Source organism: Palleronia caenipelagi (genome assembly GCF_007004065.1).
GTDB lineage: Bacteria > Pseudomonadota > Alphaproteobacteria > Rhodobacterales > Rhodobacteraceae > Palleronia > Palleronia caenipelagi.
On record NZ_VFSV01000029.1, the window covers coordinates 1 to 42,927 of the forward strand.

At 63.0% G+C, this 42,927-nt stretch carries 40 protein-coding genes, 2 tRNA genes and 1 pseudogene; 22 read left to right on the top strand and 21 right to left on the bottom strand.

What is annotated here, in order from left to right:
- The first annotated feature begins 147 nt into the window (after positions 1–147).
- Both FEV53_RS14190 and FEV53_RS14195 read left to right on the top strand, forming a co-directional pair.
- Positions 148–456 carry a DDE-type integrase/transposase/recombinase gene (locus FEV53_RS14190; protein WP_185962215.1) on the top strand — a complete coding sequence of 103 codons (309 nt, stop codon included), beginning with the start codon at positions 148–150 and terminating at the stop codon, positions 454–456.
- A gap of 234 nt (positions 457–690) precedes the next feature.
- Positions 691–1,113 (top strand): PaaI family thioesterase, encoded by a 423-nt coding sequence (locus FEV53_RS14195; RefSeq protein WP_142835480.1) that lies wholly within the window; start codon positions 691–693, stop codon positions 1,111–1,113.
- Here the strand turns inward: FEV53_RS14195 and rocF are convergent.
- The 3 genes from rocF to FEV53_RS14210 are packed head-to-tail and all read right to left on the bottom strand — an operon-like array spanning position 1,086 to position 3,114.
- A complete protein-coding gene (gene rocF, locus FEV53_RS14200) occupies positions 1,086–2,027 on the bottom strand; it encodes an arginase (protein ID WP_142835481.1) in 942 nt (313 codons plus the stop codon). The genes FEV53_RS14195 and rocF overlap by 28 nt on opposite strands.
- Positions 2,028–2,065: 38 nt before the next feature.
- Positions 2,066–2,539: a disulfide bond formation protein B gene (locus FEV53_RS14205; RefSeq protein ID WP_142835482.1), complete on the bottom strand. Its 474-nt coding sequence runs from the start codon at positions 2,537–2,539 to the stop codon at positions 2,066–2,068.
- Complete coding sequence (locus tag FEV53_RS14210) at positions 2,536–3,114, bottom strand: YqaA family protein (RefSeq protein ID WP_142835483.1); 579 nt, start codon at positions 3,112–3,114, stop codon at positions 2,536–2,538. Before FEV53_RS14210 ends, FEV53_RS14205 begins: the two co-directional genes overlap by 4 nt.
- A gap of 61 nt (positions 3,115–3,175) precedes the next feature.
- Here FEV53_RS14210 and ypfJ point away from each other — a divergent pair, with 61 nt between their 5' ends.
- On the top strand, positions 3,176–4,024 hold the full coding sequence (gene ypfJ / locus FEV53_RS14215) for a KPN_02809 family neutral zinc metallopeptidase (RefSeq protein ID WP_142835484.1): 849 nt from the start codon (positions 3,176–3,178) through the stop codon (positions 4,022–4,024).
- Positions 4,025–4,109: 85 nt separating this feature from the next.
- A complete protein-coding gene (locus FEV53_RS14220) occupies positions 4,110–5,009 on the top strand; it encodes a GIY-YIG nuclease family protein (RefSeq protein ID WP_142835485.1) in 900 nt (299 codons plus the stop codon).
- A 55-nt stretch (positions 5,010–5,064) separates the two neighbouring features.
- Here the strand turns inward: FEV53_RS14220 and lipA are convergent, their stop codons facing one another.
- From lipA to FEV53_RS14235, 3 genes are all read right to left on the bottom strand, one after another.
- Positions 5,065–6,012, bottom strand: coding sequence for a lipoyl synthase (lipA, locus tag FEV53_RS14225; protein ID WP_142835486.1), 948 nt, complete (start codon positions 6,010–6,012; stop codon positions 5,065–5,067).
- Between the two features lie 101 nt (positions 6,013–6,113).
- Positions 6,114–7,022, bottom strand: a complete 909-nt coding sequence (locus FEV53_RS14230) for a DUF6456 domain-containing protein (RefSeq protein ID WP_142835487.1) — start codon at positions 7,020–7,022, stop codon at positions 6,114–6,116.
- A gap of 214 nt (positions 7,023–7,236) precedes the next feature.
- Positions 7,237–8,784: a trimethylamine methyltransferase family protein gene (locus FEV53_RS14235; RefSeq protein ID WP_142835488.1), complete on the bottom strand. Its 1,548-nt coding sequence runs from the start codon at positions 8,782–8,784 to the stop codon at positions 7,237–7,239.
- A 139-nt stretch (positions 8,785–8,923) separates the two neighbouring features.
- Here FEV53_RS14235 and guaA point away from each other — a divergent pair, with 139 nt between their 5' ends.
- From guaA to typA, 3 genes are all read left to right on the top strand, one after another.
- On the top strand, positions 8,924–10,492 hold the full coding sequence (gene guaA, locus FEV53_RS14240) for a glutamine-hydrolyzing GMP synthase (RefSeq protein WP_142835489.1): 1,569 nt from the start codon (positions 8,924–8,926) through the stop codon (positions 10,490–10,492).
- A 201-nt stretch (positions 10,493–10,693) separates the two neighbouring features.
- The gene (locus FEV53_RS14245) at positions 10,694–11,593 is read left to right on the top strand and encodes a mechanosensitive ion channel family protein (RefSeq protein ID WP_425465489.1); all 900 of its coding nucleotides are present in this window, start codon (positions 10,694–10,696) and stop codon (positions 11,591–11,593) included.
- A 75-nt stretch (positions 11,594–11,668) separates the two neighbouring features.
- Positions 11,669–13,486 (top strand): translational GTPase TypA, encoded by a 1,818-nt coding sequence (gene typA, locus FEV53_RS14250; RefSeq protein ID WP_142835490.1) that lies wholly within the window; start codon positions 11,669–11,671, stop codon positions 13,484–13,486.
- An 18-nt stretch (positions 13,487–13,504) separates the two neighbouring features.
- On the opposite strand, the gene FEV53_RS14255 is transcribed toward typA, so the two are convergent.
- The gene (locus FEV53_RS14255; protein ID WP_142835491.1) at positions 13,505–14,038 is read right to left on the bottom strand and encodes a GNAT family N-acetyltransferase; all 534 of its coding nucleotides are present in this window, start codon (positions 14,036–14,038) and stop codon (positions 13,505–13,507) included.
- A gap of 80 nt (positions 14,039–14,118) precedes the next feature.
- Between FEV53_RS14255 and pyrC the strand changes: the two genes are divergently transcribed.
- The 4 genes from pyrC to FEV53_RS14275 all read left to right on the top strand — a co-directional run bounded on the left by pyrC (position 14,119) and on the right by FEV53_RS14275 (position 17,207).
- Positions 14,119–15,171 (top strand): dihydroorotase, encoded by a 1,053-nt coding sequence (gene pyrC, locus FEV53_RS14260; RefSeq protein WP_185962217.1) that lies wholly within the window; start codon positions 14,119–14,121, stop codon positions 15,169–15,171.
- A complete protein-coding gene (gene recJ / locus FEV53_RS14265) occupies positions 15,171–16,922 on the top strand; it encodes a single-stranded-DNA-specific exonuclease RecJ (RefSeq protein WP_142835493.1) in 1,752 nt (583 codons plus the stop codon). Before pyrC ends, recJ begins: the two co-directional genes overlap by 1 nt.
- A 119-nt stretch (positions 16,923–17,041) precedes the next feature.
- Positions 17,042–17,116 (top strand) — tRNA-Glu (locus tag FEV53_RS14270).
- A 16-nt stretch (positions 17,117–17,132) separates the two neighbouring features.
- Positions 17,133–17,207: transfer RNA gene (locus tag FEV53_RS14275), tRNA-Glu, on the top strand.
- A gap of 216 nt (positions 17,208–17,423) precedes the next feature.
- On the opposite strand, the gene groL is transcribed toward FEV53_RS14275, so the two are convergent.
- The gene (groL, locus tag FEV53_RS14280; RefSeq protein WP_142835494.1) at positions 17,424–19,064 is read right to left on the bottom strand and encodes a chaperonin GroEL; all 1,641 of its coding nucleotides are present in this window, start codon (positions 19,062–19,064) and stop codon (positions 17,424–17,426) included.
- 55 nt (positions 19,065–19,119) lie between these two features.
- A complete protein-coding gene (locus tag FEV53_RS14285; protein ID WP_142835495.1) occupies positions 19,120–19,407 on the bottom strand; it encodes a co-chaperone GroES in 288 nt (95 codons plus the stop codon).
- A 240-nt stretch (positions 19,408–19,647) separates the two neighbouring features.
- Here FEV53_RS14285 and FEV53_RS14290 point away from each other — a divergent pair, with 240 nt between their 5' ends.
- From FEV53_RS14290 to FEV53_RS14315, 6 genes are all read left to right on the top strand, one after another.
- Positions 19,648–20,571, top strand: a complete 924-nt coding sequence (locus FEV53_RS14290; protein ID WP_142835496.1) for a manganese-dependent inorganic pyrophosphatase — start codon at positions 19,648–19,650, stop codon at positions 20,569–20,571.
- A 154-nt stretch (positions 20,572–20,725) separates the two neighbouring features.
- Positions 20,726–21,616, top strand: a complete 891-nt coding sequence (locus FEV53_RS14295; protein ID WP_142835497.1) for a TIGR01459 family HAD-type hydrolase — start codon at positions 20,726–20,728, stop codon at positions 21,614–21,616.
- A 116-nt stretch (positions 21,617–21,732) separates the two neighbouring features.
- Positions 21,733–22,173, top strand: a complete 441-nt coding sequence (locus FEV53_RS14300) for a MaoC family dehydratase (protein ID WP_142835498.1) — start codon at positions 21,733–21,735, stop codon at positions 22,171–22,173.
- Positions 22,174–22,220: 47 nt separating this feature from the next.
- Entirely contained in the window at positions 22,221–23,162 is a 942-nt protein-coding gene (locus FEV53_RS14305) for a bifunctional riboflavin kinase/FAD synthetase (protein WP_142835499.1), read from the top strand.
- Complete coding sequence (locus FEV53_RS14310) at positions 23,155–23,631, top strand: YcgN family cysteine cluster protein (RefSeq protein WP_142835500.1); 477 nt, start codon at positions 23,155–23,157, stop codon at positions 23,629–23,631. Before FEV53_RS14305 ends, FEV53_RS14310 begins: the two co-directional genes overlap by 8 nt.
- Positions 23,631–24,668, top strand: coding sequence for a threonine aldolase family protein (locus FEV53_RS14315; protein WP_142835501.1), 1,038 nt, complete (start codon positions 23,631–23,633; stop codon positions 24,666–24,668). The genes FEV53_RS14310 and FEV53_RS14315 overlap by 1 nt, the downstream gene beginning before the upstream one ends.
- Positions 24,669–24,672: 4 nt before the next feature.
- Here the strand turns inward: FEV53_RS14315 and FEV53_RS14320 are convergent, their stop codons facing one another.
- A complete protein-coding gene (locus FEV53_RS14320; RefSeq protein ID WP_185962218.1) occupies positions 24,673–25,548 on the bottom strand; it encodes an alpha/beta fold hydrolase in 876 nt (291 codons plus the stop codon).
- Entirely contained in the window at positions 25,484–26,077 is a 594-nt protein-coding gene (locus tag FEV53_RS14325) for a 2-hydroxychromene-2-carboxylate isomerase (RefSeq protein WP_142835503.1), read from the bottom strand. The genes FEV53_RS14320 and FEV53_RS14325 overlap by 65 nt, the downstream gene beginning before the upstream one ends.
- A gap of 128 nt (positions 26,078–26,205) precedes the next feature.
- On the opposite strand from FEV53_RS14325, the gene FEV53_RS14330 reads away from it, so the two are divergent.
- The gene (locus tag FEV53_RS14330; protein ID WP_142835504.1) at positions 26,206–27,225 is read left to right on the top strand and encodes a ribose-phosphate pyrophosphokinase; all 1,020 of its coding nucleotides are present in this window, start codon (positions 26,206–26,208) and stop codon (positions 27,223–27,225) included.
- Between the two features lie 42 nt (positions 27,226–27,267).
- On the opposite strand, the gene FEV53_RS14335 is transcribed toward FEV53_RS14330, so the two are convergent.
- Genes FEV53_RS14335 through moaA form a run of 3 tightly spaced genes read right to left on the bottom strand, consistent with a single transcriptional unit; the run spans position 27,268 to position 30,617 of the window.
- Positions 27,268–28,335 carry a glycosyltransferase family 4 protein gene (locus FEV53_RS14335; RefSeq protein ID WP_142835505.1) on the bottom strand — a complete coding sequence of 356 codons (1,068 nt, stop codon included), beginning with the start codon at positions 28,333–28,335 and terminating at the stop codon, positions 27,268–27,270.
- 45 nt (positions 28,336–28,380) lie between these two features.
- Entirely contained in the window at positions 28,381–29,616 is a 1,236-nt protein-coding gene (locus FEV53_RS14340) for a 3-deoxy-D-manno-octulosonic acid transferase (RefSeq protein WP_142835506.1), read from the bottom strand.
- Positions 29,613–30,617 carry a GTP 3',8-cyclase MoaA gene (gene moaA / locus FEV53_RS14345; protein ID WP_142835518.1) on the bottom strand — a complete coding sequence of 335 codons (1,005 nt, stop codon included), beginning with the start codon at positions 30,615–30,617 and terminating at the stop codon, positions 29,613–29,615. The genes FEV53_RS14340 and moaA overlap by 4 nt, the downstream gene beginning before the upstream one ends.
- A gap of 95 nt (positions 30,618–30,712) precedes the next feature.
- Between moaA and FEV53_RS14350 the strand changes: the two genes are divergently transcribed.
- Positions 30,713–31,258, top strand: a complete 546-nt coding sequence (locus FEV53_RS14350; protein ID WP_142835507.1) for a D-galactarate dehydratase — start codon at positions 30,713–30,715, stop codon at positions 31,256–31,258.
- A 51-nt stretch (positions 31,259–31,309) separates the two neighbouring features.
- Here the strand turns inward: FEV53_RS14350 and FEV53_RS14355 are convergent, their stop codons facing one another.
- The 6 genes from FEV53_RS14355 to aceE form a co-directional block, all read right to left on the bottom strand.
- The gene (locus tag FEV53_RS14355) at positions 31,310–32,473 is read right to left on the bottom strand and encodes an amidohydrolase (protein WP_142835508.1); all 1,164 of its coding nucleotides are present in this window, start codon (positions 32,471–32,473) and stop codon (positions 31,310–31,312) included.
- A 47-nt stretch (positions 32,474–32,520) separates the two neighbouring features.
- Positions 32,521–33,804 carry a DUF3422 family protein gene (locus tag FEV53_RS14360; protein WP_142835509.1) on the bottom strand — a complete coding sequence of 428 codons (1,284 nt, stop codon included), beginning with the start codon at positions 33,802–33,804 and terminating at the stop codon, positions 32,521–32,523.
- Positions 33,805–33,877: 73 nt separating this feature from the next.
- A complete protein-coding gene (locus FEV53_RS14365; RefSeq protein ID WP_142835510.1) occupies positions 33,878–34,375 on the bottom strand; it encodes a phasin family protein in 498 nt (165 codons plus the stop codon).
- Positions 34,376–34,470: 95 nt separating this feature from the next.
- Positions 34,471–36,210 (bottom strand): dihydrolipoyl dehydrogenase, encoded by a 1,740-nt coding sequence (gene lpdA / locus FEV53_RS14370; protein ID WP_142835511.1) that lies wholly within the window; start codon positions 36,208–36,210, stop codon positions 34,471–34,473.
- Positions 36,211–36,223: 13 nt separating this feature from the next.
- Positions 36,224–37,489, bottom strand: coding sequence for a 2-oxo acid dehydrogenase subunit E2 (locus tag FEV53_RS14375; RefSeq protein ID WP_142835512.1), 1,266 nt, complete (start codon positions 37,487–37,489; stop codon positions 36,224–36,226).
- Between the two features lie 31 nt (positions 37,490–37,520).
- Complete coding sequence (aceE, locus tag FEV53_RS14380; protein ID WP_142835513.1) at positions 37,521–40,175, bottom strand: pyruvate dehydrogenase (acetyl-transferring), homodimeric type; 2,655 nt, start codon at positions 40,173–40,175, stop codon at positions 37,521–37,523.
- Between the two features lie 264 nt (positions 40,176–40,439).
- Here aceE and hisB point away from each other — a divergent pair, with 264 nt between their 5' ends.
- From hisB to FEV53_RS14395, 3 genes are read left to right on the top strand one after another with little or no spacing between them, the layout of a single operon-like run.
- Complete coding sequence (gene hisB / locus FEV53_RS14385; protein ID WP_142835514.1) at positions 40,440–41,027, top strand: imidazoleglycerol-phosphate dehydratase HisB; 588 nt, start codon at positions 40,440–40,442, stop codon at positions 41,025–41,027.
- Positions 41,024–41,659 carry an imidazole glycerol phosphate synthase subunit HisH gene (gene hisH / locus FEV53_RS14390; RefSeq protein WP_142835515.1) on the top strand — a complete coding sequence of 212 codons (636 nt, stop codon included), beginning with the start codon at positions 41,024–41,026 and terminating at the stop codon, positions 41,657–41,659. The genes hisB and hisH overlap by 4 nt, the downstream gene beginning before the upstream one ends.
- Positions 41,660–41,710: 51 nt before the next feature.
- Positions 41,711–42,097, top strand: coding sequence for a HesB/IscA family protein (locus FEV53_RS14395; protein WP_142835516.1), 387 nt, complete (start codon positions 41,711–41,713; stop codon positions 42,095–42,097).
- 558 nt (positions 42,098–42,655) lie between these two features.
- On the opposite strand, the pseudogene FEV53_RS20925 reads toward FEV53_RS14395, so the two are convergent.
- Positions 42,656–42,927, bottom strand: a pseudogene (locus FEV53_RS20925) (IS91 family transposase); the annotation flags it as partial.

The window sequence follows — 42,927 nt, forward strand, 5'->3', positions numbered from 1 at the left end:
CGGTACCGGCGAGGGCTGGCTCTACCTCGCTGCGGTCAAGGAATGTGCCTTTGTCCGCCGTCGCCCATCGGGCTCCGACCGGTGGCGCCGCGATGGGCAACTCCAAGGACAATGGCGCATGCGTCCCGCGAAATCGTGGGGTGGTCCATGGCCGAACATCTGAAAGCGGAGCTCTGCTGTGATGCGCTCTGGATGGCCCTGGACCGGCGCGGTCCGCTCCCGGGCCTGATCCTGCATTCGGACTGCGGCATGCAATATGCCAGTGGGGACTATCGCAAGATCATCCACCGCGCGAAGCTTATCCAATCCATGAGCCGCAAGGGCGAATGTCTGGATAACGCACCGATGGAGAGCTTCTTCGCATCTCTAAAGAAGGAGCTGGTCCACCGCCAGCGCCGCCGTTCAGCCGTTCAGCCGTCGGGTACCAAACATCCGCAGAAGCGTTCAAAGAAATGAGTTTGAAAATGGCAGCGTAGGGTCAACAATCAGACTGCCCGGAATAAGGGACGAAGTTCGCCACGGATTGGTCCCAGCGGGGAGACCTCACGCGCAGGATGAACGTCTCGCAAGAAAGATCAACGACGGTACGGTTTGCGGCTGCGGGATTGGCGTATTTTCAAACACAACGAAGAGCGGGCTGGACCGGGATGGCGGTGGCCGCTCATAGTGACGAAGCAGAGTGAGGCGCAGATGCATCAGATGACGATTGATGAATTGCACGCGTTCATGCGAGACGCCTTTCCGCAGGTGGCGGATGAGTTTGTCGTGGAAGAGCTGCGGGACCATGGGCTGGTGGTGCGGCAGGATGTGCATGACCGGCATTTACGGCCCGGACGTACAATCTCCGGGCCGACCATGTTCGGGCTGACGGATGTGGCGATTTATCTGGCGATCCTGTCGCGAATCGGACCTGTTGCGCTGGCAGTGACCACGAATTGCTCGATCGATTTCATGCACAAGCCCGGCGCTGGGCTGCCGCTGCGGGCGGACGCGCGAATCCTGAAGCTGGGGCGACAACTGGCGGTGGGAGATGTCTTGATCCGCTCAGGCGAGGCGCCCGAGCCGGTGGCGCGGGCGTCACTGACCTACGCAATCCCGCCGCGCCAGGCGTAACCATAGCCGCGGGTGGGACGGTCGAAGATCCGCTTGCCCATCAGGGAGGCAGTCAGGTCGACCATCAAACGCGCTGTGCGGCCCCTCTCGTCCAGCGCAGGGTTCAGCTCCACAAGATCGAGAGAGGTGACCAGACCGGATTCGGAAAGCAGCTCCATGACCAGATGAGCCTCGCGGAAGGTGGCGCCGCCGGGAACCGTGGTGCCGACCGCAGGCGCAATGGAGGGGTCGAGGAAATCCACGTCGAGGGACACATGGAGCATGGGGTTCTCCGCAGCGGCAACCAAATCGAGGAAAGCGCGCAGGGGCGCGGCCATGCCGGTCTCGTCGATCCGGCGCATGTCGTGAAGGACTGCGTCGGTGGCCGCCAGCCGGTCACGCTCGCCCGGATCCACGGAGCGCAGGCCGATCATGCAGACATTGCCGTGGGAGACGGGGGCGGTCACCTCAGGGAAGCCGTCGAAGCCAGGTTGTCCGGTGACGTAGGCCACGGGCGTGCCATGGAGATTGCCGCTCTCGGTGGTTAGCGGCGTGTGGTAGTCGGAATGGGCGTCGAGCCACAACAGAAAGAAGGGGCGGTCTGCATCCTGAGCGCGCTGCGCCATGCCTGCCACCGAGCCCAGAGCCAGCGCGTGGTCACCGCCCATGAAGACCGGCATACCCTCGATCCCGCGCCCAACTTCGGCGAGGCGTTTGGTCCATGCTGCTACGGCGCCGGGCTGAACCAGATGGGCGGGGCCGCCCGTAGGCAGATCCGGGCCGGGGTCGAGATTGCCCATGTCGGTGACGCTATGCCCCAGCGCTTCGAGCGCGGGTTGCAGGCCCGCCACGCGGTAGGCGTCAGGGCCCATGAGGCAGCCTTGACGCGCTTTGCCGCAATCGAGCGGCACTCCGATGAGGGTAATGTCGGCCATGGGGGCTCCTGTTCTGAGACCCCCCTACTCTGCCCGCTCTAGCGGATCGCCGCCAGTCTCCATGCGCGCAGCCAGATCAGCGCGAGTGCGAAAGATGCGACCGCGTTCCAGGACGCCATCGACAGGCCGAAGAGCGACCACGAGACCTCGTCGCACATGATGACCTTATCTACCGTGTCAACAGAGAGCAGATCCGACCCCGAGATCCCGCCCAGATCCGCGCCACCCGAGCAGGAGGTGGGGCCGGGCCACCAGCCGCGCTCGACTCCCGTGTGATAGACGCCGATCACGCCGGTCGTTGCCGCGGCCACGGCTCCGAGCAGGGCCAGCGGACGCATCGCCACCGGCAGCAGGAGGGCAGCTGCGCCGATCACCACAGCCGCCATATGGGGCCATCGCTGCCAGTAGCACATCTTGCAAGGTGCGTAGCCCAGAGCCTGAAAGGTCCAGGCGCCGAGCAGCAGCGCCAGCGAACCGCCAGCGGCGATCAGGATCATTGTGCGTGGAGTCATAGCAATCCTACCATTAAAAACCCGCCGATCAGCATGACGCAGAACAGGGTAAAGACGAGGCCAAGACGCTCTTCGATAAAGATGCGGATCGGAGGGCCGCCGAAATACAAAAGCGCGGCGATCACAAAGAATCGCAGCCCACGGGCGATGATCGAGGCGATCACGAACACGCCCAGCGACAGGCCAGTCGCTCCCGACAGGATGGTAATGACTTTGAACGGGAGTGGCGTGACCCCCGCCACGAGCACAGCCCAGGCGCCCCAGTCGGCGTAGCTTTCGCGGAAGTGGTCAAAGGAGTCGGTCTTGCCGTAGAACTCCAGCACCGGGCGCCCGATCTGTTCCCAGAACCCCCAGCCGATGAAATAGCCGAGCAAAGCCCCTGCCACTGACGACAGCGTTGCGACCAGCGCGATGATCCATGCGCGCTTCGGAGCCGCGATCACCATCGGGATGATCAGCACGTCCGGCGGAATCGGGAAAACCGAGCTTTCGATAAAGGACACAAAGGCCAGCGCCCAAAGAGCGCGCGGGCTTGCAGCCAGCGAGATTGTCCAGTCATAAAGGCGTCTCAACATGGCGTGCTAGGACCACGGCAGACGGGCTTGGTCAAGGGTCCTTTGGTAGGGAGTGCGAGAGATGAAATGGCAGGGTCGGCGGCAGAGCCGTAACATCGAGGATCGTCGCGGGCGCGGCGGCGGCACAGCGCGCGTCGGCGGGATCGGCGGCCTCGGGGTGCTGGTCATCGTTCTGGTGGGGTGGTTCTTTGGGATCGATCTTACGCCCCTTCTGACGGATACCACGGTGACCAGCAGCGGCAGCACGCAGGTCACCGCCGCTGACGAGGAACGCGCCGAGTTCGTGGCCGTGACGCTGGCCGATACCGAAGAAGTCTGGGCCGAGATCTTCCGTGAACAGGTGGGGCAGCCCTATGATCCGGCCAAACTGGTTCTGTTCAAGGGAGTGACGCAGTCGCCCTGCGGTGGTGCGTCCGGGGCGACCGGTCCGTTCTACTGTCCCGCCGATGAAAAGGCCTATCTGGATACGGATTTCTTCGTCACCATGGAGCGTCGTCTGGGCGCGCGGGGTGACTTTGCCGCAGCCTACGTGGTTGCCCATGAAATCGCCCATCACGTTCAGGACGAACTGGGGATCCTCTCTGAGGCCAATGCCATCCGCCAGCGCGTGTCCGAGCGAGAATCGAACCAAATCTCTGTGCGGATAGAACTTCAGGCGGATTGCTTCTCGGGCATCTGGGCCCGGCGGGCGGATGAGAAATTCGGCTCGCTCGAACGCGGTGACGTGGAAGAGGCGATCAACGCGGCCAAGCAGATTGGCGACGACACGTTGCAGCGCAATGCGGGGCGGGTTCCTTCGCCCCATACTTTCACCCACGGCACTTCGGAGCAGCGGATGCGTTGGTTTGCCCGTGGCTTTGAGTCGGGTGACATCCGGGATTGCGATACCTTCTCGGTCGACCGTTTGTGAGGATCCGGGATTGGGGGCGCTGCCCCCGCCGGCCCTCGGGCCGGCTCCCCCGGGGTATTTTTCAGACAAAAAGAGGAGCGGCGCGGTGGCAGATAGATTCGGTCGGACGATCCAGCTGTTTCTCGTGGACGGGACCGCCACAGGATTGCGGCGGCTGACGCTGCATGGATGGACGGGTGTGGTCTTTACCGGCAGTGAGACTGCGTTCGGTGACCTTGTTGCCCGTGACGAAGTCGACCGAACCGGGATTTATGTGCTCTCGGGTCCGGATCCGGAGAGGCCGGAGCGGCAGCGGGTCTATATCGGCTCAGGCAACTCGGTTGCGGAGCGTGTGCAGCAGAGTGCGGAGAAGCGCAGTTTTTGGGAGACGGCGACCACCGTCACCACCAGCGACGATGACTTGTCAAAAGGCCACGCGGAGTATCTCGAGGCGCGGCTGATCGAGATGGCAGACCGTTCGGGGCGTGTGACGCTGGATAATTCTGTGCGGCCCGACGCCATCCGCCGGCGACTGCCCGAGGCTGATATCGCCAATATGGAGCAGTTTCTCGCCAATCTGAGGATCGTCCTGCCGGTGGTCGGGCATGACATGCTCAAGCCACCGCCGAAGACGGCAATCGAAAAGACTAAAGGGGAAACTGAGGAGACCTCATTCGAAATTCGTCATCGGAGTGGTGTGAAGGCGAAAGCGGTCGAGCAGGACGGCGATTTCATTGTGCTAGAGGGGTCTGAGTCCCTATGTGACACAGGGTATGCCAGCAATACTTATGCCCAGCTAAAAGACAGTTTGCTCCGGGAGGGCGTACTTGTGCCCTCAGTGCCTGGTCGGCTGAAATTCGAGCGGCCACATGCCTTTCGAAGCCCGTCCGCCGCTGCCGCAGTTATCCTTGATCGTAACAGCAACGGTCGAACTGAATGGAAGGTCGCAGGGTCCGATCAGACCTATCAGATCTGGCAAGAAGCGCGTGCAGAGGAAAGGTCCTGAATGAGTGCGCAGATCCGTCTTGTCCGGCCTGCTTCAGGACCTCGCCGCCCTTTGATCAGGCGTGACGCTCGAGACGGGCGGCCTTCAGCCGGGCGAAATCGTCGCCGGCGTGGTAGCTTGACCGGGTAAGCGGAGTCGCGGAGACCATGAGGAAGCCCTTGCCCCAGGCGGCTTTTTCGTAGGCTGCGAATTCATCCGGCGTCACATAGCGGTGCACCGCATGGTGACGGGAGGTGGGCTGGAGATACTGACCGATGGTGATGAAATCCACGTCCGCCGCCCGCATGTCGTCCATGACCTGAAGCACGGCCTGCCGGTCTTCACCGAGGCCGACCATGATGCCGGATTTCGTGAACATGGTCGGATCAAGCTCCTTCACCCGCTGCAGGAGACGCAGCGAATGGAAGTAGCGCGCACCGGGGCGCACTGTCGGGTAGAGCCCCGGCACCGTTTCGAGGTTATGGTTAAAGACGTCGGGGCGCGCGTCGACGACCGTTTCCAGAGCCTCGGAGCCACATTTCAGGAAATCAGGCGTCAGCACCTCGATGGTGGTGTCGGGGGCGCGGTGACGGGTGGCGCGGATGGTCTGCGCAATGTGCTCCGCCCCGCCATCGTTGAGGTCGTCCCGGTCCACGCTGGTGATGACAACGTGTTTCAGACCCAGCTTTTGCACAGCATCGGCAACCCTCCCCGGTTCAAACACATCGAGCGCGTCGGGGCGTCCGGTGGCCACGTTGCAGAAGGTACAGCCGCGGGTGCAGATCTCGCCCATGATCATCATCGTGGCGTGGCCCTGAGACCAGCATTCGCCGACATTGGGGCAGCCCGCCTCTTCGCAGACCGTAGCGAGCTGATGTGTGCGCATGATCTCCTTGGTTTCCGAATAGCCCTTGCCCGACGGAGCCTTGACCCGGATCCAGTCCGGCTTGCGCAGGCGCGGCGTCTCGGGGCGGTGAGCTTTTTCGGGATGGCGTTCAGCCGGGTTTTTGAGGTCGCGCGGCACGGTATCGTCCTAGCTGTTCCGGGTTTTAGCGCAACATAGAGAGGCGCGCGCCGCAAGTCCATTGCGTCGGACGCAGGACCTGCATGAGCCACGCACAAGGCTCAGCCCAGAAGATCTCCCCCCTGCCCCTGAACGCGGTAGTGACGCGCAAGACTCTGCAATCCAATTCTGAGGACGATTTTGCCGGATCGCGCGGCCCAGCCCATGCGCCGCTCGACACTCTCCAGCCCATCGCAATCCCCACAGACCCTCAAGCACACATCCGCGAGGCCGGGACCAAGTTCGATCAGGGCCAGACGCAAGCGGGTCTCTGCGGCTGTCAGGTCAGGTCGCGGGGGCGTCCCGGCCACGACCTCTTCGAGCAGCGCCTCCCACGACCGCCCTCCGGCCGCAGTTATCCTGACCAGTTCGGCGTCCTCGTACAGACGTTCGCCTGCCTTTACGAGATCCGGCGACAGAAACGGTCCACCTGTCTTGTCTTTGCGTCGTGCCAGCATGGCCAGCGGCGTTTCGCTGATCGCACGTGGGTGCGAACCCTCGTCAGCCTCTTCCGTCGGTGCGCCAGATCCATTCAGATAGGCTTGGCCTTGTGGTGACAAGCGGTAGCGCAGAATCAGCCCAGTCTTTTCGGCAACGATAAGGTGCTTGTCCCGCATCGACTCAACGACGCGATGGTCGATCGACGCTAGCCGCTCCACATCTCCCCCGGACAGATCCCGTACCACCACCGCAGTCTCCATTCCTGGAGCCACCGCGAGGTAGGTTTTGACGTGATCCAGAAGTTCGACGATGTTCAATGCCGACGGGGTCACGGGGACATCAATGGCTTTTTCTTTGGTGATCGCGTTAATCTGATCGGTTCCCATTTTGTAACACGGGTTCCGAACCACGGCGCTCGCAGAAGAGGCGACCTGCAAAGCCGCCTCAGGCAACTGGACGATACGTCGAAGACCGGGGGCCTCATCGCCGGAATAGACCCAGTTTGCATCAATTTCCGGAGCGAAGCGCATCCGGTCCTCTTTGACATTTGCGCGGTCCAATCTGACAAGGACGATCCTCGCGCGCCCCCTTTAAAAAACTCGACCCTATCCGAACGGATTGTAGTAAAAATTATTAACCAATTTTCGCCTATGGCTCAATAAAACAAAGCTCCGGCGATGGCCGGAGCTTTGACATGGATTGCCGTTCCGCAACAGACAGGGGCGTCGGATATCGGACGCGATGTCAGGAGAACGCGTCGGGCATCTCGGCTTTGCGACGCGCGATATATTCCGTGAGTTGCCCCGCGATTTCGGGGTCGAGCGCAGGCGCGACGTAATCCCCAAGGAGCTTTTGCACCCGCGCCTCTGCCAGTGTGTAGGTATCGCGGCCACCTTCATCTGACCACGTCTCGAAAGGTTTATAATCGAGCAATTCACTGCGCCAGAAGGCGGATTTGAAATTCGCCTGAGTATGCGCGCAGCCCAAGTAATGGCCACCAGGACCAACCTCGCGGATCGCGTCCATGGCCTGCCCGTTCTCCGACACGTCAACGCCCTTGGCCATGCCGTGCAACGCCCCAAGCTGATCGGCATCCATGACGAATTTCTCCGGGCTTGCCACGAGTCCGCCCTCGAGCCAACCGCAGGCGTGCAGCATAAAATTCACCCCGGCCAGCAGACCCACGTTCAGGCTGTTTGCCGTCTCATAGGCCGCCTGCGCATCAGGCAACTTCGAGCCGTTGAAGCTGCCCGCCGAACGATAGGGCAGCCCCAGACGCCGCATCAACTGTCCCGCGCCATAAGTGATGTGGGCCGCCTCGGGTGTGCCAAAAGTGGGCGCCCCGGAGTTCATGTCGATGGACGTCACAAAAGCGCCCGCGATCACCGGCGCGCCGGGGCGGACCATTTGCGAGTACGCCACGCCGGTCATCACTTCGGCCAGCACCTGCGTCAAGGTCCCCGCTACAGAGACCGGCGCCATCGCGCCGCCGACGATAAAGGGCGAGACGATGCAGGCCTGATTGGACTCAGCATAGACCTCCAGCGCGCCCATCATCGTCGCGTCGAATGTCAGTGGCGAGTTCACATTGATGAGCGAGGTCATCACCGTGTTCTCCGCGACGAACTCCTTACCGAACAGGATTTCGCACATCTCCACCGAATCACGCGCCCGGGACGGCTCTGTGACCGACCCCATGAAGGGCTTGTCCGACAGAGTCATATGGGCGTGGAGCATATCGAAATGGCGCTTGTTCACCGGGATGTCGGTGGGCTCGCAGACCGTGCCTCCCGAGTGGTGGAGCCATTTCGACATATAGCCAAGCTTCACGAAGTTGCGGAAGTCCTCGATCGTCGCATAGCGGCGCCCCCCCTGACGGTCCCGAACGAACGGAGGGCCATAGACGGGGGCCAGCACCAGGTTGTTACCACCGATAACAACGGAGCGCTCCGGATTGCGGGCGTGCTGGGTAAAGCTCGAAGGCGCCGTGGCGCAGAGCTGCCGCGCAAGTCCGCGGGGAATGCGGACTCGTTCGCCCTGAACATCGGCACCCGCGTTTTTCCAGCGCTCCAGCGCCGCGGGGTTTTCGCTGAACACCACGCCGGTTTCTTCCAGCAGGATCTCAGCATTGGCCTCAATGATCGCCAGCGCTTCGTCGTTCAGGATCTCAAGATTGGGAATCTGCCGCTCGATGAATTTGGCGGCTTCAAAGCGCACCGCCGTCCGTTCGGCTCTGCGGGCGGCCCCGCCGCCTGCGCCCCTGCCCCGCCGACGTGTTGCAGCTTCAGCCATGGTCGTCTCCCTAACCCGTTTCCGAACGCGGATAGGGCAAATCCAGTCGCACCGCATCGCCGTTTTGCGGCGCCTGCCGCCGAAAACCGACATGATTGCGTGACTTGTCTGCCCCGCTGCTCTGGCCTAGAGACGGGCCATGACAGACATCGCGCCCTCCCATCAGAAACTTCTGATCATCGATTTCGGGTCTCAGGTCACCCAGCTCATCGCGCGCCGCCTGCGCGAGCTGAATGTCTATTGCGAGATCCATCCCTTCAACACGGTGACCGACGCCTCGCTGGCCGAGTTTGCCCCGCAGGCCGTGATCCTCTCGGGCGGCCCCGCCAGTGTCGCCGACGAAGGCAGCCCGCGCCCACCCGCCTCGGTGTTCGAGCTGGGCGTGCCGGTTCTGGGCATCTGCTATGGCCAGCAGGTTATGATGCAGATGCTCGGCGGCGAGGTCACCCGGCACAAGGAATCGGCGGAGTTCGGTCGCGCCTATGTGACGGCAACCGACGAGCCCCTCGACCTGCTGAAGGGTTGGTTCGCCAGCGACAAACATCAGGTCTGGATGAGCCACGGCGACCACGTGTCGCGACTGGCCCCGGGCTTCCGCCCCTTTGCCACCTCCCCCGGTGCGCCCTGTGCCGTGGTGGCCGACCCGGATCGGCATTTCTACGGCACCCAGTTCCACCCGGAGGTGCACCACACCGAAAACGGGCGTGAGCTCTATGCCAATTTCCTGCGCATCGCGGGGTTTGAAGGTGACTGGACCATGGCCGCCTATCGCGAGCAGGCCATAGCCGCGATTCGCAAGCAGGTGGGCGATGGCAAAGTGATCTGCGCGCTGTCAGGCGGCGTGGACAGCTCTGTGGCGGCGGTTTTGATTCATGAGGCGATCGGCGATCAGCTCACATGTGTGTTCGTGGACCATGGTTTGCTCAGGAAAGACGAGGCCGATGAGGTCGTCGGCATGTTCCGCGACCATCTGAACCTGCCCCTGATTCATGCCAATGAGAGCGAGCTGTTCCTGTCCCAGCTCGAAGGTCAGAGCGACCCGGAGACCAAGCGCAAGATCATCGGACGACTGTTCATCGAGGTGTTCGAGAAGACGGCCAGAGAGATCGGCGGCGCTGATTTCCTCGCGCAAGGCACGCTTTATCCCGATGTGATCGAATCGGTGTCCTTCTCGGGCGGCCCGTCGGTGACCATCAAATCGCATCACAATGTGGGCGGCCTGCCGGAAAAGATGGGCATGAAGCTCGTTGAGCCCCTGCGGGAGCTGTTCAAGGACGAGGTCCGCGAGCTGGGCCGTGAGCTGGGTCTGCCGGAGAAGTTCATCGGCCGTCACCCCTTCCCCGGACCGGGTCTCGCGATCCGCTGCCCGGGCGAAATCACCCGCGAGAAACTGGAGATCCTGCGCGAGGCGGATGCGATCTACATCGACCAGATCCGCAAGCACGGTCTCTATGACGAGATCTGGCAGGCCTTCGTCGCGATTCTGCCGGTGCGCACGGTGGGCGTCATGGGCGACGGGCGGACCTATGACTACGCCTGCGCCCTGCGCGCTGTGACCTCCGTGGACGGCATGACCGCGGATTACTACCCGTTCAGCCACGAGTTTCTGGGCGAGACTGCGACCCGGATCATCAATTCCGTGCGCGGGATCAATCGGGTGACTTACGACATTACTTCGAAACCGCCGGGAACCATTGAGTGGGAGTAAGCGTCTCTCTCCTGTGACCAAAAAAATTCCGGACGTCTGCCCCCGCAGGCGTCCGTTTCACATGGGGAGGGCTTGTGATGTTTGACGTGATCCAGTTGCTGGCGTGTTCTGCCGGACTTTTATGCCTGACGCGGCTTGTTGTCGGGACCAAAGCGGTTCCCGTAAAGGTCGCCAAATCCCGGAACCAACCTGGAAAAGCCTATGAATGATCTTCTCAATTCCATCTGGTCCTTCTTCCCCGAGCCCATGCGCAACGAGCTGAGCGGCTTCGTCAGTGCCTTCTGGCGGACGCTGCCGCAACTCTTCGCGTCGCTGCTCGTGATCCTGCTTGTCTGGCTGGTCGTTGGCGTGATCCGGCGGTTCCTGCCGCGCGCCTTGCGTCGGGCACACATGCGCCGCGCACTCGTCGATGTGATCGTCATGATTGTGATAGTGGGCCTTTGGTTCATCGGTGGCCTGATCGCCGTGACCATCGCTTTCCCCACCATTACCCCGGGCAAGGCCTTTACCGCGCTGGGTGTGGGTGGTGTCGCCATCGGTTTTGCCTTTCAGGACGTGTTCGAGAATTTCATGGCGGGTCTCCTGCTGCTGATCCGTGAGCCCTTCTCCATCTCTGACTACATCGAGTGTGAGGGGATTGACGGACAGGTCGAAGAGATCACCATCCGCGACACCCATATCCGCCAGACCGACGGTCAGGTGGTCGTTGTGCCCAACGCGATGCTGTTCAAAAACCCGGTCACCATCCGCACAGCCGACGCCCTGCGCCGCACCACGATCATCGTGGGTGTGGGCTATGGCGAGGATGTGGACGAAGCCCGCGAAGTGATCCGAAAGGCCGTGCAGGACGTGGATCTGGTGCGCAACGATGTGCGCAACGTGCAGATCTTCGCGCAGAATTTCGGCTCAAGCTCGATCGATTTCGAGGTCACGTGGTGGACCGGCTCGAAACCTATCGACATCCGCCAGTCCCGCGATCAGGTCGTCGCGGCGGTCAAGCGCGCGCTGGACGAGGCAGGGATCGAGATCCCCTTCCCCTACCAGACCCTCACCTTCAGCGAACCCCTGCTGGTGCGGCAGATGGAGCGCGAAGAGGCCTGAGACAGGGCGATTTGCGGCTTTCCCTGAGGCGCAGGGCGCGCTATGCGCCCTGCCAGACCCTTACAGGATGGCCCCATGGACCTGCGCAACATCGCAATCATCGCTCACGTCGACCACGGCAAGACTACGCTGGTGGACGAACTGCTCAAACAATCTGGTGCTTTCCGCGCCAATCAGCAAGTCGCCGAGCGGGCGATGGACTCGAACGATCTGGAGCGCGAGCGGGGCATCACCATTCTCGCGAAAAACACCTCCGTCGAGTGGAAGGGCACCCGGATCAACATCGTGGACACGCCCGGCCATGCCGATTTCGGCGGCGAGGTGGAGCGGATCCTCTCCATGGTGGACGGCGTCGTGCTGCTGGTGGATGCCGCCGAAGGCCCCATGCCGCAGACAAAATTCGTCACGTCGAAGGCACTGGCGCTGGGTCTGCGCCCCATCGTCGTGCTGAACAAGGTCGATAAACCCGATGCCGAGCCCGACCGGGCGCTGGACGAGGTGTTCGACCTCTTTGCCTCCCTCGACGCCGACGAAGACCAGCTCGACTTCCCCCACCTCTATGCGTCTGGCCGCAACGGCTGGTGTGATTCCGAGCTGGACGGCCCCCGTCAAGACCTGTCCGCTCTGTTCAACCTGATCGTCCGCCACGTCCCTGCCCCGCGTCAGCAGTCGCGTAAGGACGAGGACTTCCGGATGCTCGCAACCACCCTCTCCGCTGATCCGTTCCTAGGGCGTCTGCTGACGGGCCGAGTCGAGTCCGGTCGGCTCAAGGCCGGGGCGACGGTGCAGGCGCTGTCCCGTCAGGGGCAAAAGCTTGAACAGTTCCGCGTCTCCCGCATTCAGGCCTTCCGCGGTCTGGGTTTCGACGATATCGACGAGGCCGAAGCGGGTGACATCGTGACCCTCTCGGGCATGCAGAAGGCCACCGTGGCCGACACGATCTGCGCGCTGGCGGTGGACGAGGCCCTTGACGCCCAGCCCATCGACCCGCCGACGATTTCTGTGACTTTCGGGATCAATGACAGCCCGCTGGCGGGCCGTGATGGTAAGAAAGTCCAGTCGCGCGTCATCCGTGACCGGCTGATGAAAGAGGCCGAGCAGAACGTCGCCATCAAGATCACAGACACCCCCGGCGGCGAGGCCTTCGAGGTCGCGGGCCGTGGCGAATTGCAGATGGGCGTGCTGATCGAGAACATGCGCCGCGAAGGTTTCGAGCTGTCGATCTCGCGCCCCCGCGTGCTGATGCGCGAAGTGGACGGCGAACGTATGGAGCCCATCGAAGAAGCCACGATCGACGTGGATGACGAATATTCCGGCTCCGTGATCGAGAAGCTTACCGGCGCGCGGAAGGGCGAGCTGGTTGAGATGCGGCAGGCTGGTGCCGGCAAGACCCGGATCATCGCCCATGTCCCCTCGCGCGGTCTGATCGGTTATCACGGTGAGTTCCTCACCGACACCCGCGGCACCGGCGTGCTGAACCGGGTGTTCCACGGCTGGGCCCCGCACAAAGGCCCCATCCCGGGCCGCCGCGCGGGCGTGTTGATCTCCATGGAAAACGGTCAGTCCGTAGCTTACGCGCTATTCAACCTCGAAGACCGGGGCAAGATGTTCATCGGCGCGCAGGAGGACATCTATCAGGGTATGATCATTGGCGAGCACAGCCGGGACAATGACCTTGAGGTGAACCCGCTCAAGGGCAAAAAGCTCACCAATGTCCGCGCCTCCGGAAAGGACGACGCGGTGACGCTGACCACGCCGGTGCGCCTGTCGCTCGAAGAGGCCATCGCCTATATTAACGATGACGAGCTGGTGGAGGTGACGCCGAACGCCATCCGCCTGCGCAAGCGACATCTTGACCCCCATGAGCGCAAGCGCGCCGCCAAGGCCGGCTGATCCACGACCCGGCCCGGATCACCAGATCGCGGGCCGGTTCATCGCAGGAATGCAACGGGACGGTCCCTTCAGCGGCAGGATATCACGACCGCTCAGGGACCGCGCCAGCCAGCCTTCTGGGCGGCTGAGCCGCAGAGGCGGCGGCACGTCCTCGGTGCTGACGGGCGTGAACCCCATCCGTTTGTAATAGGCCGGATCGCCATAGGTCACCGCCATATCGATTCCCTCCAACTGCAGCTCTGTCAGCGCATACTTGACCAGCTCCGTGCCCAGTCCGCTGCCCTGAAACTCAGGCGCAACCGCCAGTGGCGAAAGCAGAACGACGTCCACGCCCTCAGTCTCGAACCGCAGCAGCGAAAAGCAAACGCAACCGATCATCTCGCCCTCTGCATCGGCCGCAAAGATCCGTGCGTCCTGATCAGGCGACTGCATCTCCCGCACCAGATTGCCCACCGCCCGCCCCTGCGCCGACCCTTCGGACTCGGTGAAAGTCCGTGTGAACAACGCCGTGATCTCGTCCCGGCGTGCCTTTGAATTCTGAGAAAATCGCATGTCCCACACTTTCCTGACAATATTCTGGCGCGCAGTTTGCCCTTTGCGCAGGACGGGGTAAATGGAGGCAGCCCGTTCTTATGAGGAGACCGCCCGTGCAGACCCTGACCCTCCGCCGCCCCGATGACTGGCACCTGCATCTGCGGGACGGCGCCATGCTGCGGGCGGTGCTGCCGGAAACCACCCGTCATTTCGGTCGCGCGATCATCATGCCCAATCTCGTGCCGCCCGTGGTCACCGGCCGCGAGGCGGCCGAGTACCGCGACCGCATCCTGTCGGCGAAGCCACGCGGCTCGAAATTCCAGCCGCTGATGACGCTCTATCTCACCGAGGAGACCGAAGTGCGCGATCTGCGCGCTGCCGCCGAGATCGGGCTGATCACCGCCGTCAAACTCTACCCCGCCGGGGCCACGACGAACTCCGCCTCGGGCGTCCGGGACTTCTCCAAAGTGCGCAGGGTGCTGGAAAACATGGCCCAGATCGGCTTGCCGCTCTGCGTCCACGGTGAAGTCACCGACAGCGAGATCGACATCTTTGACCGTGAAGCTGTCTTTATCGATCGCGTGCTCGATCCCATCCGCCGCGACATTCCGGGGCTGCGGGTGGTGATGGAGCATGTCACGACCTCCGACGCCGTATCCTATGTCCGCGAAGGTGGCGACGATATCGGCGCGACGATCACTGCCCATCACCTGATCATCAACCGCAACCACATCCTCGCGGGTGGCATCAAGCCTCACTACTACTGCCTGCCCGTCGCAAAACGTGAAACCCACCGGCAGGCGCTGGTCGAAGCCGCGACCTCGGGTGACACCTCTTTCTTCCTGGGCACCGATTCGGCACCCCATCTCGACGCGGCCAAGCTGCAACCCTGTGGCTGTGCGGGCTGTTTTACCGCGACGAACACCATGTCTCTCGTGGCGGAGGTCTTTGACCAGCAAGACGCGCTGGAAAAACTGGAGGCCTTTACCTCCCTGAACGGTCCCGCCTTCTACCGGCTGGAGCCGAACGCGGACACGATCACCATGGTCAAGGGCGATCCGGTCTCCTATCCCGACCACATCGACACCGAAGACGGCCCGGTGACGGTCTTTGACCCGGGCATGCCATTGCACTGGCGGGTCGAGTACTGATGCAAACCGCCTTTCTGGGGGTCGAACACTCCTTGACCGGACGCCGCTGGGAAGGCCCCGCACTGTCTGAGGACCGGCTGACCGAAGCGCTCTGCCAGCAGACCGGCTTGCCCGATCCGGTAGCCCGGGTGCTGGCGGCGCGCGGTGTGGCGCCCGACGAGGCCGAGGCGTTCCTCGCACCCACCATCCGCGACCTCCTGCCCGATCCCCGCTCCCTGCGCGACATGGAGCGCGCCGCCACCCGGCTGATCGATGCCGTGCAAAACAGACAAAAGATTGCGGTTTTTGGCGATTACGATGTGGACGGGGGGGCGTCCTCCGCGCTGCTGATCATCTGGGCGCGTGAGATGGGACTGCCCTGCACGCTCTACATCCCCGACCGGATCGACGAAGGTTACGGCCCGAACAGCCCCGCCATGGAAGCCCTCTCCCGCAATCACGACCTGATCCTCTGCGTCGATTGCGGCACCCTTTCCCACGAGCCCATCGCCGCAGCCAAAGGCGCGGATGTGGTCGTGCTCGATCACCATTTGGGCGGCGAGACCTTGCCCCCGGCGCTGGCCGTGGTGAACCCGAACCGGCAGGATGAGAGCGGCGATCTCGCCCATCTCTGCGCTGCGTCTGTGGTCTTCCTCTTGCTTGTTCAGGCGGGACGGCAGCTTCGGGAGACCGGGAGGAAAGGCCCCGATCTGATGGCCCTTCTGGATCTCGTGGGCCTTGCCACCGTCGCCGATGTGGCCCCCCTGATGGGCGTGAACCGCGCCTTTGTCCGTCGGGGGCTGGAGGTAATGCGGATGCGGCAGCGCCCGGGCCTCGTGGCGCTCTCGGATGTGGCGCGGCTCGATACGCCGCCCAGTTCTTACCATCTGGGCTATGTTCTGGGTCCCCGGATCAATGCCGGTGGCCGGGTGGGGCAGGCCGATCTGGGAGCACGCCTTCTGTCCACGGCTGACCCGCACGAGGCCGCCGCGCTGGCGGAGAGGCTCGACAGACACAACACCGAACGCCGGGCTATCGAGGAAGCCGTGCGGCTGGCCGCGCTCGCACAGGCCGGGGAGCGCGACCTGACTACACCGCTTGTCTGGGCCGCGGGTGAGGGCTGGCATCCCGGCGTGGTCGGCATCGTTGCCGCCCGGCTCAAGGAATCCACCGACCGTCCCGCCGTGGTGATCGGCATCGAGGACGGGGTCGGCAAGGGATCGGGCCGCTCTGTCTCCGGGATCGACCTTGGCGCCGCGATCCACCGCTTGGAGCGCGAAGGGCTGTTGCTGAAGGGGGGCGGGCACAAGATGGCCGCTGGCCTCACCGTCCGCGCGGATCAGATCGAGCCCGCCATGGCGCGGCTCTCTGAACTACTGGCGAAGCAAGGCGCGGGTGAAGGCGGCCCGCGCGCTCTGCGCCTGACCGGGGTGATGATGCCCGGCGCCGCGACGCCCGAGCTGATTGAGCAGATCGAGACCGCAGGCCCATTCGGCGCGGGCGCGCCTGCCCCGCGATTTGCCTTTCCGGGCACGAAGATCCACGCCGCACGGCGTGTGGGCGATCGTCATCTGAAAGTGACCTTCAGCGACGGCATAGGGCCGCGCCGGGATGCCATCGCCTTTGGCGCGTTTGATGGCCCTCTGGGACCCGCGCTGGAGGCCCATGGCGGTGCGCGCTTCCATCTGGCCGGGCGGCTGGAACTGAACCACTGGCAGGGCCGGACCCAGGCCCAGCTGCGCCTCGAAGATGCCGCACCAGCCCGCGATTGATGGCTTGGCAAAACACCTTCGGATGGTTCAAAAAAAATCCGTCCGGAGGCAATTTTACCCCCGACAATCCTCTTGCACCCCGCCCCGAGTTTCCGTAAACCCCGCCTCACGCAGAAGATGGCCCGTTCGTCTATCGGTTAGGACGCCAGGTTTTCAACCTGGAAAGAGGGGTTCGATTCCCCTACGGGCTACCATTTCTGCGCTGCGGCTGGCCCGTTCGTCTATCGGTTAGGACGCCAGGTTTTCAACCTGGAAAGAGGGGTTCGATTCCCCTACGGGCTACCACTGTTTCCTGTATCATATCGATATCAGTGGATAAATCCCGGCGCGATGTCCCTTTGACAGCCTGCAAGCATATGCCTTCTGAAACAGACCATCCCCTCTATTCCACGCGGTTATCCCATAATGAGACTGAATTGCGCCGGAACACCCCCCGGGCACCCGCAAGCAAAAGGGGCGCCAACATGGAGCGCCCCTCGTAACCTGCAAAGGTCGGGATGATTACATCATGCCGCCCATGCCGCCCATGTCGGGCATGCCGCCACCGGCAGCGCCTTCTTTCTGGGGCTTGTCGGCCACCATGGCTTCAGTGGTGATCAGCAGACCGGCCACAGACGCGGCGTCCTGCAGCGCGGTGCGCACCACTTTGGCGGGGTCGATCACGCCGAACTTGAACATGTCGCCATATTCTTCGGTCTGGGCGTTGAAGCCGAAGGACTTGTCCTCGGATTCGCGGATCTTGCCAGCCACCACGGAGCCGTCGACACCGGAGTTCTCGGCGATCTGACGGATCGGGGCTTCGAGCGCCTTGCGGATGATCGAGATGCCGACGGTTTGATCGGAGTTGGCACCCTCAAGACCGTCGAGCGCCTTGGCACCCTGCACCAGAGCGACACCGCCGCCCACGACAACGCCTTCCTGCACGGCCGCACGGGTCGCGTTCAGGGCGTCATCGACGCGGTCCTTGCGCTCTTTCACTTCGACCTCGGTCATGCCGCCGACGCGGATGACAGCCACACCACCGGCAAGTTTGGCCACGCGCTCCTGGAGCTTTTCGCGGTCGTAGTCAGAGGTGGTCTCTTCGATCTGGGTGCGGATCTGGGCCACGCGGGCTTCGATCTCGGGCTTCTCGCCGTGACCGTCCACGATGGTGGTCTCGTCCTTGGTGATGGCCACTTTCTTGGCGGTGCCCAGCATGTCCATGGTCACGTTCTCGAGCTTCATGCCGAGATCTTCGGAGATCACCTGACCACCGGTCAGAATGGCGATATCCTGCAGCATGGCCTTACGACGGTCACCGAAGCCCGGGGCCTTCACGGCCGCGATCTTCAGACCACCGCGCAGCTTGTTCACCACGAGGGTGGCCAGCGCTTCGCCTTCGACGTCCTCGGCGATGATCAGCAGCGGCTTCTGCGACTGGATCACGGACTCGAGGAGCGGCACCATCGGCTGCAGCGAAGACAGCTTCTTCTCGTGCAGCAGGATCATGCAATCGTCGAGCTCGGCGATCATCTTGTCGGGGTTGGTCACGAAGTAGGGCGACAGGTAGCCACGGTCGAACTGCATACCCTCGACCACGTCGGTCTCAGTCTCGAGGCCCTTGTTCTCTTCGACGGTGATGACACCCTCGTTGCCGACCTTCTGCATCGCGTCCGCGATCTGACGGCCGATTTCCTCTTCGCCATTGGCGGAGATGGTGCCGACCTGAGCGACTTCGTCGCTGTCGTTCACTTCGCGGGCCGCGGCCTTGATGGCCTCGACAACCTTGGCGGTGGCGAGGTCGATGCCGCGCTTCAGATCCATCGGGTTCATGCCGGCGGCGACGGACTTCATGCCTTCGCGGATGATCGCTTGGGCGAGAACGGTGGCGGTGGTGGTGCCGTCGCCGGCCTCATCATTGGTGCGGGAAGCAACTTCCTTCACCATCTGGGCGCCCATGTTCTCGAACTTGTCCTCAAGCTCGATCTCTTTGGCGACCGACACACCGTCCTTGGTGATGCGGGGGGCGCCGAAGCTTTTCTCGATGACAACATTACGGCCTTTGGGGCCGAGGGTCACCTTCACCGCGTCGGCCAGGATGTTGACACCCTTGACCATCTTGTTGCGGGCGTCGGTGTCAAATTTGACGTCTTTAGCAGCCATACTGCGTGCTCCTCGTCAGAAATTTATAGGGTGGGATGAAAGATCGGAGACAGGCTCAGGCGAGAACGCCGAGGATGTCCGATTCCTTCATGATCAGCAGCTCTTCGCCGTCGATGGTGACCTCGGTGCCGGACCACTTGCCGAACAGGACACGGTCGCCCTCTTTCACGGACATCGCGATCAGCTCGCCGGAGTCCTTGCGCGCACCTTCGCCGCAAGCAACAACAGAGCCCTCGGCCGGCTTTTCCTTCGCGTTGTCGGGGATGATCAGACCGCCCTTGGTCTTTTCGTCCGACTCGATGCGGCGGACCAGAACGCGGTCGTGCAGGGGAGTGAATGCCATCTGAACGCTCCTTGGTTCATGTTCAATCTGATTAGCACTCGCTTCTGTTGAGTGCTAACGATCGTTGAGTTAGGCAAGCCGGAGAGGCGTGTCAACGCGGCTCCGCGCAAAATTCGCTGGAAATCGTTGCTGCATCGCAGCATGGAGTGCCCTGTACGCAGAGCGGTGGTGACAAGGGGACGGCCTGCCTCTATAGCAGCCGCCAGCTAACGTAGTCCCCTGCCCCAAGGAGATCCGAACATGACGACACTCGTCTTTGGACATAAGTCACCCGACACCGATTCCACCGGCTCCCCGATCATCTGGTCCTGGTACATGACCGAAGTGAACGGCCACGCCGCCGAGCCGGTGCTGCTGGGCGAGCCAAACACCGAAGCCCTCTGGATGCTGGAGCGCTGGGACCTGCCCAAGCCGCAGATCATCGACAGCGTCGAAGCCGGCCAGAAAGTTGTGATCGTCGACACCAACAATCCCGGTGAGCTGCCCGAGGACATCAACGCGGCCGACATCACTGCGATCATCGACCACCATCGCCTGACCGGCGGTCTGGAGACAAAAGGTCCGATCGAGATCGCCATCCGTCCGCTGGCCTGCACCGCCACCATCATGCACGACATGATCGGCGACGACATGGCCAAAATGCCCGATGCCATCAAGGGCGCTATGCTGAGCTGCATCCTGTCGGATACACTGGAATTCTCGTCGCCCACCACCACGGATCACGACCGCGCCGTGGCGGAGAAAATCGCCGCCGATCTGGGGGTCGAGATCCCCGCCTATGCTGCCGAGATGTTCGCGGCCAAGTCCGACGTCTCCGGCTACAGCGACCTTGAGCTGCTGCGCCTCGACTCGAAGCGTCATGAGACCGGCGGGAAATCCTTCCGCGTCTCAGTGCTGGAGACCACGTCGCCGGACACCGTTCTCGCCCGCAAGGACGGCCTGGTCGCAGGCATGGAGACGGTGAAATCCGAAGATAGCGTGGACCACGTGCTCCTGTTCATCGTCGATATCATCAAGAGCGAGGCCACCGTGCTGATCCCTGATGCCGAGGTCCGCTCGGTCATCGAGAACAGCTTTGCCACGGTCTGCGGGGACGGCGATCAGGTGGTTCTGCCCGGCGTTGTCAGCCGGAAAAAGCAGATCATCCCCAACATCACCGTCTGATCAGGGGTTTTCGCCCAAAGACACGGAAAGCCGTCCCATAGGGGCGGCTTTTTTCATGCGTACTGCCCCGTTCGCCAGCGATTTGCCGCGAAAGGACTGGCAGCCCGGGCTCCGGGATGGCACCACAGGCGTCAAGCACAAAGGAGCCTGACCCTTGACCCGCATCATTTCAAACCTCTCCGATATTTCCGCCCAGTATGACGCGCTGTTTTGCGATCTCTGGGGCTGTGTCCATGATGGCGTGACCGCCATGCCCGAGGCCGTCGCCGCGCTTCAGGCGTTCCGGCAAAAGGGCGGGATGGTGGTCCTGCTGACCAACGCCCCCCGCCCGCGCGCCGAAGTGGCCGAGCAGCTGGCCCGGCTCGGTGTCCCCGAGGACGCCTGGGACACCATCGCAACCTCCGGCGATGCCGCCCGCGTCGCATTGTTCACCGGTGCCGTGGGGCAGAAGATCTATCATATCGGCGAGCAGCGGGATCTGGCCTTCTTCGAGCCTCTGCGCATCGTGGAAAACCCCACTCCGATCACCCGCGTGGACAGCCTTGCCGAAGCGGATGGCGTAGTCTGCACAGGCCCGTTTGACGCCCGTCAGCCACCCGAGGTGCTGCGTCCGCAACTGCTGGAGGCCAAGACCCGGGGGCTGACATTGCTGAACGCCAACCCCGATATCGTCGTGGATCGCGGGGATCAGCGGGAATGGTGCGCAGGCGCTGTCGCTCAGCTCTATGAGCAGATGGGCGGAAACGTCCTCGCTTTTGGTAAACCCCATCCCCCGGTTTACGACATGGCCCGGCGCCGGCTGGCTGAGGCGGGCGGCGGACAAATTGGAGATGGGTCGATCCTCGCTGTCGGCGACGGGATCCACACAGATATCAAAGGGGCGGTAGGCGAAGGCATCGACGCCCTGTTCGTCACAGGTGGACTGGCTGCGGCGGAAACCGGCACTGGTCCTGCCCCCGAGGCCCAGCCCGATCCGGCGAAGCTGGAGACGTTTCTCAGCGAACACAGCCTCTCCCCCACCTATTCCATTGGTCGGGTCCGCTAACCTTACGTGCAGGTGCAGCAAGGTTATGCTGCATTTGCAAAGCAATTTACTTGCGTAATTAAATCTCCATGCGTATATATCTTGCAAGCAAGATAATTGCGCATGGGGTGTGAGAAATGCTTGACGCAACGACGATCACGGCACCGATCTTTATCGAAGATATGGAGGTGGGCCTGACCCGCCATCTGGAGAAGATCATCTCCGACCACGACATCTCGCTCTTCGCCGAGGTTTCAGAGGACAGGAATCCGGTGCATCTGAATGACGAATATGCCGAAAGCACGATGTTCGGCGGGCGCATTGCGCACGGGATGCTCACCGCCGCACTGATCTCGGCAGTGATCGGCGAACAACTGCCCGGCCACGGCACCGTCTATCTGCGCCAGTCCATGGCCTTTCTCGCTCCGGTCCGGCCGGGCGATCTGGTCCGCGCCGAGGTCGAGGTCAAAAGCATCGATCTGCGGCGGTCCCGCGTCACGCTCGATACCCGCTGCCTCGTCGACGAGACCCGGGTGCTGCATGGCGAGGCACTGGTGCTCGCGCCGTCCCGCGGCTGAGCATCCAGCGACTTGCACCGGCGCGAGGGCAGCGCTAGTCCGACGCCATGGATATCTACCGCTCCTCTGCCGACCTGCCGGTCGGTGCCAAAGGCGCAGCCGCCGCGCTGGGCAATTTCGACGGGGTCCACCGGGGCCACCAGCATGTCATTGATCTGGCTCGGGATGCTGCATCAGGGCACGGCGCTCCGCTTGGAATCGTCACTTTTGAGCCGCACCCGCGCGAGGTGTTTGCCCCCGACGCCCCGCCCTTTCGCCTGACAAATGCCGAAACCCGCGCCCACCGGCTGGCGCGGCTGGGCGTGGAGCGCCTGTTCGAACTGCCGTTTGATCCCGAACTGATGGCGCTGAGCCCCGACGCCTTCGCCCGGACAATCCTGCGCGACGGGCTCGGGCTCTCTCATGTGGTCGTTGGCGCCGATTTCCGCTTTGGCAAAGGTCGCGCCGGGGATGCGGAGACGCTGGTCAACCTTGGCAGGGATCTGGGCTTCGGCGTGACCATTGCCGATCTGTTGCAAACCGACGGCCAGGAGATTTCCTCGACCAAAATCCGCGAAGCCCTCACCGATGGCGATGTGCGCCGTGCCGCGCAGATGCTGGGACACCTGCACCGCATCGACGGCCCGGTGATTCATGGAGAGAAGCGCGGCCGCGATCTGGGCTATCCCACCGCCAACATGGCGCTCGACCGCATCCACCTCCCCCGCTTTGGTGTCTACGCGGTGGATGTGGAGGTCATGGATGGTCAACATGTGGGGCGCTACGGTGGCGTCGCCTCGCTGGGCGTGCGTCCCATGTTCGGCGTGAATACCCCGAATCTCGAAACCTTCGTCTTTGATTTCAAAGGCGATCTCTATGGCGCCGCACTCTCGATCGGGCTGGTGGAATTCCTCCGCGGCGAAGAAAAATTCGACAGCCTCGACGCGCTGATCGCCCAGATGGACGCAGACAGCGCCCGCGCCCGTGAGATCCTCTCGTCCCATGGCTAGGAAGCGCAGTCCGGGCGGGACGCGGATCAGGCCGCAATTCTGGGAGCGTTATCCCCTTGAGGAACTTAGCACTGCCGAATGGGAAGCGCTCTGTGACGGTTGCGGCAAATGCTGCCTGAACAAGCTGGAGGATGAAGAAACCGGCGAAGTCGCCCTGACCCGCGTCGCTTGCCGGCTCTTCGATGACGAAACCTGCCGGTGCAGCCAGTATGACATCCGCAAGCAAATCGTCCCGGAATGCGTGGTGCTGAAACCCGAAGATCTGGAGACGGTCAGCTATTGGCTGCCGCTGACCTGCGCCTATAAACTGATCCACGAGGGCCAGCCGCTCTACCCTTGGCATCCGCTGCTCAGCGGGCGGGCCGAGTCGGTCCATGAGGCAGGCGTTTCAGCGCAGAACATCACCGTCCCCGAATTCGAGGTGGACGAAGAGGAGTGGGAAGACCACATCATCGAGGAACCCAACTGATGCATTTCGCTTCCGACAATTCCGGCCCCGCCCACCCGCAGGTGATGGAGGCGCTGGCCAGCGCCAATGAGGGCTATGCCATGCCCTATGGCAAGGAAGCCGCCATGGACCGCGTGCGCGACCAAATCCGCAAGATCTTCGAGGCGCCTCAGGCCGAGGTCTATCTGGTTGCAACGGGAACGGCCGCGAATTCCGCGCTGCTGGCCTGCATGACAAAGCCCTGGCAGTTGATCTATTGCTCCGACGTCGCCCATATCGAAGAGGATGAATGCGGCGCGCCAGACTTCTTTGCCAATGGCGCGCGGCTGGCGCTGGTGGACGCGCCCGACGCGTTGATCGACCCCGACGCCCTGCGCGCCCGCATTGCCCGCACCGAGCAGGGGGTTGTGCACGGGATGCAGCGCGGGCCGCTCTCGATCACCACCGTGACCGAACGCGGCACCGTCTACAGCCTTGACCATCTGGCCCAACTCACCGGCATCGCGCAGGAGTTCGGCCTGCCGGTCCACATGGACGGGGCGCGCTTTGCAAATGCGATGGCGGCCCTCGGCTGCACACCGGCAGAGATGGTGCAGGGTGTCGATGCGCTGAGCTTTGGCGGAACGAAGAACGGTCTCCTGGGGGTGGAAGCAGCAGTGATCTTCGATCCCGATCTGGCCTGGGAGTTCGAATTGCGTCGCAAGCGCGGCGGGCATCTGTTCTCCAAGCACCGCTACCTGTCGGCGCAGATGGAGGCCTACCTGACTGACGATCTGTGGCTGCACTCCGCTCGGATGGCGAACGCCGCCGCCGCGCGGCTGGCGGGGGGCTTACAACAGATCGACAAGGTCGAGTTCCTGCACCCGCCTCACGCCAATATCATTTATGCGAAGTTTCCACGCGCGGACCACCTCCGCCTGATCGAGGCCGGCGCGCAGTTCTACTCGCTGGGCAGCCTCGACGGTCCCGGCGAAGAGCCGGTGCGCGCGCGCCTGGTCTGCGACTGGTCGGCGACGGCGGAAAATACCGACCGCTTTCTGGAAATTCTGCACGGCTGATGCCTCAGCCCCCGCCCGTGCCCAAAAATTCGCGAATTTTTGTCGCCAGTTGCGCACGATGGGTCATGGGCAACATATGCCCGGCCCCCTCGATCACCGTTACCTGCGCCTGTGGCAACCGCGCAGCCAGCCTGTCAAAGATCGCGCCGATCACTGGATTGGCCTGCCCGCCCCGGACCAGAAGAACCGGCGCAGAAATTGCCTCCAGCCGCCCTGCCCCGAGCAGATCGTTGGAATCGTTCACCAAAGCGGGTTCGGTCGCGGCGATCAAAGGCATCTGATCGGCCATCGTCTGGCGCTGCTCATCCGGGACCATTTCCCACGGTCGCCCGCCACCCCAGATCGTCGTGAAGACCTGCGCCGCGCGCATGGGATCGCCCGCGTGCAGCGCCTCGCGGAATACCGCGTCCTTTACCTCGTGCTGCCGGTGCGCTTCGGTGCCCCGCGCGGCGGCAAAGAAGACCGGCTCGACCAACACAGCGCTCCGGATGAGATCGGGGCGTCGGGTCATCAGCGTCAAGGCCGTGACACCGCCCATGGAATGCCCGATCACGTCTCGCGGGCCCTCGCAAAAGCTCTCCGCGACCTCACTCGCGCGCCGGATATAGTCGCCACTCCCATCCCATGGCCCGCTCCGCCCGTGACCGGGGAAGTCAAAGGCGGTCATGGACAGACCGTCGCTCAGCTCCGCCATCAACGGCAGGAAGGCACGCCCCGAGGCCAGTCCGCAATGGAGCATCAGCGCCTCCCGCACGCCTTCGCCCCGTTGGATCCACGCCGTATCCAGACCGGCTCTGATCCCTGATGGCATCCGGTCAGCGCCCCAGATGCCAGTCGAGGTGGTCGAGCCGGTCCTGCCCCCAGAACCGCTGATCGTCATCGGTGATGTAGAAGGGTGCTCCGAACACCCCCGCATTCACCGCGTCTTCCAGGTTGCGCGCATAGGTCTCGGCCCCCTCGACCATAGCCCAGCCCCCGAGGCCACGATCGAATCCGGCGGCTTCAAGCTGCTCCGCGATCACCGCATCCTCGGCAATGTCCTTTTCCTCAACCCAGCAGGCGCGGCAGAACCCGTGCACCAGCGCCCCCAGATCGCCACCGCCCGCCTTGGCCGCAGCGATAATCGCGAAAGCCGAGGGCGCACCATTTGTGGGCCAGTGACGGGGCTTGAGGTTGATCGGCATGTCCTGGATGTCCGCGATCCGCTGCAATTCCATCAGCCGGTACGTCTGCCGGTTGGGATGACGCTCAGGCACGGGCTTGCCACCAGTGCGCTGGAAAAGTTGCATGATGTCCAAAGGCTTATAGGTGATCTCCGCCCCATGGCGGGCGGCGATATCTTCGAGCCGCGTTCCCGCAAGATAGGTAAAGGGCGAAAGCGTCGAAAAATAGTAATCAATCCGCGACATTGGCAAGCTCCATTCCGGATAGTGACCTTCCCGCTAGAGCTAACACTGTGCTAACCGCCAATAAAGCGCCGATTCGGACGGTGCTTGCCCGTCGCGCCCTGCTCCGCTGCCCAAGGACCCCTGCTGCCATGCCTCTCTCCTCCGAGCCCAAGCTGATCTCCGGCAATGCCAACCGCCCATTGGCCAGTGCCATCGCCCGCCGCATGTCCATGCATCGCGCCCTGAACGTTGAACTGGTGGATGCCCGCGTCGAGCGTTTCAATGACGGCGAGATTTTCGTCGAGATGTTCGAGAATGTGCGCGGTCAGGATATGTTCATCATCCAGCCGACCTCGAACCCGGCCAATGACAACCTGATGGAACTCCTGATCATGACCGACGCCCTGCGCCGGTCATCGGCCCAGCGCATCACCGCCGTGATCCCCTATTTCGGCTATGCCCGTCAGGATCGCCGCGCCAAGGCCCGGACCCCGATCAGCGCCAAGCTTGTCGCCAACATGCTCACCGAAGCGGGTGTCGAGCGGGTCCTGACCATGGATCTGCATGCAGCCCAGATTCAGGGCTTCTTCGATATCCCGGTGGACAACCTCTACGCATCGCCGGTCTTTGCCCTCGACATTAAACACCACTTCCGCGGCAATATCGACGACGTGATGGTCGTCTCCCCCGATGTGGGCGGCGTGGCCCGGGCGCGGGAACTGGCCAAGCGGATCAACGCGCCCCTCGCCATCGTCGACAAACGCCGCGAAAAAGCCGGTGAAGTGGCGGAGATGACCGTCATCGGCGATGTGAGCGGGAAAAGCTGCATCATCGTGGACGACATTTGCGACACGGCAGGCACGCTCTGCAAAGCGGCTGAAACCCTGATCAATGCCGGTGCCGCCGAGGTGCACGCCTATATCACCCACGGCGTTCTGTCCGGTCCGGCGGTCGAGCGGATCGAGAATTCGGTGATGAAGAGCCTTGTGATCACCGACTCAATCGAAGCGCCCGAACCCGTCGCCAATGCGCGCAACATTCGCATCGTCCCAACCGCGCCGCTTTTCGCTCAGGCGATTATGAGCATCTGGCAGGGCAATTCGGTCAGCTCTCTTTTCGACCATGAGACGCTCAGCACGATCTACGATGGCTTCTATTCCGCCAGCTGACCTCAAATCGTGGCATGGCCCCAGACGGGGCTTGCCCACTGATCAGCCCCGGTGCACCGCCAGATCTTCGCCGCGCCACAGCGCCTCGTAGATCTCGGCGGCCCCGCCCGCTTCCTTGTCGATGGAATGATCCCGCTCTGCCTTGGCGCGCGCCGCCCGGCCCATGCGTTCGATCCTATCCGGGTCAGACAGCAACTCCGACACGGCAGCCGCAGCCGCCCCGGCATCACCCGGCGGTACGATCAGCCCGGTTTCGCCCCCCGCCGAAAACTCCCGGTAATACCCCGTATCCGAGCAGACGAAGGGCGTCCCCGCCGCCATGCCCTCCACCGGGACCACACCAAAGGGCTCGTAGCGCGCAACATTTACCACCAGCGACAGGGCGGGCATCACTGCCTGCTGCTCTTCGTGGCTGATGAAGCCCGGGAACAGGATCCGGTCAGACAGACCCGCCTCAGCAACTTTACGCTTTTGCTCGGCGAGAAATTCTTCCTCGGGCGGTTTCGTCATACCGAGGACCAGCGCTGTGGTCTCCGTATCGCCCCCCTGCATCACGCGAATCATCGCATCGACAAAGACATCCGTCCCCTTGGCCGGACGCACGCGACCGATGATCGCCACGCCGCGGGTCCCGCCATAGGGTAGCTTTGCCCAGGCGGCCCCACGGTCGGGGACCGGCGCGTGGTGGCTCAGGTCGACCCCGTGGGGCAGCACGGCGGCAACGCCCGGGAAGAACGACGCAGCCTCATCCGAGGTCGCAATCACCGCATCCATCCGGGAGATCAGCCAGCGGGGGAAGGCGGAGTGGCGGTGTTTAGCCGCGGAAGTGAAGACAGCGCGGATGGGCAGGCGCAACACGTCCCGCGCCCAGATGGCCGAGATCATTTCGGGGTCGCGGCGCACGTGCCAGACGGCGTATTTCCGTCCGTTCGACGGCGAGCGCGACAGGCGTCGTGCTTCGGCACGGGTGATCGGGTCGGGCAGCGCGTCGAGCGGATGGCCGACAAGCGCCAGATCATAGCGCGACTGGTGCCAGTTCGCCATGCGTTGGGCCGTGGCGGAGACGCCGGTAAAGCGCGGATTGTAATTGGTGACAAAGAGCTCAGGCATGGCAGAGATGTGGCCGGGATCAGCCGAAATGTCGAGGGAAGATGATCAGAGCGCGAGACACCGCGCGGCGATCTCGCGGGCAATGTCTGGCGATCCGGCCTTTGTCTCGGCGATCCGGCCCATGGCCTGAGCCGCGTCGCCGGTCAGCAACCTGAGCACCGCATCGGCCAGATCCGCCTCGCCCTGCACTTCCAGCGCCGCTCCGGCTTGGATCAGGCGGTCGAAATCGGCCTGGGCGTTGGCGAAATGCGGCCCGGTCAGGATCGCGGCCCCGAACCCCGCCGCCTCCAGCGGGTTATGGCCGCCGACTCCCGCCACCAGAGATCCGCCCATGAAGACCAGCGGCGCCAGCGAAAACCACGTCCCCATCTCCCCGTAGCTGTCCGCGAGGTAGAGACCGTCTTCCGCCCCCGGCAGCGCCCCATCGGAGCGACGGGGGGGATCGCACAGCATCGCCGCGATATCGTCGCCCCTCTCCACATGGCGCGGCGCGAGAATGCAGAGCGCGTCAGGCACAGCCGCACGCACCGCCCGATGCGCAGCCGCGATGATCTCTTCTTCACCCGGATGGGTCGAGGCCGCGATCCAGACCGGGCGGGTCCCAATTGCCGCATTCATCTTCGACAGCAACGCCTCGTCCACTGGCAAACGCCCGCCCGCGAGCTTCAACGACCCGCCCACAGCCACCTCGGGCGCACCCAGCGCACGGGCACGGGCGGCGCTGTCCTCATCCTGGGTCAGGATCAGCGGAATCGCTCCGAACACCGCGCGCCCGAGGCGCCCGAGGCGCTGCCAGCGTGCCATGCTGCGTTCAGTGAGACGCGCGGAGACCAGCGCCAGAGGAATACTCCGCTGCGCCAGCGCGTCGATCTGGGCGGGCCAGATCTCGCTCTCGATGAAGATCGCGCGCTCCGGCTGCCAGTGATCGAGAAACCGCGCCACAATCCGGGGATGATCCAGAGGGGCAAAGCGGTGACAGGCGCGCTCAGGCAGGCGTTTCGCCGCCAGTTCCGCAGAACTGGCCGTACCGGTGGTCAGAAGCACCTGCGCCTCCGGGCGCGCATCTAGCAGCGCATCGATCAAAGGCAGAGCCGACATCATCTCGCCGACGCTCACCGCATGGACCCAGATCACAGGCGCGTCGCCCCGGGGACTTTCGTCACGCCCCAGACGTTCCGGCCAGCGCTCCGGTGGTCCGCCCTTGTCCAGAAAGCGCTGTCGGATCCGCTGCTTCAGAACTGGCCAGAGTGCCCGTACCGCGGCCCGATAGGCTCCGATCATCCGCCTGTATGGCTCATATGGCGCGACATCTGGCCTGAGACTTCCTGACGGGAATAGTCGAAATCATGGCCCCTGGGTTTTCGCGAAATTGCCTCGCGAATCGCCTGCTCCAGCACTGCGTCATCGGCACTGGCCCGGAGCGGTGCGCGCAGGTCGGACATGCCTTCCTGCCCCAGACAGGGGTAAAGCTCGCCCGTGCAGGTCAGTCGCACGCGGTTGCAGCTTTCGCAGAAATTATGGGTGAGCGGTGTGATGAAACCCACATCCTGCCCGCTCTCCTCCAGTCGCATGTAGCGCGCGGGTCCGCCGGTGCGCCGACTTAGCGGAGTCAGGGTGTAGCGCTCGGCCAACTGGTCGCGCAGGTCGCTCAGCGGCCAGTACTGACCAATACGCTGCTCGCCATCGAAATCGCCCATGGGCATCACTTCGATGAAAGTCAGATCCATGTCCCGCCCGGCACACCACTCCACCAGACGGAACAGCTCATCTTCGTTGAACCCTTGCAATGCGACAGCGTTGATCTTCACCCGAAGCCCCGCCGCCTGCGCGGCGTCGATCCCCTTAAGCACCTGCGGCAGGCGGCCCCAACGGGTGACGCGGGCGAATTTCTCTTCGTCCAGCGTATCGAGCGATACATTCACCCGCCGCACCCCGGCCTCAGCGAGGTCCTGCGCGAACCGGGCGAGTTGCGAGCCATTCGTGGTCAGGGTTAGCTCATCAAGCCGCCCTGCCTCCAGATGCCGGGACATGGCACGGAAGAATGTCATGATATCCCGGCGGACCAGCGGCTCGCCACCCGTCACCCGCAGTTTACGCACTCCGAGCCCGACAAAGGCCGAGCAGAGACGGTCAAGCTCTTCGAGCGTCAGCAAATCCCGCTTGGGCAGGAACTGCATGTTCTCGGACATGCAATAGACACAGCGGAAATCACAACGGTCGGTTACCGAAACCCGGAGGTAGGAGATGGAGCGCTGATACGGATCGATGAGAGGCGTGGTCATGGGCAGACAGTAGGGTGCGCCAGCGCCGCACACAAGCAGCACCCGGCGTCTCTTTCGCCGTTGTCGCACCGCAAAGCTTGTCCTAGTGTCGCGCCATGAAGAACAGCTTTCGCCTCTGTGCCCTGCCCCTCGCCCTGACGCTTGCCGGCTGCGCCGACATGCCCAACCCGTTTGAGCCGAAGGAACCGCCCACACCGCCGCAGCAGGTCCGTATCGACCGCGCGCCCGGTCAGGTGGACGCGCCCGCGGCCCCCGTTGTGGCCCAGCCCGAGACGCCCGCCGAAGTGGCCGCCGTCGTAGACGCGCCGCCGCCGTCGCCCGCGGCGACCACTGTCGCGCAGCTCGACACCACGACCGAGGCACAGAAAGCCGCCGCCACCGCCGCGCCCCAGAGCGTCGGCGCGCGCTTGGGCACCGCTCAGGCCGCGCTGGGCGACCCCACCGATCCGGGTCTGTGGCTGAAGACCGGCCTTGTCTCCTCGCCCCAGCCAGGCCGCGTGCAGGCCGCCAACGGCCAGTCCGTACTCGTAGAGCTGCGCCCGGTACCCGGCGATGGCGGGCCGACCATGTCGCTCGCCGCCATGCAGGCCCTGCAAGTCCCGCTGACCGATATCCCGGTCGTCACCGTCTACGCTCAGTAAAAATACACTGCAGACCCAGCGTCGGGGCGTCCGGGTCGGGCGCCCCTTTTGTTATGATGCGACCGGCAGACGGCGCTCGGCCAGCTCCGCCCAGTAGGACACCCCAGCTGGGATGATCTCATCCGCGAAGTCATAGGAGTCGGAATGGAGCGGCGGCGTGTCACCAATGCCCAGCAGGATATACGCCCCCGGCCGCGCCTCCAGCATATAGGCGAAATCCTCGCCTCCCATCACCAGATCGGCCTCGGCACAGCTCCCGCTGACAGCGCGGGCCGCGTTGGCTGCATGGGCGACCTCGGCGGTGTGATTGGCCATGACGGGATAGGAGCGGTGATAGGCGACATCGGCCCGAGCACCGAAACCTTCGGCGATGCTGGTGGCGATCTGCGCCATCCGGTCCTCGACCATGTTGCGCATGGCGTCTTCCATAGTGCGCACGGTCCCGCGCAGATGCACCTGCGAGGGGATCACGTTGTAAGCGTCTGATTCGGTGCGGAACGACGTCACCGAGACGACCACCTGTTTTGTCGGATCCGCAGCACGGGCGGCAATATGCTGAAATGCCATGACGATCTGCGAGGCGATCACCGTCGGGTCCACCGTTTCATGGGGCTTGGCCGCGTGACCGCCCTGCCCCAGAATTGTGATGTCGAACGTATCGGTCGCGGCAAAGAACGCCCCGTCCCGGATCGCGAACTTCCCCAGCCCCAAACCCGGCCAGTTATGGAGCCCGTAAACCTCTTCAATCGAGAACCGCTCCATCATGCCGTCCTCCACCATCTCGCGACCGCCGCCCTCACCCTCTTCTGCAGGCTGAAAAATCACCGCGACCGTGCCGTCGAAATTGCGCGTCTCCGCCAGATAGCGCGCGGCGCCCAGCAGCATCGCCGTGTGGCCGTCATGACCGCAGGCATGCATGGCCCCGGGGATCTCCGAAGCATAGTCCGCCCCCGTCACCTCATGGATCGGCAACGCATCCATATCCGCGCGCAACCCAATGCAGCGCCCCGGCCCGCTTTTGCCGTGGATCAAGCCGACCACACCGGTCCGGCCAATCCCCTCGATCACCTCATCACAGCCGAAGCCTCGCAGCTTGTCCGCAACAAAGGCTGCCGTCTCATGGGTCTCAAACCCCAGCTCGGGCCGTCGGTGCAGGCTCTGACGCCACGCCGCGATGTCGTCCGCAAACTCCGCAATCCGGTTTTTCACCGCCATGACGGCGCTCCTCCTGATAAAGGTGTCGGCGGGCGACCAGCCCGCCGTCAATGTAACATCTTGCGGATACGGCGCACCATCAGCCAGACCGCGAGGATCACCAGCGGAACGAGCAGCGCCGTCCCCACAGTCCTTGACAGACCAACCGCCGTCATCGCCGGCCCGAGCGCGTAGACCGCGAGGTTCAGCGCGTAATAGCTGATCGCCACGACCGACAGCCCCTCGACCGTGCGCTGCAATCGCAACTGCACATCGGCCCGCTTGTCCATGCTCTCGAGGAGCGCCTGATTCTGCGCAGACCGATCCACATCGACCCGCGTGCGCAGCAGATCCCCCGCCCGCAGTGCCCGCTCGCTCATGTTGCGCAACCGGTTCTGCGTGGCCTTCACCGTCCGCATCGCCGGATCGTACCGGCGCATCATGAACTCCGCAAAGGTCTGACGGCCCATATAGCGCCGCTCCCGCAACGCGCCGATTCGCTGGTTCACCAGCGCCTCATAAGCTTCCGTCGCACCGAACCGGAACGACGACTGCGCGAGCATGGTCTCCAGCTCCGCCCATACCTGTAACAGATGGTTCAGCGTCTCATCCGGTGCCGTGGCCGCCGTCGTCATGTCGTCGGTCAGGGCAGTGAGCTGGGTGTCGAGCCGCGTCATGCCTTGCCCCATCCGACGGACCCGCGTCAGACCCAGCATGGACATGGTTTTGTAGGTCTCGATCTCCGTCAGGCGCTGGACGATCCGACCCACCCGACGCTCGCTGATTCCCGGGGACGTGAACACCACAATCCGCGTATGTCCGGCCGCATCGAGCCGGAAGTCTGTTGCGACCAACGCCGCGCCATCGAGCACTTCGCTGACGGTCAGGCTTTCGGGGACAAACCAGCCGTCGAGCTTCGCGGCCACCGCCTGATCCTCCCCGGCCCTCTCCTCGACGCGGATCAGCGCAGAGGTCATACGAACCCCCGGCGCATCCTCCAGCCACTCACGCGGGAAGACGCCAAAGGCATCCCGGTCGAAGGCCTTTTGCGCATCGCCATCGGCAAAAACCGTATAGGTCACGAATTCCGTGTGGCTTTCCCATTTCAGGCGATACCGCCCGATTTCGCCGAACCAGTGCGTGGCGCCCTCTTTGGGATGGGTCGCGCCAAAGCGATCGAGCAAACGGATCAGATGCGCCCGGTCCAATTCCCGGTCGCGACTGGCCGCATCCGTCGTCGGCTTGATCGCCAGATATACAGCGTTGCACGGCGCTTTTACGGCCGCTGCCGGGCGGGCGTGCAATTCATTGATCAGGTCATAGCGCAGCGGGTGGTCCGCAATTTCGCCCATGTGGTCTTTCCCGTCGCGCCTTGGTCAGTCTCCGGTGACATCATCGGCCACCGGAGAGGTCTTTGGCAAGGGGTCAGCTCTTCGCCTTGCTGGCTGCGCGCTTGGTGGTTTCCTCCACCTTCTGCACAGACTCCTCAATCTGACTCTTGAGCGAAGAAAAGGCTTCTTCACTAGAATCACGAACGGAATCGGCCATCTTGCGCATCAGCGTCAGCGCCTGCTCGACCGCTTCATTCATCGCCTCGGTGCGCGCTTTGATCGCGTCAGCCCCGGCGTTCTCCTCGGCCCACTCATATTGCTGGCGCGCGGCGGAGGTCATCTTCTCGAAGATCTCCATCTGCTTGTCGAGGAGATCCTTATACCCCTCGGCCGCCGCCTGATTGGCCTCGGTCATCGCCTCAAAGTTGCGCTGGTTCGCCTTGATGATCTGCTCCATGTCGAACATCTGCGCCTGCGGACGCTGGAACATGTTCATCATCATGTTCTGCGGATTCCACATCTGCGCGACGCGGTCCGGGTCGAACATCTTCATGAATTCCGACATATCAAAGGGATCGTTAGATTTGGCCATGACCAGCTCCTTGGTTCAAATTATATTGAGCGGAGCGTAGACCGGCTGCCCCCGACCAATCAACTGTCGCGGGCAGCCCTGTGACGGGTTTTTCGTCACTTCTTCTTCGGCGGCATCAGATCGGTGATCGTGCCTTCGAACATCTCGGCAGCAAAGTTCACCGTTTCCGACAGCGTCGGGTGCGGGTGGATGGTGTGGCCCAGATCGACCGCATCAGCGCCCATCTCGATGGCCAGAGCCACCTCGGCAATCAGATCACCCGCGTTCGGACCCACGATGCCCGCGCCGATCACCCGGTCGTCTTCGGGATCGAAGATCAGCTTCGTCAGACCTTCGGAGCGGCCCAGCGACAGGGAACGGCCAGACGCAGCCCAGGGGAAGACGCCTTTATGCACCTTCATGCCCTGCGCTTTGGCCTGGGTTTCGGTCACGCCGACCCACGCCACTTCTGGATCCGTGTAGGCCACCGACGGGATGACCTGTGCGTCAAACGCCCGCTTTTCACCAGCGGCGACCTCGGCGGCCACCTTGCCCTCATGCACCGCCTTATGCGCCAGCATGGGCTGGCCCACCACGTCGCCGATGGCGAAGATATGCGGCACGTTCGTGCGCTGCTGGTGATCCACCTCGATAAAGCCGCGATCGGTGACCTTCACGCCCGCCTTGTCGGCGTCGATCTTACCACCATTGGGCGACCGGCCAACGGAGACCAGCATCTTGTCAAAGATCTCGGTCGTCTCGTCGCCCTTGCCATCCTCGAAGGTGACCTTCAGCCCCTCATCGAGCGCCTCGACCGCAGTGACCTTGGTCTTGAGCTTGATGTCTTTCAGGCGCGATTCCATGCGCTTGTGAAGCGGCTTGACGATGTCCTTATCCGCGCCGGGCAGGATCTGGTCCATCATCTCGACCACCGTCACCTCGGACCCCAGCGCCGCGTAGACCGTCGCCATTTCAAAGCCGATGATGCCGCCGCCCAGAACGCACATGCGGGCCGGGATCGGGTCGAGCTCCAGCGCACCCGTCGAATCCACCACGCGGGGATCGTCATGGGGGATGAAGGGCAGATGCACCGGCTTCGACCCGGCGGCGATGATGCACTGGTCGAAGGTCACGGTCTTCGTGCCCTCTTCCGTCTCCACCGCGATGGAGTTGGCGCCGGTGAAGTTGCCGTAGCCGTTCACCACGGTGACCTTGCGGGCCTTGGCCAGACCGCCCAGACCACCGGTGAGCTGCTTGACGACCGAGTTTTTCCAGCCGCGCAGGCCGTCGGCGTCGATCTCGGGCTTGGCAAAGGTGATGCCGTGGCCCGACATTTCCTCGGTCTCGGTGATCACCTTGGCCGCGTGCAACAGCGCCTTGGACGGGATACAGCCCACGTTCAGGCAGACGCCGCCGAGCGTGTCATAGCGCTCGATCAGCACGACCTTTTTGCCGAGGTCAGCGGCGCGGAAGGCCGCGGTGTAGCCGCCCGGGCCGGAGCCCAGCACAACCACCTCGCCATGCAGATCGCCCGACCCCGCAGCGGTGCCAGTGGCAGCGGTGGGTGCCGGAGTGGTATCCTGAGCCGGGGCCGCGGGGGCCTCGGATTTCGGCGCATCTTCGGCACCGGCGCCTTCGAGGACGAGAATCACGTCGCCTTCGGAGACATTGTCCCCTTCGGCGACCTTGATCTCGACGACCTTACCGGCGGCGGAGGACGGGACCTCCATGGTGGCCTTGTCCGATTCCAGCTCGATCAGCGGGTCCTCTGCGGCGACGGTGTCGCCCACAGAGACCAGCACAGTGACGACGGGGACGTCTTTGAAATCCCCGATATCGGGTACTTTGATATCCATCAGATCGTCTCCCTTACCACATCAGCTTGCGCATATCACCGAGCAGCGTCTTGAGCGTCACGCAGAAGCGCGCGGCCAAGGCACCGTCGATGGCGCGGTGGTCATAGGAAAGCGACAGGGGCTGCATCAGGCGCGGCTCGAACTCCTCACCATTCCACACGGGCTTGATCGCCGAGCGGGTCAGGCCAAGGATCGCCACCTCGGGCGCGTTCACGATGGGCGTGAAAGATGTGCCCCCGATCCCGCCGAGCGACGAGATGGTAAAGGTCGCGCCCTGCATGTCCTGGGATTTCAGCTTGCCTTCGCGCGCAGCGGCGGAAAGCTCCATCAGATCCTTGGAGATGTCCACGATACCCTTGCGGTCGGCATCCTTGATCACCGGCACCACCAGCCCGTTGGGCGTGTCGGCGGCAAAGCCGATGTTGTAGAAGTCCTTCTTGATCAGCTTGTCCCCGTCGGGGTGGATCGAAGAGTTCACTTCCCAATGCTGCTTCAGCGCGGAGACCGAGGCCTTGATCACAAAGGACAGGAGCGTGACGCGATAGCCCTGCTCCTTGGCCATGGTGTCCATTTCCTTGCGGTACTTGTCCAGCTCGGTGATGTCTGCCTCGTCATTGTGGGTGACGTGGGGAATGTTGAGCCAGGAGCGGTGCAGCGCGGGACCCGAGATCTTCTTGATCCGCGGCATCTCCACGTCCTCGACCGGGCCGAATTTGGAGAAGTCCACTGCGGGGATCGGCGGGATACCCATGCCGCCCTGAACCACAGCGCCACCGGCGGCGGGTGCTGCGGAGGATTTCAGCGCCTTTTCCACGTCTTCACGCAGGATACGGCCCTTGCGACCCGAGCCGTTCACCTGACGCAGGTCCACATCCACCCGGCGGGCAAAGGCGCGCACGGAGGGAGAGGCGTGGAACTTCGTCGAGCCGGTATCGACCACCGCATTGGCGGCAGGCGCAGCGGGCGCAGCAGCCGGGGCCGGAGCGGCGGCTTTCGGCGCCTCTTCGGCTTTGGGCGCCTCGGGCTTGGGCGCGTCGCCCGCATCCTCGGCCTCGATCATCAGGATCACCGTGCCCTCGGAGGCGGAGTCGCCCTCCGACAGCAGGATCTCAACGACTTTACCCGCATGGGAGGACGGAACCTCCATGGTGGCCTTGTCGGACTCGAGCTCGATCAGCGGATCTTCCTTGGCGACCACATCGCCCACGGAGACAAGCACCGAGACCACGGGAACATCGTTGAAATCACCGATGTCAGGAACTTTAACTTCAGTTGCCATCGTTCTGTTATTCCTCGTTCTTATTCCGCGATCAGCTCAGGCGCGGGTTGGCCTTGGAGCCGTCAATTTCGTATTTCTTCAGCGCCTTCTGCATGTCCGCCTTGGACACCGACCCGGCACGGTAGAGGGCGTGCATGGCAGCCGCTGCAATGTGGTTCGCATCCACTTCGAAGAAGCGACGCAGGGCCTCGCGGCTGTCCGAACGGCCAAAGCCATCGGTGCCGAGAACGGTGAAATCCTGCTCGACAAAAGCGCGGATCTGCTCTGCGTAGTTCTTCATGTAGTCAGTGGCGCAGATCACCGGCGCATCGGTTCCCGACAGAGTCTTGGTGACATAGGGCACTTTCGGCTCTTCGAGAGGGTTCAGGCGGTTCCAGCGGGCACAGTCCTGACCGTCGCGGGCCAGCTCGTTCATCGAGGTGGCCGACCACAGGTCTGAGGTGACGCCAAAATCGTCCTTCAGCATTTCGGCAGCCTTCACAGATTGCATGAAGATCGTACCGGAACCCATAAGGTTCACATGTTTTTTGCCCGGCTTATCAGCCTTGCGGAAACGATAGAGACCACGCTTGATCCCCTCTTCGGCGCCCATGGGCATCTCGGGGTGCTGGTAGTTCTCGTTCATCAGGGTGATGTAGTAGTAGACATCTTCCTGCTCGGCGAACATGCGGCGCATGCCGTCCTGAACGATCACCGCAACCTCATAGCTGAAGGTCGGATCGTAGCTGATGCAGTTCGGGATTGTGCCGGCGAGGATGTGGCTGTGGCCATCCTCGTGCTGGAGTCCCTCACCGTTCAGTGTGGTGCGACCGGCGGTGCCGCCCAGCATGAAGCCACGCGCCCGGCTGTCGCCCGCCGCCCAGGCGAGGTCACCCACGCGCTGGAACCCGAACATCGAGTAGTAGATGTAGAACGGGATCATCGGCACGCCGTGGTTGGAGTACGACGTTGCCGCCGCGATCCAGTCGGCCATGGCGCCGGCTTCGTTGATGCCTTCCTGCAGAACCTGACCGTCGGTCGATTCCTTGTAGTAGGACATCTGCTCGGCATCCTGCGGGGTATATTGCTGACCCAGCGGGTTGTAGATGCCGACGGAGCGGAAGAGACCCTCCATCCCGAAGGTCCGGCTCTCATCGGGGACGATGGGCACCACCTGCTTGCCGACTTTCTTGTCGCGGAGGAGGGTCGTGAGGATTTTCACGAAGGCCATGGTGGTGGAGATTTCGCGATCGCCCGAGCCTTGCAACTCGCGCTTGAACACGTCCAGTGCAGGAATCTCCAGCGCCGGGGCGCCGGTGTAGCGCGACGGGAAGGAGCCGCCCAGTTCCTGACGACGGTCCGCCAGATAGGCCTTCTGCGCGTTATTCAGGGAGACGAAGGGCACCTTGTCGATGTCTTTGTCATCCACCGGGATCTTGAAGCGGTCACGCATGGCCTTGAGTTGCTCAAGGTTCAGCTTCTTCTGCTGGTGGGTAGTGTTCTGCCCCTCACCGGCGGCGCCCATGCCGTAGCCCTTGACGGTTTTGACCAACAGGCAGGTCGGACGGCCCTGCACTTCGGTCGCCCGCTTATAGGCGGTGTAGACCTTCTGAGCATCGTGGCCACCACGGCGCAGGCCAAAGATTTCTTCGTCGGTCCAGTCCTCGACCAGCTTCGCGGTCTCGGGATATTTGCCGAAGAAATGCTCGCGGATATAGGCGCCATCCTTTGATTTGAAGGTCTGGTAGTCGCCGTCGAGCGTCTCATCCATGAGCTGACGCAGCTTGCCGGAGGTGTCGCGCTCCAGCAGATCGTCCCAGCCCTTGCCCCAAAGCACCTTGATCACTTCCCAGCCGGAGCCGCGGAAAGATCCTTCGAGTTCCTGCACAATTTTCGCGTTGCCGCGCACCGGACCGTCGAGACGCTGCAGGTTGCAGTTGATCACAAAGATCAGGTTGTCGAGCCCTTCGCGCGCCGCAATATTGATGGCGCCGAGCGATTCCGGCTCGTCCATCTCGCCATCGCCGAGGAAGGCCCAGACCTTGCGGTCAGACTTCTCGATCAGGCCCCGGTTCTCCATGTATTTCATGAAGCGGGCCTGATAGACGGCCATCAGCGGGCCAAGACCCATGGAGACGGTCGGGAACTGCCAGTAATCCGGCATCAGCCACGGGTGCGGATAGGAGCTGAGCCCGTCGCCGGAGGTCTCGTGGCGGAACTTCAGCAGGTCTTCTTCGCTGATCCGGCCTTCCATAAAGGAGCGCGCGTAGATGCCGGGGATCACGTGGCCCTGGAAGAACACCAGATCGCCGCCATGGGTCGCAGACCGGGCGCGCCAGAAATGGTTCAGGCCGAGGTCATACATCACCGCAGACGACGCGAAGGAGGCGATGTGTCCGCCAATGCCGTCGCTCTGCTTATTCGCGCGCACGACCGTGGCCATGGCGTTCCAGCGATTGATCGACCGGATACGCTTTTCCATCTCGGCATCGCCGGGGATCTCCAGCAGATCTTCGGCGGGGATGGTGTTCTGGTAGGGCGTGGTGGCCGAGAACGGGAGCTGCGCACCAGCCGCGCGGGCTTGCTGCACGGCCTTGTCCAACAGGAAATGCGCCCGATCCGCGCCATCCCGTGCGATCACATCTTCGATCGCTTCCTGCCATTCCTGGGATTCTACCGGATCTATGTCTTCCCGACTGTCTTTCATCGGCGCGCTCCTTCGTAAGCCGTCAATAAGGGCGTTAGCGTTCACGGGAGAGGAAAGCACGCCAGTGACGTGGCGTCCAGCAGCCTCCTCCCTCGTCTGCATTTTATTCAAAATGGTGTTTAGCGGCGAACGTAGCGTCACGCGAGAGGGGTTCGTACAAATCCGGCATGCGCGAGGCGCATAGGTCAGGACGTTCGGGCATAGCTTTACTCTTTTCTCGCACGCTCGACTGTCCTAAGCGGGAGCACAGAGCAGGAGGATCCCATGCGCCGCGCCACCGTCAGCCGCAAGACCAACGAGACCGAGATCACCGTCACCGTCAGCCTCGACGGCACCGGGCGCTGTGACTGCGACACCGGGGTGGGATTTTTCGATCACATGCTGGACCAGCTCGCCCGTCACTCCCTGATCGACATGGAGATCAGGGCGCAGGGCGATCTGCATATCGACGACCACCACACCGTCGAAGACACGGGCATCGCGCTCGGTCAGGCCCTGCGGGAGGCGCTGGGGGATAAACGGGGCATTCACCGCTATGGCGAGTGCTCCCTGCCTATGGATGACACTCTTGTCCGCGCTGCTCTGGATCTGTCAGGGCGACCGTGGCTGGGCTGGGATCTGCCAATGCCGGCGCAGAAGATCGGCGGTTTTGACACCGAGCTGGTGCGCGAGTTCTTTCAGGCGCTCTCCACCCATGGCGGCATCACGCTGCATGTGGATCTGGTGCGCGGCCTCAACAGCCACCACATCGCCGAAGCGGCGTTCAAGGCCGTGGCCCGCGCCCTGCGCGTCGCGGTTGAGTCGGACCCGCGCAAGGGCGACGCCATCCCCTCGACCAAGGGAAGCCTATGACCACCGTTCTGATCGATACCGACAGCGGCAATCTGCACTCCGCCGAAAAGGCCTTTCAGCGCATGGCTGCCGAGACCGGCGCCGGCCAGGTTGTCGTGACCTCCGACCCTGAAGATGTCGCGCGGGCCGAGCGGGTCATCCTGCCCGGCGACGGCGCCTTTCCGGCCTGCGCCCGGGCTCTGATGCGAGACCGCGCGGCGCTCTATGAGGCGCTGATCGAGACCGTCGAAACACGGGGCAAGCCGTTCCTCGGCATTTGCGTCGGAATGCAACTGATGGCGCGGATGGGCCATGAATATGAGCCCACAGAGGGGCTTGGCTGGATTGATGGCGAGGTCGTGGCGATCCCCGCCGCGGGCCGCAAGGTGCCGCATATGGGCTGGAACGATCTGGTGATTGACCGTCCACACCCTGTGCTCGACGGGCTGAAAACCGGCGATCACGCCTATTTTGTCCACTCGTACCACATGGCGCTGAACGACCAGGCTCAACTGCTCGCCCATTGCGACTACGGTGCGCCGCTCACCGCGATCGTTGCGACAGAGAACCGTGTCGGTACCCAGTTCCACCCGGAGAAAAGTCAGGCCAACGGCTTGCGGCTGATCGCCAACTTCCTGAACTGGAAACCTTGAGCGAGACGCCCCCTGCCCTTATCTTGGGACTAACAGTCACGGAGCCGTCCCATGTTCGCGATCCCCGGCAAACAAGCCATCAGCCTCACTCCCGCCGCGGCCAGGCAAATCACCCGCCTGATGGAGCGCGATGGCCATAAAGGCCTCCGCATCGGCGTGAAAAAGGGCGGCTGCGCGGGCATGGAATACACGATGGATTACGTGGACGAGGTCTCAGACCATGATGAGATCGTGGAACAGGACGGCGCCCGCGTGTTGATCGCCCCGATGGCGCAGATGTTCCTGTTCGGGACCGAGATCGACTACGAGACATCCCTGCTCGAATCCGGCTTCAAATTCCGCAACCCCAACGTCTCCGACGCCTGCGGTTGCGGTGAGTCGATCAAATTCAAGGACGTGTCGGAACTCGCCGCCGAGGGACGCAAAAACCCAGCGTAATCGAGGCGACAAAATCCCTTTGCCCGCATTGCAGTCAAATGGCATTCCTATAACCCCTCGGACTACGCTGCATCAAAACAACACTCGCCATCCTAAAGAAAGTTCTTGATGTCTCATCCCAAGTTCAAAGATCTTGAGGCAATGACAGAAAAAGAGTTGATCGAAACGCTTGATAAGCATTCTGACAATGTCGCTGTCGGTACGGCGTTCTATTTGGAAGCGATCCGCTACCGACGGCAAATGCGAATGATGACCGCTATGTCTAAGGTTTGTTGCTGCTGTCAGCGTGAGCTGCAGCGGCGATAAATCTGACAAGGAGGAAAGCACGGGCGGATTTCGGTGCTATGGGGATTGTGCGTTACGGCTGCAGAGGTGGCTGAGCAGAGTGAGCGACTTTGTGATGACAGGCTGTGCAATTCAATTGATGTTCCCGACACGACTTGGCCAATTTGGCTCCCATTTTACCGCCACAGGCCTGATGCAGCCTAGGATTTTGTGAGATGGCCGCACTGATTGGTCCGGGGTCTGCGCAAGAAGGGGCCGGGTTTCCGTGTTGTATCATGCGGCATCCTCCCAAGGTGGTGCGCGGGATTTGGGTGTTTGACTGCGCAGGAAGGTCTCAATGATGACCATCGCGTCGCCGCATTTGGGGCAAGACTGTTTCGCGTGCCGCTCGTCGTTGCCGTCACTTGTCCCTTCGTCTGATGTTTGCGCCGGTTCTGGCGCTGCATCCAACAAGCGCCTGATCTTCTCGATCCTGTCTCGCCGGATGCCATTGGCGAGGAAGCCTGCATGGCGGATGCGGTGGAAGCCGGGCGGCAGGACATGGA

Bases quoted from the DNA above. Each gene is read 5' to 3' on its own strand.
- FEV53_RS14190 (WP_185962215.1), top strand. From the start codon at position 148: ATGGCCGAACATCTGAAAGCGGAGCTCTGCTGTGATGCGCTCTGGATG.
- FEV53_RS14195 (WP_142835480.1), top strand. From the start codon at position 691: ATGCATCAGATGACGATTGATGAATTGCACGCGTTCATGCGAGACGCC.
- rocF (WP_142835481.1), bottom strand. From the start codon at position 2,027: ATGGCCGACATTACCCTCATCGGAGTGCCGCTCGATTGCGGCAAAGCG.
- FEV53_RS14205 (WP_142835482.1), bottom strand. From the start codon at position 2,539: ATGACTCCACGCACAATGATCCTGATCGCCGCTGGCGGTTCGCTGGCG.
- FEV53_RS14210 (WP_142835483.1), bottom strand. From the start codon at position 3,114: ATGTTGAGACGCCTTTATGACTGGACAATCTCGCTGGCTGCAAGCCCG.
- ypfJ (WP_142835484.1), top strand. From the start codon at position 3,176: ATGAAATGGCAGGGTCGGCGGCAGAGCCGTAACATCGAGGATCGTCGC.
- FEV53_RS14230 (WP_142835487.1), bottom strand. From the start codon at position 7,022: ATGCGCTTCGCTCCGGAAATTGATGCAAACTGGGTCTATTCCGGCGAT.
- FEV53_RS14235 (WP_142835488.1), bottom strand. From the start codon at position 8,784: ATGGCTGAAGCTGCAACACGTCGGCGGGGCAGGGGCGCAGGCGGCGGG.
- guaA (WP_142835489.1), top strand. From the start codon at position 8,924: ATGACAGACATCGCGCCCTCCCATCAGAAACTTCTGATCATCGATTTC.
- FEV53_RS14245 (WP_425465489.1), top strand. From the start codon at position 10,694: ATGAATGATCTTCTCAATTCCATCTGGTCCTTCTTCCCCGAGCCCATG.
- typA (WP_142835490.1), top strand. From the start codon at position 11,669: ATGGACCTGCGCAACATCGCAATCATCGCTCACGTCGACCACGGCAAG.
- FEV53_RS14255 (WP_142835491.1), bottom strand. From the start codon at position 14,038: ATGCGATTTTCTCAGAATTCAAAGGCACGCCGGGACGAGATCACGGCG.
- pyrC (WP_185962217.1), top strand. From the start codon at position 14,119: ATGAGGAGACCGCCCGTGCAGACCCTGACCCTCCGCCGCCCCGATGAC.
- recJ (WP_142835493.1), top strand. From the start codon at position 15,171: ATGCAAACCGCCTTTCTGGGGGTCGAACACTCCTTGACCGGACGCCGC.
- groL (WP_142835494.1), bottom strand. From the start codon at position 19,064: ATGGCTGCTAAAGACGTCAAATTTGACACCGACGCCCGCAACAAGATG.
- FEV53_RS14285 (WP_142835495.1), bottom strand. From the start codon at position 19,407: ATGGCATTCACTCCCCTGCACGACCGCGTTCTGGTCCGCCGCATCGAG.
- FEV53_RS14290 (WP_142835496.1), top strand. From the start codon at position 19,648: ATGACGACACTCGTCTTTGGACATAAGTCACCCGACACCGATTCCACC.
- FEV53_RS14300 (WP_142835498.1), top strand. From the start codon at position 21,733: ATGCTTGACGCAACGACGATCACGGCACCGATCTTTATCGAAGATATG.
- FEV53_RS14305 (WP_142835499.1), top strand. From the start codon at position 22,221: ATGGATATCTACCGCTCCTCTGCCGACCTGCCGGTCGGTGCCAAAGGC.
- FEV53_RS14310 (WP_142835500.1), top strand. From the start codon at position 23,155: ATGGCTAGGAAGCGCAGTCCGGGCGGGACGCGGATCAGGCCGCAATTC.
- FEV53_RS14315 (WP_142835501.1), top strand. From the start codon at position 23,631: ATGCATTTCGCTTCCGACAATTCCGGCCCCGCCCACCCGCAGGTGATG.
- FEV53_RS14320 (WP_185962218.1), bottom strand. From the start codon at position 25,548: ATGACGATCAGCGGTTCTGGGGGCAGGACCGGCTCGACCACCTCGACT.
- FEV53_RS14325 (WP_142835503.1), bottom strand. From the start codon at position 26,077: ATGTCGCGGATTGATTACTATTTTTCGACGCTTTCGCCCTTTACCTAT.
- FEV53_RS14330 (WP_142835504.1), top strand. From the start codon at position 26,206: ATGCCTCTCTCCTCCGAGCCCAAGCTGATCTCCGGCAATGCCAACCGC.
- FEV53_RS14335 (WP_142835505.1), bottom strand. From the start codon at position 28,335: ATGCCTGAGCTCTTTGTCACCAATTACAATCCGCGCTTTACCGGCGTC.
- FEV53_RS14340 (WP_142835506.1), bottom strand. From the start codon at position 29,616: ATGATCGGAGCCTATCGGGCCGCGGTACGGGCACTCTGGCCAGTTCTG.
- moaA (WP_142835518.1), bottom strand. From the start codon at position 30,617: ATGACCACGCCTCTCATCGATCCGTATCAGCGCTCCATCTCCTACCTC.
- FEV53_RS14350 (WP_142835507.1), top strand. From the start codon at position 30,713: ATGAAGAACAGCTTTCGCCTCTGTGCCCTGCCCCTCGCCCTGACGCTT.
- FEV53_RS14355 (WP_142835508.1), bottom strand. From the start codon at position 32,473: ATGGCGGTGAAAAACCGGATTGCGGAGTTTGCGGACGACATCGCGGCG.
- FEV53_RS14360 (WP_142835509.1), bottom strand. From the start codon at position 33,804: ATGGGCGAAATTGCGGACCACCCGCTGCGCTATGACCTGATCAATGAA.
- FEV53_RS14365 (WP_142835510.1), bottom strand. From the start codon at position 34,375: ATGGCCAAATCTAACGATCCCTTTGATATGTCGGAATTCATGAAGATG.
- lpdA (WP_142835511.1), bottom strand. From the start codon at position 36,210: ATGGATATCAAAGTACCCGATATCGGGGATTTCAAAGACGTCCCCGTC.
- FEV53_RS14375 (WP_142835512.1), bottom strand. From the start codon at position 37,489: ATGGCAACTGAAGTTAAAGTTCCTGACATCGGTGATTTCAACGATGTT.
- aceE (WP_142835513.1), bottom strand. From the start codon at position 40,175: ATGAAAGACAGTCGGGAAGACATAGATCCGGTAGAATCCCAGGAATGG.
- hisB (WP_142835514.1), top strand. From the start codon at position 40,440: ATGCGCCGCGCCACCGTCAGCCGCAAGACCAACGAGACCGAGATCACC.
- hisH (WP_142835515.1), top strand. From the start codon at position 41,024: ATGACCACCGTTCTGATCGATACCGACAGCGGCAATCTGCACTCCGCC.
- FEV53_RS14395 (WP_142835516.1), top strand. From the start codon at position 41,711: ATGTTCGCGATCCCCGGCAAACAAGCCATCAGCCTCACTCCCGCCGCG.